The sequence below is a fragment of the uncultured Desulfovibrio sp. genome (genome assembly GCF_944324935.1).
Classification (GTDB): domain Bacteria; phylum Desulfobacterota; class Desulfovibrionia; order Desulfovibrionales; family Desulfovibrionaceae; genus Desulfovibrio.
The window spans coordinates 1-56063 of sequence record NZ_CALUYG010000015.1; the positions used below are offsets into that span (position 1 = coordinate 1).

The following is a 56063-nucleotide window of genomic DNA, read 5'->3' on the forward strand; positions in this document are numbered from 1 at the left end:
GTCTGGGCATTCCTGCCTGGCCAATCCGCGCACTCCCCTTCTCCATCCAAAACAGGCAGCAAATAGTGTTAACAGGACCTAGGACAGACGGTTGCGGAAGTCCTCGTAGCCGAAGGCATGCAGCAGGCGGAAGTCCCCGTCAGACCGGAGCAGGCCGATGCCGGGCAGGCGCAGACCGTTGAAAGTGGTGGTCTTGACCATGCTGTAAATGGCCATGTCGCAGAAGATGAGGCGCTGGCCCACGGCAAGCGGCGCGGCAAAGCTGTAGTCGCCGATGACGTCGCCCGCCAGACAGGACTTGCCCGCCAGACGGCAGGTCCAGGCCTTTTCGCCGGCCTCGCCTGCCTGCGCGAGCTCGCCCGCTTCCCGCGCCAGCACGCGGGGCCGGTAGGGCATCTCCAGCACATCGGGCATGTGGCAGGCGGCGGAGGTGTCCAGGATGGCGATGGGCATGTCCGCCTCCACCACGTCCAGCACCGTGGCCGTCAGCCAGCCCGCGTCCAGGGCCACGGCCTCGCCGGGTTCCAGATAGATTTGCGCGCCGTAGGTGCGCTCCATGCTGTCGATGCAGCGGCAGAGCAGGTCCACGTCGTAGTCCGCGCGGGTGATATGGTGGCCGCCGCCGAAGTTGATCCAGCGGCACTGGGCAAGCTGCGCGCCGAAATGGCGTTCCACGGCCTGCAACGTGCGCTCCAGCGCGTCCGCGCCCTGTTCGCAGAGCGTGTGGAAGTGCAGACCGGAGATGCCGTCCGGCAGGCGTTCGGGCATGTGGCGCGGCCGGATGCCGAGACGCGAGCCCGGCGAGCAGGGATTGTAGATGGCCACCGCCCCCTCGGAATGTTCGGGATTGACGCGCAGGCCGCATGCGACAGGGCGGCCGCTTTGCCGGCTGTAGGCCTGTATGCGCGGCCGGAAATGCTCCCACTGGGCCAGCGAGTTGAAGACGATGTGATCGGCCAGCGGCAGGAGCTCGTCCATGTCCGCATCCGACCAGCCCGCGGCAAAGGCGTGGACCTCGCCGCCGAATTCTTCCCGGCCGAGGCGGGCCTCGTCCACGGAGCTCGCGCAGGTCCCGTACAGCGGCCCGTGTCCGCCTCTGGCGGCGTCCCGGCTGAGCAGCGGGAAGGTGGCCCAGGCGGCATAGCCCTTGAGGGCCAGCAGGATACGGGCGTGCGTGCGCTCCTGCACGCTGTTCAGGATGGCGGCATTGGCCAGCAGGCGGGCTTCATCCAGGACGAAGCAGGGGGAGGGGACGCGGGCCGGATCAAGCAGGGGAAGCAGATGGTTCATGCGCTGTACTCGGAAGGAAAAACGGTCGGAAAAAGGGAGAGGCGCAACGCCCCTCCCTCGGTTGACGATACTGGCGACAGGTTTTAGTCCACGTCCACGCACTGCCAGGGCAGGCCGTAGACGTTGAGATCGGCCATGAAGGGATCGGGGTCGAACTGTTCCATGTTCCAGACGCCGGGCTTGCGCCACTTGCCGGTGACGATCATCTTGGCGCCGATCATGGCGGGCACGCCGGTGGTGTAGGAGATGGCCTGCGAGCCCACCTCCCGGTAGCATTCCTCATGGTCGCAGATGTTGTAGATGTAGACGGTCTTTTCCTTGCCGTCCCTGACGCCGCGCATGACGTCGCCGATGCAGGTCTTGCCCCTGGTCAGCGGGCCGAGGGAGGCCGGGTCGGGCAAAAGCTTGCTCAGGAACTGGATGGGCACGATGTCCATGCCGTTGTAGTTCACGGGGTCGATGCGGGTCATGCCCACGTTGCCCAGCACCTTGAGATGGTTCAGATAGTTCTCGGAGAAGGTCATCCAGAAGCGGGCGCGCTTGATGCCCTTGAGGTTCCGCACGAGGGATTCCAGCTCCTCATGGTACATGAGGAAACATTTTTTCGGCCCGATGCCGTCCGGGAAATCGTAGGTCATGCTCCAGGCCAGCGGGTCGGTCTCCACCCATTCGCCGCGTTCCCAGTAGCGGCCGCGCGCGGTCACTTCGCGGATGTTGATCTCCGGGTTGAAGTTGGTGGCGAAGGGCTGGCCGTGATCGCCCGCGTTGCAGTCGATGATGTCCAGCACATGCACTTCATCCAGCTTGTGCTTCATCACCCAGGCCGCAAAGACGTTGGTCACGCCGGGGTCGAAGCCCGAACCGAGCAGGGCCGTCAGCCCCGCCTCGCGGAAGCGTTCCTGATAGGCCCACTGCCATTTGTATTCGAATTTCGCCGTATCCAGTGGTTCGTAATTGGCCGTGTCCATATAGTGGACGCCGCATTCGAGGCAGGCATCCATGATGTGCAGATCCTGATAGGGCAGGGCGATGTTGCAGACCACTTCCGGCTTGACGTCGCGGATGAGGCTGCACAGCTCGGGCACGTTGTCGGCATCCACCTTCGCCGTGGCGATGTCCACGCCGAAACGGTTCTTCACCGATGCGGCGATGTCGTCGCACCGCGACCTGGTACGGCTGGCAAGGGTGATCTTGCCGAAAACGCCTTCAGCCCTGGCTGCCTGCGCCACCTTGTGCGCCACAACGCTGCCGACGCCCCCGGCGCCGATGATCAGAATGTCCGCCATGATGTCTCCTTTTGCGGTAAAGGGCCCGTCGGGCCTCGTCCAGAACAGGATGCGCCCAATCAGGTGCGCGTGTCGTTCACATAGCCTGAAGCGGGCGCAAGGTAAAGGGCGGCGCGGGCCGTGGCCGGCGTTTTTTCCGTGACGCTCTTGGCGTGCCCATGTCTTATGACGGGCCTCCATGATCCTCCGACACGCGGTGCAAAAGGGGAAAGGCAATCCATGGTGGAGCAAATCGTTTTTACCGTTCTGGACGTGGAACAAGGGTGCGGGGATATTGACGCGATGCTGGGACTTTTTTAGGGTAACGAAAACGTGGATATAGGGGGTAGCCATGCGAGTTCCCGTCTTGTCAGCTCCTCTCTCTCTCTCTCTCTCTCTACAGTAAGTCGGTTACTGTTGATGGAGGAGTGCTATGGCGCTTTCCATCAACACTAACGGCATGGCCCGTCAGGCGGCGCGGCAACTCAACGCCCACTACGACAAGGTGGCCGACTCCACGCGCCGCCTTTCCAGTGGCCTGCGCGTGGAACGGGCGGCGGACGATGCGGCGGGACTGGCCATCCGTGAACTCATGCGGGCGGATATCCGGGCCTTGGGGCAGGGCGCACGCAACGCCAATGACGCCATTTCCATGATCCAGACGGCGGACTGCGCTCTGGCCGTTATCGACGAAAAGCTCATCCGCATGAAGGAACTGGCCGAACAGGCGGCCACAGGCACGTATGACTCCACGCAACGCCTGATCATTGATTCCGAATTCCAGCAGATGGCGTCTGAGATAGATCGCATCGCCAAGGCCACGGATTTCAACGGCGTGAAGCTGCTGGACGGTTCGCTTTCCGGGCGGCATGACGGTTCTGGGCGCGGAAGCGAGGACGGCCTCTCGTCCACCGGCGCGCTCAAGGTGCATTTCGGCACGGCCAACGACAGCGCTGAGGACTACTACTATGTGGAGATTGGCGACTGTACATTATCGGGGTTGGGGTTGAGGGATGGCGTGTGGCAGGGCTATAAAGGATACGGCAACGTTCCCTCCATCAATGAAGTCATAGGCAATGCCTATGGAGGCGGGAATACCTATGGCGGAGAGATCATCAACCAGAACAATACTGTCATGTATGCGCCATTGGCTGAGGCCGTGCTGATCATCCCTGCCGGATTACAAAATGTGACCTTGGACCTTGGTGCCATTATTGGAGGCGACCCCAATCAGGTCAGGGGTCAAAATAGTCTCAATATTTTTACCCGTTCCGGAGAGCACATCGCGGGCGTTCCCATCGCAGACTGGAACGTACAATCCCGGCAGGAACATGGGCCGGATACCCAACCGGAAGATGTGCTCACTGCGGAAAATGGATTTGCGGAAGGCGCGACATACGATGCGACAAAGCTTAATGGCAATGGCAAACCTGTGACAAATTATAATATGCTCACAGGCGTCATGACGTATTTTACTGTCAATGGTATGCATATGGGCTATTCTGGCGATGGAGAAGTCCATACCACAACGATGGTAGGAACGCATGAGAAAATAGTAATTGAAACCGTTACTGAAGACCTGATCCTTGTTCTGGGAGGATTTAGAGGCTATAGTTTTACGGCAACTTGGCAACTTCCGGCGGCAGCCGATGTGGCTGCCGCCGGAGGCGGGGGCGACGGCTCCATCGTCTGCATCAAAACTCAGGAGCTTGCCCAGAAAGCCCTGCCGCGCCTTGATCGGGCTATCGTCAGAAAAGACAGCGTGCGTGCGCATTTGGGGGCCATGCAGAACCGCCTGGAAAATACCGTCACGAACCTCAATATTCAGGCCGAGAACCTGCAAAATGCCGAATCCCGCATCTCCGACGTGGACGTGGCCACGGAGATGACGACGTTCGTCCGTAATCAGGTGCTGACCCAGTCCGCTGTCTCCCTGCTGGCGCAGGCCAACGCCTTTCCGCATATGTTATTGCGGCTTTTGCAGGAGTAGCTGGGGATGCCGTGCGGGCTTTTTGCCGCCGCCGGGCTGCGTTTTCAGAAGGATATGGGGAAACATCCGCCGTTCGGCAGCGGAAAGGGATCCCTTTCCGGCAGGCTCAGGCGAGGCCGTCCGGCTGGTAGGGCAGGCGTTCCAGCGGCACGCCGCGGGCGATGTCGGCCAGGGCGGCGTCGGCCTGCGCGCGCATGTGCGGCGAGAAGACGAGCTTGATCAGGGCCTCCTTGCGGTCAAGGACCGTGAAATAGGCCACGTTCTCGTACGCTTCCAGCAGAAAGCGGAAAAGAGCCGTCTGTTCGGCGGGAAGCCGCAGATAGAGCGCCGCGCTCTCACGGGCCGGGGGGAGGACGGCGGAGCGGTCGCGGCGACGCCGCAGGGACGGCGGGAGAGCGGCGTCGGCCATCAGTATATCCCGAAAAAGCGCGCTCCGGCCACCAGCAGCATGGCGAAGATGATGGTGCCGAAAAAGCTTTTGGTTTTCCAGGCCACCAGCAGCGAGGGCAGGGCGGCCACAAGGTAGAGGTTCCCCGGGGTGGGGTCGAACGTGTCGTTGTAATAGAATATCTGCGAAGCGAGCAGGGCCGCCATGACCGACACGGGCACGAAGGAGAGCCAGTGCCTGAGCAGGGGCGGCAGTTTCTCCGCCCGCAGGTACATGACCGGGAGGACGCGGGGGATGGCCGTCACCAGCGTACAGCCGATGATGCACCAGACGAGTTCGGCATGCTGGGCAAGAAAGTTCATGCGCGAGCCTCCCCGGACGGGCGGCACTCCCGTCGGAGCAGGCAGGTCCCCGCGCAGGCGGCCAGAACGGTGGCCATGACCACGTTCCACTGGCCCATGCCGGCGATCTTGAAGCCAAGGGAAAGCACGCCGGCCAGCAGGGCCACCAGCACATGCAGGCGGCTCACGCACTGCGGCACCAGCAGGGCGAGGAACATGGCCGTCAGGGCATAGTCGAGGCCCAGCGGGCGGACATCCGTCACCAGTTCGCCGCAAAAGACGCCCAGAGCCGTGCCGCCGACCCAGGCGCTGTGGGCCGTAAGATTGCAGGCGTACAGCGTGCCCGCGGCAAGCTGCCAGCCTTTCTGGAACGCGCCGATGTGCACGCCGAACGTCTCGTCCGTGAGCTCGCAGCCGAAAAGGAAACGCTGCCAGCGCGCGAGCGGGGCAAGATATTCCGCCAGCGCCGCGGACATGAGCAGATGGCGCAGATTGACCACGAAGACCGCCACCACCACCGATGCCGCCCCGACGCCCGCGCCCCAGAGACCGGCAATGACGAACTGTCCCGAGCCGGCAAAGAGCAGCACGGACATGATCACCGCCAGCGAGGGCGGTATCTGACTCTTGACGGCGAGCACGCCAAAGGCGAAACCTACGGGCACATAGCCGAGAACGATGGGCAGGGCTCGGCGCACGCCGGCGCTGATGGGGGATGGCATAGAACCTCCTGCGGGCAGGGGGCCCGCAATGTGCGAATCCCCTTGATAGCGCTTTCGTCCGCCACTGGCAAGGATGCCATGCGGCAATATGCCCAGGGAGCAACGGCGTATGGAAGATGTCTCGCGGCAGCGCTCGCTGGCTGCCCTTTCTCTCTTGTGTTTCGCGCTGGCCGACGTCCGGGACGGGCTCGGCCCCTTTTTCGGCGTGTACCTGCAAAGCCACGGCTGGACGCCCGACGCCATCGGCTATGTGATGACGCTGGGCGGCCTCATGGGCGTGGCGGCAGCCTCGCCGATGGGGGCGCTTGTGGACGCCACGCGCAACAAGCGGCCTCTGCTGGCCGTGGTGGTCCTGGGCATCGTGCTGGCCGCCGTGGCCGTCTTCCTGTCTCCCCTGCCGCTGGTGGCCGGGGCCAGCCAGATCACGCAGGGTCTGCTGGCGGCGGCCGTGGCGCCGCTCATCAGCGCGCTGAGTCTGGGGCTCGTGGGACAGGCGGGACTGCCTGCCCGGCTGGGCCGCAACGAGGCGTGGAATCACGTGGGCAATACCGCCAGCGGGATGCTGGGCGCTGCGGTAGGCTGGCTTTACGGCATCGGCGGCGTGCTGCTGGTCATGGCGGGCATGGGGCTGCTCTCTCTGCTGGCGGTGCGGGGCATACGCCCCCAGCACATCGACTACGCCGCGGCACGCGGGCTGGAAAGGAATATCCTCGCCAAGGGCGGGGAGCACGGCGCGGGCCCGGCCCCCTCGCGCCTGAGTTTGCTGTTTGGCGACAAGGCGCTGCTCTGCACCGGCGGGATCATGCTGTTCTTCCATCTGGGCAATGCCGCCATGCTGCCGTTGCTCGGGCAATCCGCCGTCGCTCATTTTGGCGTGGATGCCGCCGTGTATACGGCATGTACCGTGCTGGTGGCCCAGGGCACCATGATCCTGACCGCGCTCTGGGCCGCCTGGCTCGCCCCGCGCCGAGGCTACGGCCCGGCCCTGCTCTGTGCCCTGATCGCCCTGCCCATACGCGGCCTCATTGCCGGATTCTGGCAAAGCCCGTGGAATATCGTGCCCGTGCAGATCCTGGATGGCGTGGGGGCCGGCATCATGGGCGTGGTGACGCCGGGGCTGGTCGCCCTGCTGCTGCGCGGCAGCGGGCACATCAACCTCGGTTTGGGCATGGTGATGACGCTGCAGGGCGTCGGTGCAGCCTTCAGCGCGACCTGGGGCGGCGTCGTGGCTTCGGAGTACGGATACGGCATGGCCTTTCTGGCGCTGGCCGTCGCACCGTGCATCGCCCTTGGGCTGATGCTGGCGGGCCTGCACCGCCTTCCGCGCCTGCGGGAGGCGCTGTCGCCTCAGCCTGGCAGCCGCACGCTTGCCTAAGGGCGGAACACGACATATACTCTATGGACGATGGCACTCTGAAGCAAAAGGCAGGAGCATATGTCTGAAAATGCGGAACCGGTCGGTGGCATAGGTGCGCTTACGGGAACGGGCATGACGGGAGCCGCGGGGTATTTCCAGCAGGCCCCCGCTACCGCCGTGCGCGGGCGTTCTCCCTACCAGTCCTCCGGCAACGGCAAGGGGGACGCAGCGCAGGACGCCGGCTTTGGCGAGGCGATGGGCGACAGTCTTGAGCTTTCGCCCGAAGCGGAACAGCAGCTCAGGGAGTTGAAACAGCGGGATGCCGAGGTGCGCGCCCATGAGCGCGCGCACATGGCCGCGGCCGGCCAGCATGCCATCGGCGGCGCGCAGTACACCTATCAGGTCGGACCGGACGGGCGGCGTTACGCCATCGGCGGGCATGTCAACATCGATACGTCTTCGGTGCCTGACGACCCGGAAGCCTCCGAAGAAAAGGCGCAGCAGGTTCGTCGTGCCGCGCTCGCGCCCGGCGATCCTTCCGCTCAGGATATGCAGGTGGCCGCCCAGGCCGCCCAGATGGAAGCTGAGGCCCGGGTGGACTCCCGGGAAGAGGATCAGGAAGCCGGCCGCAACGGCGGCGCGGGCGGAGATGCCGCCGGCGCGGTGGATCCCCTCACCGGCAGCCTGGCGGCAGCCCCCAATGTGAGCATGGCCTCGCCCGCAGGGACGGCCGGCTCCCGTCCGGTCGCCGATCCTTCGGACATCGTGACGGAGCGGAGCTCCCGGCGACAGGCCGTCCAGGCCTATGAAAGCGCGAGCCTGGGCTTTCCCGCAGCAGGAGAGCTGCCGCGCGCGGCAGCGCCCTCGGGCGACGGCAGCTCGTGGCGGATGACCGCTGACGGAATGTTTGCCGCCTACAGCAGCAGCGGCAGCCAGACAGCGCCCGGGCAGGCGGTCGGTCGTGCGGAAACGTTCTGGTCAGGCACGAGCCCGCAACGCGCCGTGCGCGCCTACGCCGGACAGGATGCCGGCGCGGGTTTCAGCGCGTCGGCCAATGTCGCCGGTTCTCTCTTTTCCTTTGCTGTCTGAGCCGGCAGGTCCGCACGGAGGGGTTTCGGCCCGTCCCCTTGACCGGGGGCGGGCCTTTTTGCGGGCGGCGGAGCAAAAAAACGGCCGGCCTGCGTCGCCGTATCCGCCCCATGTGCACGATACCGTATGGACGGACTTTTCCCGCCGTATGCACCGGGATGGGCGATCGGTTCGCACGGCGCCTCACGGGGCAGTCCGGGGCAGACCGGGGGCGGCACGGCAGGCCGGGGAGGGCTGTTTGCGCGGCCTGTGGAGATACGGCTGCTGAGGGGCAGGCCACGGCCAGCCAGGGACACTACCGGCCAGGGGCGGCCAGACGAAAAGAGGCAAGGCCGAAGCTTCGGCCTTGCCTCTTCTTCCCGCAGGGCGGGAAGTCCGCCGGGCATGATGCCCTCCATGACCGGCGGGATATGTGTCGGCAGCGGTGCGCTAATAAACGACGCTGTAGTTCATAACTTCAGGACGGTGGAAAACGAATTCCACGCGCCGGTTGGCGGCCCTGCTGGCTTCATCAATGCCGGGCTTGTAGGGGCGGGTATCGCCGTAGCAGATCCCCCGCAGCGTCGTCGGCTTGATGCCCTGCGTGGTCAGATAGTGCAGCGCGGCGGCGGCGCGGGCTCCCGAGAGTTCCCAGCCCGAGGGGTAGTTGGGCTGAGCTTCGGCGGAGTCGGCATGCCCGCGCACCACAAGGTACAGATTGTACTCGCGCAGAATCTTCATCACGCTGCCGAGCACCTTGACTCCCTGGGGAGAAAGCGTCGCCGATCCGGGCTGGAACATGGCGTCCGAGTTGACCCGCAGCTGCACGCCCACGTCATCGGCGCTGATGCCCGAGGCGCTTTGCGGGATGGCATCGGCCATGAGCATCTGCTGTAATTTCTGGGCAATGGCGATATGCGATTTTTCATTCTCCGAAATGCGGAGCGAATCGGTACTGATGCGCGCCGTATTCTGCAGGAAGGGATTGTTGGAGACCGGCGACGTGGCGCTGGAATCGTACTGAAGCTCCCCCTTGAAGTAGGCGGCCAGCCCGGCCTTGGTCTCCGGGGTGACGGTGCTCAGCACCCACAGGAGCAGAAAAAAGGCCATCATGGCGGTCACAAAGTCCGCGTAGGCAACTTTCCATGCACCAGCCATTATATCCTCCTTGAAAGACTCGCCGTCCGTGCGCGGGGCTTAGGCGCTGCGCAGCCGTTCTTCCATTTCCGCGAAGCGGGGACGGAAGGGATAGGGAATGGCGCGGCGGCCGTATTCCACGGCAATGAGCGGCGTAGCGCCGCGGATGGCGGCGGAGACGGCTTCCTTGACGGCATTGAAATAGAAATGCTCCTCGGAAACGTAGTTCTCCAGCTTGGAGCCCATGGGGCCGAACAGGCCGTAGCAGGAAAGGATACCGATGAAGGTCCCTACCAGAGCGGCGGCGATGTAGTGACCGAGCACTTCCGGCGGTTCGTTGATGTTGCCCATGGCGAGCACCACGCCGAGCACGCAGGCCACGATACCCATGCCCGGCATGGACTCGGCCATGTGCGTGATGGCATGGGCGGGCAGCAGCCCTTCACCCTGCATGGTACGCATGTCCACGTCCATGAGGCTGTTGATGTCGGCCGGGTCGCCCGTGGTCAGGTAGACGCGCAGGGTGTCGCCGATGAAGTTGACCAGGGTCGTATTTTTGGAGATGCCGGGATATTTGCTGAAAATGGGGCTGGATTCCGGCTTTTCCACGTCGCTTTCCACGCTGATCACGCCTTCACGATGCATCTTGGTGAAGAGCGTGTACAGCAGGGCCAGCGTATCCAGATAGCGTTCCTTGCTCGAACCGGGGTCGGAAAAAAGGTTCTTCAGGCTCTTGGTGATGAGCTTGAAGGTGTATTTGGTCTGCGACCCGAAAAACGCACCCAGCCCGCAGCCAAGGATGATGATGAGCTCGGCGGGCTGAAAAAGGACGGACCATTCCCCGTGCGCTACCGTATAGCCCACAATCACGGAGGAAAAAACGACGATGAGGCCTATCAGAAGATACATACAGTCCCACCAGCGCCGGCGACGATGCCGGGTTTAGCTGCCCGGAACGATTTCCGGAAAAAAGTCCCATACTTTAAGCATAACGCCCGGAGAAGAAAAATCTTTAGCCTTCTTCGGGCATATTGTCTATCTGCCCAGAATGCCGCGCATCAGTCCGCCTGCGTCCCGGATCGTCTTGTCGATGGCGCTGCCTGCGCTCCTGGCCGTCTGGCCGGCGGTCTTGCCGGCCTGCGCGCCGCCATCCAGCAGCTTGCCCGGCAGGCCGGCGGCCATGCGCTCAAGAAAGCGCGGATCCACCGTATAGGAAAGATGATCGAACGGGCCGTCCACGATGACCGGGATGGTCAGCCCCAGGGTGTGGACGTCAGCCGTGGCGTGCAGATGCCGGCGGGGCAGACTGGCGCTGGCCTGGCCGCTGGCGTTGAGGCCGTCGGCGCTGGCCACGATGGGCTTTGCCGTCACTTCGCCCTGCCGGATGACGAAGGGGACCTGCACCCGGTCGATTCTGTTGGGGATGGCGCCGCTCACGCCCGGGATGTCGCGGGGCAGGGCGGAAAGGGCTTGCTGGTGCAGGTCGCGCACATCCAGCGTCCCCTTGCCGTCCAGGGAGGCCAGCAGCTTTTCGCTGTTTTCGCCGGCGGCGTTCAGATCCGCCGTGAGCGAGGCCCTGCCTTCGGCGGGGCGTCCCTTGCCCAGCATGGCGGTAAGCCCTCCGATGTCCAGCGCATCAGCCGCGATGTCCAGCCCGTATCGCCGTTGCGGCAGATCGAAGGCGCCGTTGGCGTGGATGTCTCCGCCGCTCAGGAGCCGGCAGCGGAGATCCTGGAGCTGATAGCGGCCTTTTTCGCCCCGCAGGCGCAGCGCGAGCCCACGGACGCCCTTTTCCCCGTACCGGAGGCTGTCGGCGCTCAGGCTGAGATCCAGCGAGGGCAGCGCCGGGAGCGGGGCGGGGCTGTCCGCCACCCGTTCCGTCGGGCGTTTCGTCGCGTGTCCGTCCGGGACGGCAGCCGTCCCCCCGGCGGCGGAGGCGGCCTTTTCGGGCAGATAGCGTTCAAGAGCGACATCGCCGAGATGCAGTGTGCCGCGTATGTCCGGCACGGGCCGCAGCGCGATCGCCAGCGAGCCTTCCAGACGCGTCTTGTCCAGCGAGGCCTTGAGCTGGCGCAGGGTCAGCCGGTCGGGCGCACATTCGAGGCCTGTGGAAAGTTCGAGTCTGTCCTCCCCCTGCTGCGGCAGACGTATGCCCCAGAGGGCGGCCAGGGCGCGCGGCGCGGTCGTGAGCGACAGGGTCCCGGCAAAATGCAGGGCGTTCAGGTCGGCTTCGCCGGAGAGTTCCGCATGGCTGGCGGCCCAGGACAGGACCATGTCCTGGAGCCGGAGCTTCCGGGTGGCGAAGTCCAGGGCGGCCTCTCCCCGCAGGGCCAGCGGCCCGAGGCCTGCCGGCACGGGGCCGGTTTGCGGGGCCAGGCCAAGTTGCAGATCCCGTACGGTGAGGGTGGGGGCGCAATAGCGCACCGAGGCCTTGAAGGCAAAGCTGCCGGAGAGCTCTTCTCCCCTCTGCGTGAGCGTGTAGGAAAAGCCGGTGTCCGCCAGCATGTCCGCGTGGCGACGCACGTTTTGCAGGTCCAGATACAGATCGGCGAGGGTGAGCCGGTCGCCGGCGGCATCCGTCAGGCTGATGCAGGCCCTTTCCACCCGCACCTTGCCCAGTTCCAGCGGCAGGACGTCCGACGGGACCCCGGCGACAGCGTCTGCCGGCGGCCGGGCGTCCGGCGCTTCGCCGGCCGCTGCCGGAGGCGTCCCGGTGGCGGGCGCGTGCAGGGCGATCGACAGCGCGGGCTCGGTCAGCACGATCTCTTCCACCACGATGCGCCCGGAGAACAGGGGAGACAGGGCCACGCGGGCATGCCCGCCGGCGGCGCTGACGGCAAGACTCTTGTCGGGCTGCTCCCGCTGCCAGGCCAGCCTGCCGAAGTCAACGCCCAGCGGGAAAAGCGAGAGGCGCGGCGGATCGGTGAAGGTCACCGGCGCGCCCGTGGCCGTATCGACGGCATCGGAGATGGTCGAGGCCACGAAGCCGGTATCGACCCGGGTCAGCACAAAGATGCCTGCCGCTGCCAGCAGCAGGAGGACGAGGACGAGACCGAGCAGAAGGCGTTTCATGGCAAGCTCCCTTGAGCGGCCGCGGCACGGCGGGTGGGGCATGGGCTCCCGGCGGCGGGGCCGCCGGGAGGGATGGCGGCAAGGTGACCAGAGATGGCGGCGGACAGTACCTACAGGTTGGCGGCGTACCAGTCGCCGGCCAGGCGCAGCCCGCGGCGGACGTCCACCTGAGGATCATAGCCCAGCAGGGTTCTGGCCCGGCTGATGTCGGCCAGCGAGTGGCGCACGTCCCCGGCGCGGAAATCGCGGTGGACCGCCTCGGCGCCGGCAGCTTCCGGCTTGTGGCGGGAGACCTCCTCCCGGATGAGGGCGAAGAGCTCATTGAGCGTCGTCCGCTGCCCGAAGGCCACATTGTAGATCTTGTTGCGGGCCTCGTCCCCGGCGAAGCTCGCCAGCAGATTGGCCTGGACCACATTGTCGATGTAGCAGAAATCGCGGCTGGTCTCGCCGTCGCCGTTGACGTAGACGGTCTCGCCCTTGAGCAGGCTGGCGAACCACTGCGGGATGACCGCGGCATATGCGCCGTACGGGTCCTGCCGCTGCCCGAAGACGTTGAAATAGCGCAGGCCGATGGTGGTGAAGCCGTAGCAGGCGGCAAACACGTCGGCATAGAGCTCGTTGACGTATTTGGTGACGGCATAGGGGGAGAGGGGGCGGCCTATCTTGTCCTCGACCTTGGGCAGCTCGGGCGAATCGCCGTAGGTCGAGGAGGAGGCGGCGTAGACGAAGCTCTTCACGCCCGCATCCCTGGCCGCCAGAAGCATGTTGAGCTGGCCGTCGATGTTGCAGCTGTTGGAGAGCAGCGGATCGTCGATGGAGCGGGGCACCGAACCGAGCGCGGCCTCATGCAGCACATGGTCCACGCCCTCGCAGACCGCCCGGCAGGTGTCGAGATCGCGGATGTCGCCTTCCACGAAGCGGAAGCGGCTCCACTGTTCCGGGCCCACGGCCTCGCGCACCATGTCCAGGTTTTTCTGGTAGCCGGTAAGGAAGTTGTCCAGTCCGACCACGGTCTGGCCCAGCTTCAGGAGCCGTTCCAGAAGGTTGGACCCGATGAAGCCCGCCACGCCGGTCACGAGCCAGCGGGAGGGGCGTGCCTTCATATCGTCGCAAAGCGTATCCCATGTCTGCATATCGTACATCCTTTTTTGCCGGGGAAAGCCTCCCGGGAGGCAAGCATTTTACGATGGAGGGCGGCGGCTGTCAAAACTTCCGGGAGGAGGGCGGCGGTTTTCCCTTTTCAGGCGTGCGCCTTGCTGGTATACCCTGAAAAAAAGCGCCTGGAGACAGGCTCGAGGGATTGCTCATGAAAATTGTTGTGCTTGGTAATCAGGCCCGTTCCGTGGCCAGTTTCTGGAGCGTGCTCATGCGCCGCATGCGGGGGGCCGGACATGAGGTGATCTGCATGGTGCCGGCGGGCGATGTGGCCACCGAAGGCCGGCTTGCCGCGCTGGGCGCCTGTCCGCCGGATGCGCCCGGCTTCCCGAAGGCGCCGGCCCTGCGCATCGTCAACTATCCGCTGGACCGCAAGGGGCTCAATCCGCTGTGGGATGCCGCCACCTTCGCCTCCCTGTGCAAAACCTTCCTGCGGGAAAAGCCGGATCTGCTCTTCGCCACCACCATCAAGCCGGTCATCTACGGCTGTATGGCTGCCCGCCTTGCCGGCGTGGATCACATTTACGCCACCATCACCGGGCTGGGCTACGCCTTTGAGGCCGACAGCCGCCTCAAGCGCTGCGTGAACAGGCTGAGCGTCTCCCTCTACCGCCGCGCCCTGAAGGATGTGGAAGGGGTCTTCTTCCAGAACAGGGACGACCTGGACGTCTTCCGCACGGCGGGCATCCTCGGGCCCCGGGCCCGGGTGCTCATGGCCCGCGGCGGCACAGGCGTGGATACGCACCGCTTCGCCGAAGCGCCCCTGCCGCCCCTGCCCGCCGACGACACGCCGCCCGAAGCGCGCCGCATCGTCTTCCTTCTGGTGGCGCGGCTGCTTGAAGCCAAGGGCCTGCGGGAATATGCCGCGGCGGCCCGTCTGCTCAAGAGCAAGTACCCCGCGGCGGAATTCCGCCTGCTGGGCCCGGCCGAGCAGGGCGTGGGCAGCGTGAGCGAACGCCTCGTCCGCCAGTGGGAGGATCGCTGCGGCATCACCTATCTCGGCCAGGCCACCGACGTGCGTCCGCATCTGGCCGAAGCGCATGTGCTGGTGCTGCCGTCCTGGCGTGAGGGCACGCCCACGGCCATCATGGAAGGCATGAGCATGGGCCGCCCCGCGGTGGTGACCGACGTGCCCGGCTGCCGCGAAGTGGTGACCGACGGCGTCAACGGCAGGCTGTGCCGTCTGCGCGACGCGGCCTCACTGGCCGCGGGCATGGAGCATTTCCTCCTGAATCCGCAGGATATCGCCGTCATGGGACGGAAGGGGCGGCAGCTGGCCTGCGACGAGTTCGACGCCACGGTGGTCGCCCGCCGCATCCTGGACGACATGCGCGTGCCGCAGCCGTCCGCCCGTCTGGATGAGATTCGGTAAAAGGAGACATCATGGTCAGTCGTTATCGCATGGCCTTGTTGCAATGCATGGACCTGCTCTGCATCCTTGTGGCGCTGGGCGTGGTCGGCGTGCTTGCCATCGACCCGGAGCTGAGCGTTTTTGACGACTACACCGGCGCCTCCCTGTTCACCATCTTCTTTTACATGCTGTTCTTCTATATTCTGGATGCCTACAGCGTGGGCGTCGAGGATTTCCGGGACAGCGTGGTACGGGTGATCCTGGCGGGGGTGCTGGCCATCATTTCGTCCGCGACATCCTCCTATGTCTTTGATCACTGGCGTTTCGACCGGGCGAGCACTGGGCTGCTCTTCCTGTTGTCCATGCTCTTCTGTCTGGGCTGGCGTCTGTTCTATTACCGCAATACGGACAAGCTCACCTTCCAGATGCGGGTGCTGCTCGTGGGGGTGGACCGCGCGGGCAAGGTGCGTCAGCTCCTGGCCGAGGGCCTGCCCACGGCGCGCATCATCGGCTATGTGGGCGAACCGGATATGGACCCGGACGCCGGCCCTTGCCTGGGGGCGTCGTATGATGTGCTGAACATCGCCCGCGAGCGCCGGGCGACCACCATCCTGCTGCTGCCGGACGCCCCCATCGACGACGACATCGCGCACGACCTGCTGGAAGCCAAGCTGCGCGGGAGCATGGTGGTGGACATCCGTTCGTTTTACGAGCATGTGGTGCAGCGTCTGCCCATCTCGCAGATCAACGACGAATGGCTGCTCCAGACCGAGGGCTTCTCGCTGAACACCCGCGGTTCCCTGCGGCGTCTGAAGCGGGCCTTCGACGTGCTGATCTCGCTGGCGCTGCTCGTGCCGGCCGCGCCGGTCATGGCGCTGACGGCCCTCCTGATCCGCCTGGAATCGCCCGGGCCGGTCATCTACCGGCAGGACCGCGTGGGCCTGCATGAGCGGGAATTCACGGTCTACAAGTTCCGCTCCATGCGGGCGGACGCCGAAAAGAACGGCGCCGTCTGGGCCAGCGCCAACGACAGCCGCGTCACCCGTGTGGGCAAGTTCATCCGCAAGGTCCGCATCGACGAGCTGCCGCAGATCTGGAACATCCTCAAGGGGGACATGAGCTTCATCGGGCCACGCCCGGAGCGTATGGCCTTCGTGAGGCAGCTCAAGGAGCACATCCCCTATTACAGCCTGCGGCATACGGTGAAGCCGGGCCTCACGGGCTGGGCGCAGGTCTGCTATCCCTATGGCGCGTCGGAAGAGGATTCGCGGCGCAAGCTGGAATACGACCTGTATTATGTCAAGAACATGTCCATCCTGCTGGACATCCACATCATCTTCAAGACCGTGGGGGTGGTGCTCTTCCCCAAGGGAGCACGCTGAGCCCGCCATGTGCCCGCCTCCGCAAGGGAGGCGGGCGCTTTTTCTCCCCTGCCCTCCGCCGCGGCCCCGCGCCGGGCAGGCTGAGGGCTTTTGATGCGGCAGCCGGCTGCCGCGCGCATGACGCAAGGGCGTTTTGCCATTGGCGAAGGGCGAGACGCGAGGCGGCGGCCCCGCGCCGCCCGGTCCGGCGTAAGCGGGAAGCCGCGTTTTCCCCGCGAAAGACGGACCGTAAGATTTGAGACGCAACGCGTTTCAAACGGAAAATGCTCAAGGACGGAACATGGCATCGCACCTCTCCGCGGCAGCGGAACCTTCGGCAACTTCTCTGCCCATCGGGCTCTTTGATTCCGGCATCGGCGGCCTGACCGTCCTGCGGGCCATCAGCGCGCGCCTGCCACAGGAGAGCCTGCTCTACCTGGGGGACACCGCGCGCCTGCCCTACGGGACCAAGAGCCGGGAGACCATCATCCGGTATACGCTCAAGGCCGCACAGAAACTGGTGGACTGCGGCGTGAAGATGCTGGTCGTCGCCTGCAATACCGCCACGAGCGCCGCCCTGACGACCCTGCGCGAGCACTTTGCCCCGCTGCCGGTGCTGGGCGTCATCGAGCCGGGCGCGCGGGCCGCCGTGGCCGCGACGCGCAACCGGCACATCGCCGTCATCGGGACGGAGGCCACCATCGCCGACGGCGCCTATCAGAAGGCCATAACCCGCCTGCTGCCCGATGCGTCGGTACTGGGGCGGCCCTGCACGCTCTTTGTCTCCCTGGCCGAGGAGGGCTGGCTGAGCGGGCCCGTGGCGGAAGGCACGGCGCATCGCTATCTGGACGATCTCTTCCAGCCGGCGGTGACCGCCTCCCGGCCGGACACGCTCGTGCTGGGCTGCACGCATTTCCCGTTGTTTGCCGGCGTGCTGCAGCAGGTGGTCGGCGAAACGGTGCACATCGTGGACTCGGCCGCCACCACGGCCGAGGCGGTGGAAAGCGAGCTGCTCCGTCTGGGGCTGGCCCGGCAGGCCGGGTCCGGCACGACGGGCGAACGGCGCTTTATGACCACGGACAACCGCAACCGCTTCGTACGCACGGCCAGCATCTTTCTGGGGCGGCCGCTGCATCACGCCGAGGTGGAGCTCGTCAATCTGTAGGGCCGCCGGAGAGACAGGCGTGCTCCTGCCCGCAAGCATCCCTCCGGCATGGGGCGTCGTGTCGGAGGGCGGGACACGGCGGCAACGCCCGGGGCGTGGGCGGGCCAGAGCCCCGGGGGCGGCACATCCGTCCGGCGACTGCCCCCAGGCCTTCTTCGCGGCGGCGTGTGGATACGCTGCCCGTGCGGCACGCGGCGTACGACGCTTTTCCCGGGGAGGGGCGGCATGCCGGAACGCCGGAGCGGACGCGTCGGCAAGGCCCGAAGGCGAGCCTTTCTCGCGGGCGTGTGACGGACCGGCGGGCAAAGGGGCCGCCGTGAGCCCTTTTTTGCGACAAGTGCCGGATGATGCGGCGTTTTTGGGTTGACAGGCAGGGGAAGGCTTCCGTACAACAACACAGTCCGACATCAAGGGGCCATCGCCCCAAATTCCTCTTTTGGAGAGTGTGTATCATGACGAAAGCTGAGCTTGTTGAAAAAGTGTATGCCAAGGCCGGGCTGCCTACCAAGGCCAAGGCCGAAGAAGCTCTGGATGCGGTCATTGCTTCCCTGCGTGAAGCCCTGGCGGCCGGCGAATCCGTGACCTTCACCGGTTTCGGCAGCTTCAAGGTTGTGGAGCGCGCTGCTCGCAAGGGGCGGAATCCGCGTTCCGGCGACGAGATCACCATCCCCGCCGGCAAGGTGGCCAAATTCACGCCCGGCAAGGGCCTCAAGGACGCCATCAAGTAACCATTGCACATGCGGGCAGAAACGGCGTCCGTCTGCCGGCAGGCGCCTTTTTGTCCTCTCGCTGTGGAGGGGTGGCAGAGCGGTTTATTGCGGCGGTCTTGAAAACCGCTGAAGGTTCGCGCCTTCCGGGGGTTCAAATCCCTCCCCCTCCGCCATGTCTGCGTGCCTCGCCATGAGGCGTCATCGTCCGCACAGCGGGAAGCTGCGCGGATTTTTTTGTCTCCATCCACATGCTCAGGGGCAGCTCCGCACAGCGGCAGCATCCCGCGGCGGGCCGGCCCCGGGCGTCAGCCGGGCCGACGTCCCTTTCCTGTGCCGTCCAGCTGCCCGGCGGGGAAAAAAACTCCCCTCCGCAATGGCGGAGGGGAGGGGCGTGCATCCGCTTTCGATGGCCGGAGGGCTGACGGGAAACGCTGTGCGCGGCTGTCTTACTCGCTCTTCATCTTCTCAATGAGTTCGTTGAGTTTCTGAGCCTCTTCGGCCATGGCATTGACGGAGTGGGCGGCCTCCTCCATGGCGGCGGCATTCTGCCCGGCGACCTGGTTGATGTCGGCAATGGAGCGGTTGATCTCCTCGCTGGTGGCGGACTGCTGTTCGCTGGCGGCGGCGATGGCGCGCACCTGATCCGCGGCGCTTTCGGCCAGCTGGACGATCTCCTGCAGGGCGTTGCCCGAGCGTCCGGCAAGCTCGGTGGCCATATTGACGCCATCCACCGAGATCTCCACCTGTTTGATGGATTGGTTCGTACTTTTCTGGATGGCGTTGATGGCGTTGCCCACTTCCGAGGTGGAGGCCATGGTTTTTTCGGCCAGCTTGCGCACTTCATCAGCCACTACGGCGAAGCCCCGGCCGGCTTCGCCGGCGCGGGCCGCTTCGATGGCGGCATTGAGGGCCAGCAGATTGGTCTGATCGGCGATGTCGGAGATGACGCTCATTATCTGGGTGATGGCCGCGGCATTCTGGCCGAGCGTGGACATATCCTCCTTGAGCGTCAGAGACATGTCGCGCAGCGACTCGATGCTGCGGACGACCTCGCTGACGATGCCCGCTCCTTCCTCGGCCTTGTGGCGCATATTTTCCGAAGCTTCGGCGGCGCTGCCGGCATTCCGGGCCACCTCAAGCACGGTGGCGTTCATTTCGTTCATGGCGGTGGCCGTCTCCGACGCCCTGTCCGCCTGATGCTTTGCGCCGGCGGAGGACTGGGCGATCTGCCCGGAGAGATGCCCTGCCGTGGCATTGATGATGCCGGTCGAGGCTTCCAGATGCTGCGCGGCTTCCATCATGCCTTCACGACGGGCATTTTCGGCCTTGCGCCGGGCCTCCTCCGCCTTGCGGGTGGCCTCTTCGGCCAGAGCGGTATGGCGCTGCGCTTCCTCGGTCTTCTGTTTGGCTTCGCCGATAAGGCGGCCCAGTGAGCCGATCATGCTGGCGATGCTGTCATGCAGATGGGCAAGTTCGCCGAAGAAATGGCATCCCTCCACCCGGGCATCCAGATCTCCCGCGGCGACCTCCTGGGCATTGTGCACCAGCGCATTGAGCGGACGCACGATGGAACGGACGATGAGCAGCGCAACGATGAGCATGAGCAGGGCGACCGCGACGGCAATGAGGCTCACCCGCTGCATGGCCGTGTTGCTGCGCTCGTTGATCTCCTGCACCGATTGCAGGGCGACGACTTTCCAGCCGGATTGCGTGGTGAGGATGTTGGCCATGTAGGGCGTGCCCTTCACGTCCACATCCGCGACGCCGTTGGGCACGCGCATGATGGCCTCAAGGGCGGGCGTGCGGACGTCCTTGCCGATGACCTTGCCGACCAGCTCTTCTTCCAGCGGATTGCAGATAATGCGGCCGGAGTCCTCGATGATCAGGAAAAAGCCCGTCCTGCCGAAGTTCATTTCCGCCACGCGGTGCGACAGCTCGGCAAGAGAGATGTCGATGCCGACCACGCCGGTAAGGCGTCCCTGTGCATCGAGCAGTTTATGAGTGACGGCGACCACCATTTCCCCGGTCACGGAAAAGTACGCCGGCGCAAGACCGGACTTTTCCGTGGCGGCGGCGCGGCGGCGATACCATTCCTTGGTGCTGAGGTCATGGTGGGGAGGGATCTTCATGTCGTCGCAGCTGCTGGCGTAGCTGCCGTCGGCGAATCCCACATAGATCTCAAGATAATCGGGGTTGGCGCGACCGACGCGTAACAGGGTCTCGGTCAGTTCCTGCGCTTTGGGCGAGAGCTCGCTTTGCCGGTAGCGGCTTTCCTGGGGATTGTCCACAAAACGGGGAAAGATGTCCTTGGCCTCGGCCAGGCCGGGCAGTTCGGCGACGATCTGTGCGTTATGGCTGGCGGCATTGACGAAGCTGCTGATGCTCTGATCCATGAGCCGCAGTTGCTGCCCCGACGCCGTGATGAAATAGCCGCGAGCGTCCTCGCGCATCTGCCAGCCAGCATAGCCGATGACGCAGGCGGCGACGATGGCGATGCTGCACAGAAACCCAAGGGTGATACGAAGTTTGATAGTCATGGTCTCCATCCCACAAGAAAGTGCGCGGCCTCCCTCGAGCCGGCAGCATGGGCCGACAGAAGGAAGTCCGTGTGCATTATCGGTCTTTCTTCAATAATCTTTAGGAGGTGGAAGAAAAAAAGATGCGGGCGGAGAAGTCTGTTTGAGGAGACGTCGAACATCGTTTTCTCCTCTGTCAGCGGGGAACCCGCCGGGGTGAGCAGGGTGCGGAACGGGGAGCGCGGCCGGTTCGCTGCCGCGCGGCGACCGGCCGTGGGGAAGGTGCGGCGAGGGGAAGCCGGAGAAGGGACGGCTTCACGCAGGCGCAGCAGTATGGTACCCGGAGCCGGGCTTGAACCGGCACAGCCAGAGGCCGAGGGATTTTAAGTCCCTTGTGTCTACCAATTCCACCATCCGGGCACAACGGTCAGGACGCGGCAGGGGCGTCAGGGTCGGGGGCCTCCAGAACGGAGGGCGGTTCCGCTGCCTCCTCCGTGGCCGGAGCCTCGAGCTCCGGGACGGGCCACAGCGGCGCGGAGGACACCGTGCGGGCCGGCAGATGCTGCGGGGCGCGCTCGGGCAGCAGGCGTTCTTCTTCGCGCCAGCTGCCGGCCTCCAGCCAGTAAAGATGCTGCACGGACAGATCTTTCTTGAGGAACAGCAGGTTGCCGCGCACGGCCTGCGGCAGCAGCGCGGCCAGCTCCTGGGCCAGCTTGCGGAAAATATAGAGTTTTTGTGCCTCAAAGGCGCACTGCACAAGCAGGATGTCGCCGGTGGGCGTAAAGTCCACATGCGCCGCGCCCGCCTGCTGCAGGAGTTCGTCCAGCCGGGGGACGAACAGCGCCTCGACGTCCTGAAGTTCCTCGTAGGTCAGGATATCCCCGTAGATGAACCGCCCGAACATTTCACATTGATATCTGCCCATGCTACGACCTCGTCATTTTTATACGGGAAAAGGCGGCGGCTGGCAATGGCCGCCGGGGCGGCGGCTGCGCCGCGCTCGACGCGTCGCGGTTTTTTCCGTAAGATGCCCCTCTACCCGGCGGGAGAGGCGCACTGTCCGTCCTTTCCCTTCTTGGATCCGTACAGGAGGAAAAACATATGCCGCAATGGCTCATCCTGGGATTTTGTCGTCTGTGGAAAGCCGGGCTTTCGCCCATCATGCCGGGAACCTGTGGTACGGCGGTAGCCTGCCTGCTGGCGCCGTGGCTCTTTTTGCCCCTCTCGCCGTGGGGTCGCATATTGCTGTTGCTCATCCTGTTCGTGCTGGGGAGCCTTGCCGCGTCCCGCGCGGAAGTGTTGCTGGGGCGCAGCGATCCCGGCGAGGTGGTCATCGACGAGCTGGTGGGAGTATGGCTGGTGCTGCTGCCCTTTGCCTACGATGCGGAGCGAATCCCGTGGCCGCTGCTCTTTCTGGCCTTCCTCCTCTTCCGCATCTTCGACATGCTCAAGCCCGGCCCTGTCCGCGCTTCGGAACACTGGCTGCCCGGCGGCTGGGGAGTAATGCTGGATGACGTGGTGGCCGGCGTCCTGGCCATGCTCTGCCTGTGTGTGCTGTACAGCTTTTTGGGCGAGCGGCTCCTCTGAGTCCGGGGACCTGCCCCCGCTGCCGTAACAGAAACCGGGCCATCAGATGATGATGGCCCGTTTCGTATCGTCCAGGAAGAGATCGGGGTCACTGCCGCGGGGCGGCCGGAGCATCGTCCTCGACCGCATCCGGGGCCTGCGGATCAAAGTCGATGACGCGGCCCTGCAGCCAGACGTAGGCGTCGATCTCGTCGCCGGCCTTGGGTTCATAGTCTCCCAGCACCATTTTGGAGGCGTAGACCGGCAGGAGCATGGGCTCACGTTCATCAAAGGGAAAGCGAAGGTACATGAGCGTGATGGGCATCTGTTCAAGCTGGCCCTGACGCACCTCTTCCACTTCCCCGCGTATCTGGTATTCGCAGAACCGGCGGCCCGGCATGATCATACGGCGACCCTTCATGCTCACCTTGAGCGGCGGCACGTCCAGCCGGCCCGTACCGGGATGGGCGGCCAGCCAGTCGGCGGCATAGGCTTCATACTGCGGGCCCTGGGTGATGGTCACGTCGTCCAGCAGAGCCTTACGCACGGCAAAGCACAGGCCGGCCAGCGTAAAGGTGTGGGTGATGCCGGGGGTGAGGTCGTCCTTGTCCCGGAGATAGAGGGGATCATAAAGCCACATGGGGTTCTTCCCCTCGATCATGGACACGGCCACATCCGCGCCGCAGCCGTTTTCCCAGGGATGCACGTTCTCCACGGTCAGGTCGTTGGGCTGGCCTTCCAGCAGGGGAACGGCATCGCAGGGGCGCAGCTGGCCGCCTTCCTCTTCGGCCCGCATGAGCACCGAGGCCCGCAGCGATTCTTCGCGCGGCCAGGCCATGAGGACATATTCCTTGCCGCTGCGTTTCCACTGCCAGGAGGGGCGGGTCCCCCCTTCATGCAGCACGGTGCTGATGACCTGCGGCATGAGCGCGGCGGGATTGCGGCCCAGCACCACGGCCCAGGCGTCGCCCAGGCCTTCGGCATGGGTGCGGTTGGCGCCGCTGACGATGGCCTGCACCTGTTCCGGCGTTAGTTCGGGATGCTCGGCATCCAGCGGCTGCAGCGCTTCCGCGTCCTCGCGTGCGGGCTGCGCCGTTTCGGGCGACGGGGCGGCCTCGACTTTCTCGGCCTTTTTGGCTTTCTTGCCCTTGTCGGCCTTCTCGCTCTTGTCCGCCTTGCCGGTCTTTTCCGCGGCGCTCTTCTTTTCCTTGTCGGATTTTTCGGCCTTGGGAGCTTTCTTTTTCTTTTCTTCCACGGGCTGCTCAGTGTTTTCGCTTTTCTTGGGCATAGATTTCCCCGTTCTTTCCGCCGCAGCGAAAGGGGCGCGGGATCGGCCTGCCGTCCCGCGCCGTTATCTGCTCATGGGCCTACTGGCCGCGCCGGTCTCCCCGGTCACCGCGGCCGCCACGGCCGTGCCGGTCGCCCCGATCGCCCCGGTCGCCGCGACTGCGCTGCGGGCGGGCGGTCTCCTCGGGGTTCCAGGGGTGGCCCTGCTCTTCCAGCAGGACGGCCTTGCGGCTGGCGCGGATGCGGTCGCCGTTGATCTCGATGACCTTGACCACCATGTCTTCACCGATACGGGCGACGTCGCCGGGCTGTTCCACGCGGTTCACGTCAAGCTGGGAAACATGGACAAGAGCCTCCACATTGGGCAGCACTTCCACGATGGCGCCGATCTCCATGATCTTCTTGACCTTGGCGGTATAGTTCTTGCCCAGTTCCGGCCGCTGGTCGTAATAGCTGATCATTTCCCGCGCCTTGTCCAGCGCATCGGCCGTGGGAGCGAAGATGGACACGCGGCCCGAATCCTCGATGTCCACGGAAGCGCCGGTGGCCGTGGTGATGGCCTTGATGTTTTTGCCGCCGGGGCCGATGATCAGGCGGATGATGTCGGGATTGACATAGAGCTCCGCGTGCTGCGGCGCATAGCGCGAAAGTTCCTTGCGCGGCTCGGCGATGACCTTGGCCATTTCGCCGAGGATGTGCAGGCGGCCTTCATGGGCCTGCTGCATGGCCTGGCGCATGATCTCCGTGGTCAGGCCGGTGATCTTGATGTCCATCTGTACGCCGGTGACGCCTTCGGCCGTGCCGGCGATCTTGAAGTCCATGTCGCCGAGGGCGTCCTCGTCACCGAGGATGTCGGTCAGCACGATGAACTTGTCGCCTTCCTTGATGAGGCCCATGGCCACGCCGGCCACGGGAGCGCTGATCGGCACGCCCGCATCCATGAGCGAGAGCGAACCGCCGCAGACCGCCGCCATGGAGGAGGAGCCGTTGGACTCCACGGTCTCGGCCACCACGCGCAGGGTGAAGGGGAAGTCCGCATCAGCGGGCAGTACGGGGCGCAGGGACTTTTCGGCCAGCGCGCCGTGGCCGATCTCCCGGCGGGAGACGCGAACGGGCTTGACCTCGCCCACGCTGAAAGGCGGGAAGTTGTAGTGCAGCATGAAACGCTTGGTGACGTCGCCGTTGAGGCCGTCCATGCGCTGCTCGTCCGTGGAGGAGCCCAGGGTGGTCACGACGAGCGACTTGGTCTCGCCGCGCCGGAAGAGGGCCGAGCCGTGCGCCCGGGGCAGCAGGCCGGTCTGGATCTGGATGGGGCGTACGGTCCTGGTGTCGCGTCCGTCGATGCGGATGCCTTCATTGACGATGCGGGCGCGGACGATGGTCTTTTCCAGCGCGCCGAGGATGTCGCCCACTTCGCGCAGTTCGTCGCTCTCAGCCCAGGCAGGATCCGTCTTGAGGGCGTCCATGACCTTGTCCTTCACGGCCTTGCGGGCATCCTTGCGGGCCAGCTTGTCAGGCACGCGCAAGGCGGCTTCGATGCCGGCCTCGCGGGCGAGCTCCTCCACGCGGGCCACCAGCACGGGATTGTCGGCATGGGGGGTGAAGGGCATCTTTTCCTTGCCCGCCAGCTCGCGCAGCTTGAGCTGTGCCGCGATGAGCGGCTGGATCTCCTTGCGGCCCCATTCCAGCGCGTCGATGATGACGTCCTCGGGCACGAAACGGGCCTCGCCTTCCACCATGGTCAGGGCGTCGGCCGAGGCGGCGAAGACGATGTTCAGATCGCTTTTTTCCTGTTCCGCGTAGGTGGGATTGAGCACGAACTGTCCGTCGATACGGCCGATGCGGCCGCCGGCCACCGGTCCCTCAAAGGGCAGCGGCGAGAGCAGCACCGCGGCCGAGGCCCCGCTCAGAGCCAGCACGTCGGGCTCGTTTTCCGGGTCGGCGGAGATGACGCTGGCCAGCACCTGCACATCTTCGTTGAGGCCCTTGGGAAAGAGCGGGCGGATGGGGCGGTCGATGAGGCGGGAGACGAGGGTCTCCCGTTCCGAGGGGCGGCCGATCTCGCGGCGGAAGAAGCTGCCGGGGATGCGGCCGGCGGCGTACATCTTTTCGGAATATTCCACCGTCAGCGGGAAAAAGCCCTTGTCGCTCTCCAGCGGCTGCGAGCAGACGGTGACCAGCACCACCGTGCCGCCGCACTGCACCCAGACGGCCCCGTGAGCCTGATTGGCCAGACGGCCCGTTTCAAAAATGATTTCCTTGCCGCCGACCGTGGCGGTGACGCGGGTCGGATTGAACATATCGGACATGGTGTTTCCTTGATGAAGGGGATTCCGCCAAAAACCGGCCCGACCTGGGCGTGCCGGCTTTTCCCGGACCCCCCTTCCTGCGTTATGCCCCGTCGCGGGGCGTTTTCTCCTGCCGCAAAAGGCGGCAGGGGGAGCCGCGGTGCGGCCCCCCCTCCGAAACGATGGATTACTTGCGCAGTCCCAGCTTCTCGATGAGGGCGCGGTAGCGCTGAATATCCTTCTTCTTGAGGTAGTTCAGGATCTTGCGACGCTGCCCCACCAGCTTGAGCAGGCCGGTACGGGAGTGGAAGTCCTTCTTGTGCACCTTGAAGTGGCCGGTCAGGCCTTCGATGCGGGCGGTCAACAGGGCCACCTGCACTTCGGGGGAGCCGGTGTCCCCTTCATGTTTGGCATGAGCGTCGATAACGGCCTTTTTCTGATTGGCATCCATCACCACAGCAGTTCTCCTTAAGAGGAAGAGGGTTAGTTCCAAAGTCCCCGCAAGACGGCCCAGCAGGGGCCCTGCGGCTGTTCCCTGCGTTCGGCGAGCGCCAGCTCGCAGCCTGCCTCCATGAGCAGGGCACGGCTGTCGTCGCCGCGACAGGGGACCGTCTGTCCGTTGCGGATGCGCCGCGCCTCCTCCGGCGTGAGATCCACGCGCGGCCAGTGGGGCAGGGCTTCCGCAAGCGGGCGCAGGCCGCGAACCATGCACGCCGGATCCGCCGTGATGGCGTCCAGCGGCACGGCCGCATCCAGGCCGAAGGGGTGACTGTACTCCCGGGTCAGTTCCGTGAGCACGGCTCCGCATCCCAGTCGTTTCCCCAAGCTGTGGGCCAGGGAACGTATGTAGGTGCCGGAACTGCAAGCGACCCGAAAGCGAACAAGCGGGAGGGCCATTTCCAGCACTTCCGCCTGTGAAATCTCCATGCGTTTGATCTTGACCGGCGTGGTCACGCCCTTGCGGGCCAGCCTGTACAGGGGCTGGCCTTCATGCTTGGCGGCGGAATAGGCGGGCACTTCCTGTTCTTTCAGGTCGCGCCAGGCGGCGATCCCCGCACGCACGGCATCCGCGCTCACATCCTGCCACGGCAGTTCGCGCACGATCTGTCCCTGGCTGTCCCAGGTGTCGCTCTCCTGGCCGAGGCGCAGCACGCCGCTGTAGACCTTGCCGCCATCCGCCAGCAGGTGCGAGGCGATCTTGGTTCCCTGTCCGAGCAGCACCAGCAGGACGCCGGAAGCCAGCGGATCGAGCGTGCCCGCATGGCCGATCTTTTTTTGCCCCAGACGTTTGAGCGCCGAGAGGCAGCGGGCGGAGGTCGGGCCGGAGGGCTTGTCCAGCACCAGCACGCCGTGAAGCTGCGGCAGGACGGGAGTGTCTTGCTTGGTCATCATACGCAATGCGTCACTATAGCTGCGGTACGGCCGCAAGTCAAAGCTTTTCCGGCGAAGGAGCCGCGCTTGCGCCGGCGGCGCGATCAGGCCCCGGAGCCGCGTCGTCGTCGATGCGTTGCAGGAAGCCCGCCGCGCCGAGCCGTTGCCGCAGCACCGCCACATCCCGGCGGATGCGCTCCGGGGAGACCTGCGGAAAGGCCTCGGCCAGCAGGCCGGCCAGTTCCGCGTCGCCGCCCGGCTCTTCCCAGAGCTGCCAGAGGATGCAGCCCATGCCGTTGAGCCGGAAGACGCGGCCGTCCCGTCCGGCGACGTCCTCGTCGCGCGCCAGGAAGCCTTCGTCCCCGGTCTGACGGAAGGTGACGCCGGGGCGCTGCCGCCAGACGCCCGTGGGCGTGTCCGGGGATCGTCGTCCGGCGCGGCCACGGTGGCGGAAGAGGGGCGGACGCCTTTCGCCGATCCGCCGGGGGGAGAGGGGGGCCGGGCCGGGCGTCGGCGTGTCGGGAGCCGGCAGCGCCGCTCCCGGGGAGGCGGCCAGCCAGTCATCCAGCAGGCCGGCGGCCTCGTCCAGCGTGCGGTAGCGCAGCAGCCGGCAGGGAGCGCGTTGCAGCAGGTCGCAGGCCGTGCGCAGGGCAAGGCCCGCCCGGCCGTCCCGGAGCAGAAAGCGCAGCAGCACGTCCCGCATGTCGTCCTGTCGGGACTGCGGCAAAAGCCCGCAGGCGGCCGGCTTTTCCTGTCTGTCCAGGATGACGACGGCATCCGGCGGCAGAAGGGTCCCCCAGGGCAGCATGGGCAGCCGTGCGGGGTCGCAGCAGAGGTACTGCTCATCCCGGCAGGCCACCAGCGGCGAGTCCGGTGCCAGCAGAGGGGCCAGACGGCCGCAGGCAGGCAGCGGCAGCCGCAGGCGGGGGGCAAAGCCATAGGAGAAAAGCTCCCCCGCAGGGCTCAGCGCCAGCATATCGTCCCCAAGTCCCTGCCAGCCTCCCAGCAGCAGGCGGGCCATGAGGGCGCTCTTGCCCGCCCTGTGCGTGCCGCAGAGCAGGACCGTCCGTCCGTCGCGCACGGCGGCCGCGGCATGGATGCCCATCAGGCCGATCGTTTGCGCTTCATAGGCGGCGACAAGCTCGATGGCGAGCGTGCTGACCAGACAGGCGAGCGAGGGTTCGTAGCTGTAGCCGGGCCGCAGGCGGGCGCAGGCGTCCTGCGGGCGGAACGGCGTGAAATCCGTGGCTTCAGGGCTTGCGCCGTGCAGCCGGAAGTCGCCGTCCGGCAGCGGTTCCACCAGGAAGAGGGGGGGCGCGGCGTCCGTCGCGGCAGCGTCCCGGCAGGCATGCGGCCAGCAGCCCAGGACGCGGCGAAGCGCGGACAGGAGCGCGCCCGTCCCCTCCGCCGCACCGGGCAGCAGGCGTACCGGTCCCGGTATGCCCTGGAAATGGATCTCCGTGCGGGGGGCCGCCGGCATGAAAGGCTTTCCCGAAGATCAGTTGGAACGGAAACCGCCGCCGTGGGCCGGCGCGGCGCCGCCATGATAGCCGCCGCCAGCCGGGCCCTGATAGCCGCCCTGGGCCGGCGTGCCCCGGTAGCCTCCCTGCGGCGTGTAGCCGTGGTAGCTGTGCCGGGACCGGGGGCTGCGGGGGCTGCGGTAGGTACGGCGGGACCGGGGGCTGCGGTAGGTATACCGGGATGAGGCGCGGGCCTCGTCCAGCCCCAGCAGCGTGGGGGCGGTATAGGCCATGCCGGCGGCCACGAGGCCCAGCAGGAAGCGACGCCGGCTGTCGTTGGCGGCTTGCCGTGTTGTTGTGTTGTCGTGTCGTTGCTGTTCGGCCATGAGCAGACTCCCTGTCGTCAGCGGGACGGCGCACGGCGGGGTGCGCCTTCCGCCGGTATGTGTTGATGAGGGTATGGTGGTATCGCCTGCGGCGTCAGAAAAGCGTTAACCCTGAAAAAAGGGGGCGGCAGGTGATGCCTGCATCCCCCTGTTCAGCCTCGGTCAGGTGTCGCGGCGCGGTCCGTCAGGCCGCCTGCGGTCGGGACCAGGTCTGACATCGCGGCGGGACGGGCCGGGCCTGCCGTCACGGCGGGACGGGCCGCGCCGGAACGATCTGCGGTCATCCGGTCTGTCGGGCCTGCGGTCAGGGCCGGGCCTGCGGTCTCTGCGGGACGGGCCGCGCTGGAACGATCTGCGGTCATCCGGTCTGTCGGGCCTGCGGTCTCTGCGGGACGGACGGGGCCGGCGATTGTCGTGGTCCGGCCGGCGCGGCTTGCCCGAGCGTCGGCTGGGCCGGGTCCGCCGTCTGTTGGAGCGGCGTCGCGGCTCCGCCTCGGCCTCGTCCAGGCCCAGCAGGGTGGGCATGGAATAGGCCAGACCCGCGGCCACAAGGCCCAGCAGGAAGCGACGCCGGCCACATGTCCTCTGTTCAGATCCATTGACAGTGTTCTGCTCTCGTTCATGCTCGTTCATGATTCCCTCCTGTCATGGAGCATTGCTGAGGTTGCCTGTCCGCATGCTGTCAAAGAACGGCGGAGACGGCCTTGATGAGCGCTTCGGCGGCTTGTTCGGCCTCCATGCGCAAGGTCCCCCCTGCCGCGTTCCGGTGTCCGCCACCGCCCAGCGCGGCGGCGGCAGCACGCACGTCCGTTGCGCCGAAGGAGCGCAGGCTGAACTTGTGGATGCCCGGCGCGTCCTCGCGCAGCAGGGCGGCGGCCCGCACGCCGGCGAGGCGGCGCATCTGTTCCACAAAGCCTTCAAGATCTTCCTTCGTTGCGCTACAGCTCTGTAGATCATTCAACCGAACGGCGCAAAAGGCAAGCGTTCCGCCGGCAAAAAGTTGGATGCGTTCCATGAGGCGGGCCCAGAGGCGCATGCGGCCCATGCTCCAGCCGTTATCCAGATGCTGGCGCAGCAGGGCGATGTCGCAGCCTCTGTCCACAAGGTGGGCGGCCAGGTGCAGTACCGCCGCGCTGGTGTTGCCGTGGGCAAAGCCGCCTGTGTCCGTCACAAGGCCAAGGGCGATGGCCTGACCGAGGGGCCCTTCCAGCGGCAGGCCGGCGCTGATGGCCACATAGGCCACGAGCTGGGCCGTGGCGGCCGCCTGCGGCTCAATCCAGTTGTCCCGGCTGCCCATGCCTTCGCTGCCCAGATGATGGTCGATATTGACGGAATCCAGCGGGGGGAGGGCCTTTTCCAGCTCGTCGCCCAGACGGTGCGGCTCGCCGCAGTCCAGCAGCACGGCCGCGGCGGGGCGGAAGGGCAGGCGCTGCACGCTGTCATGCAGACTGCCGGGCAGCGGCAGGAAGGAGAGGTACGGCGGCACGCCGCTTTTGCTGTACAGGACGAACTCCTTGCCGAGCGCGCGCAGCAGGCAGCCCGTTGCCGCCACGGAGCCGAGGGCGTCGCCATCGGGATTGACATGCCCGGACACGATGACGCGGTCCATCTGCCGCAGGGCGGCGGCCATACGGGCGGCGGGGGCGCGCCAGGCCTCGGGGATGAGCTCAGTCGGCCACATATATCTCCACCTCGCTATCGATCATTTCTTCGGGGCAGACGGCCTCCATCATCAGGGCGCATTTGTCCATGCGGCTGCGCAGGTGGCTTTCGCTGTTGGAAAGGGACGCCACGGCCAGCCGCAGCCGGGTGAGGCTGTCTTCCGTGCCGGCTTCGGCCACGGCCACATTGAAACGGTTGCGGACCTTCTGCTTGAGGCTGTTGGCCACGCGTCGCTTGGCCTTGAGGTTGTCGTTGCCGTGCAGGGCAAATTCCACGGTCAGGACCGCCAGAAACATCATTGATATTCCGCCTTGCTTGCCTTGAGTATCTGCCGCGACTATGCCCAAATGCCTCGATTCCCGCAAGGGGACGGGCGCGCGCCCCGGTGCGGGCCGGCGGGCTCCCGGGGGAGGCGGCGTCCCGCCATCCCGTCTTGACACTGTCAGAAATTTTTCCTATACGTACAATCCCCTGAATGGCAGGCTTCTTCGGGACAAGAGATCTTCCCTGTCCGGGATCGGTGAAGGAAAGGCAGTATGGATTTTGGAAGCAGTTTGCGAAAGCACAGGAAGGAAAGAAAGCTGACCCTGGCTGCACTGGGCAAGCTGACGGGGTTGTCCATCTCCTACCTCAGCAAGCTCGAGAACGGGGTCTCCACGCCGTCGCTGGCCAATATGCAGAAATTGTGCGAAGCCCTGCAGATATCCATGATCGATCTGCTGGATGAGCATTTTTCCCGCGAGGAAAAGATCTTCGCCCGCTACAGCGAACAACCGAACATTTTTTCCACCGAGTCGGGCGTGCTCTACAATACGCTTTTCGACAAGTCTCCCAAGGCCAAGATCGTCAGCATGATCATCGATGAGGACAACTTCCAGGAAGAGATGTCCTGGGGGCATCATTATGATGAGTTCGGCATCGTGGTGGAAGGCTCCATGAGTCTGGTCATCGGGGACGATTCCTATGCCATGACGCCCGGCGACGTCATCTTCATCAAGGCGCATACCATCCATAAATACCGCAAGACGGCGCCCGGTCGCTGCGTTTCCTTCTGGATCTACGTCTGAGCGGTCCGCCCGTCCGTTGTTCGTCCCTTTTGCGCGACGCGAAAAGCCCCTTGCCGCACATGCGGCAAGGGGCTTTTGGTGAGGAGGCGGGCGGCATGTGGTGTCAGCGATGCCGCCGGCTGGTTGTTACGCCTGAGGCGTGAGGAACTTCTTGTTGGTCTCAGGCGCGAACAGCTGGCAGATGAGGCCGCCGGCCACCAGCGCCGCGATGCAGCCGGCCAGCGCGGCGGTGGTTCCCCAGGCGTCGAGCACGATGGGGAGCAGGAAGGTCGCCCCCGCGGCCCCCACCCGGCTGCAGGCGATGGTGAAGCCGATGCCGCAGCCGCGGATCTCCGTGGGGAAGAGTTCGGGCGGGTAGGCGTATTCCAGTACTGATGCCGCGGCAATGGTGAAGCTGAAGACGGAGATCAGCAGGGTGATGGCCACGGCGGAGGCCGTGGGCACGAAGATGATGGCCAGCAGGGCCAGGGCGCAGAGGTAGAAGGTGGAGATCAAAAAGCCCCGGCGGGAGACCTTGTCCACGATCCAGGTGCCGAACATGACCCCGGCAAACAGGAAGACATTGAAGACGATGCCCGAGGTGTAGGGGTCTTCCATATTGAAGTTCTTGAAGATGATGGGCAGGAAGATGGACAGCGAGAAGTAGGGGATGACCTGAAAGGCGTAGAAGGACCCGGAAACGAGGCTTCTGGTGCGCCAGCGGGGGCTGAACAGGGCCTTCCAGCCGAGCTCTTCCGTCTGCTGCGGCAGAGGCGGGATGCGGTAGCCTTCACCAAGATGCTTGCGGATGACCTCCTGAGCTTCCTTTTCCCGCTTCTTGCCCATGAGCCAGGTGGGCGATTCCGGCGTACCGTAGCGGACGAAGAGCGAGATGAAGGACGGAATGGCGCAGCTCAGCAGTATCCAGCGCCAGCCGGCCGCCTGCAGGAAGTAGCCCGTGATATAGGCGCTCACATAGCCGGCGGCCCAGATGGCCTGCATGAAGCCCAGCGCCCGGGCCCGCTGCTTGAGCGGCGTCCATTCGCTGACCAGGGTGACGCCCACGGCATAGTCCGCGCCGATGGCCAGGCCCAGCAGCAGACGCAGAGCCAGCAGCTGACCCGCGCTGGTGGCGAAATACTGCAGGATGGACACGCCGGCAAAGATCAGCATGGTATACTGATAGATGGCCTGCCGGCCGAAGCGGTCGACGATGGGGCCGGCAAAGAGACTGCCGAACATGAGGCCGAACAGGGATGCCGCGCCGATGAGCCCCAGCGTCCAGGGGGTGAGCCCCAGTTCGACCGTGGCAAGGCTCAGCGCGATGCCGATGGAGCCGAGCATGAAGCCGTCGCTGTACTGGCCGAAGACCCCGCCCAGCAGGACTTTCCAATGAAGCTTGCCAAAAGGCGCTTCTTCATAACTGACGGAAACAGTGGACATGGAGCAACCTCCTTTATCTGGTTTGCTGTCGTTTTGCCTGAAGGCTTTTTTCGATCTCCCGCGCCCTGGCCGTGAGGCAGAGGCCTCCGAGCCCGGTGCAGCGCAGCTCGCGCGGCAGCATGGTCCCTACCGAGTACATGGCCTGTATGGTCTGATCCAGGGGGATGACCGCGTCAAAGCCCGCGTGGGCCATGTTGGCCGCGATGAAGGCATTGCCCACGGCGCTGGAGTTGCGGTTGATGCAGGGGATGTCCACGCAGCCCGCCACGGGGTCGCAGACAAGCCCCAGCATGTTCTGCAGGGCCAGTGAGGCGCCCCGCAGGGCCGTTTGGCAGTCGCTGCCCAGATAGTGGGCGACGATGGCGGCCCCCATGCAGCTCGCCGCGCCGATTTCCGCCTGACAGGCGGCCACTTCCGCCGCGAAGGTGGCCTGGCTGGCAATGAAGATGCCGATGAGACCGGCGCAGAGCAGGGCCCGTGCGGCCTCCTGTTCGTCCGTTTCGCCGAGGCCGATGAGGCCGAAGAGGATGCCGGGGATGACCCCGCAGGATCCCGCGGTGGGGGCGGCCACCACGCGGCCCATGGCGCTGTTGTTTTCCATGACGGCCGTGGCGTAGATGATGCCCTGGCTGATGCGGCCCATGTCCGTCATGGTTCCCGCGCGGGCATGGAGTTTGGACGCGCAGGGCGTGATGAAGCCGGCGCTTTCCAGCCCTTCGGTCAGCCCCGCGGCGATGGAATCGCGCATGATGCGTACGAGCCGCGCGGCGTAGGCCAGCACCTCATCTTCCGTCCAGCCGCTGCGGGCGCTCTCGTAGCGGACGGCCGCCTGCCACAGCGGCTGGGGCGACGCTTCCAGGAAACGCAGCAGCCCTTCCGCCGTGCTGAAGGGGACCTTGACGTCCGGCTGCGCGGTGACCGGCAAAATGGCCGGGACGTGCATGAAGGCGATGTCCTGTTCCTGGCAGGCGGCGTCCAGCAGCTGCCGCAGGTCATCGGGCAGGGGGCGCATCAGGCCGATATGAAGCAGTTCGCCGCTGTGCGTGCGGGTCAGCACCTGCTCAAGGCCCTCCAGCAGCGGCTTCAGGGCCTCCAGCCGGTCAGCCTTGCCCTCCGGAGCCAGAAAGATCAGCTCATGGGCATCTCCGGCGCATTCCAGGGCGTGTCCGTTGAGGGAGCGGATGGAAAACATGCCGCCGCCGACGGACCAGGAGCCCACGGACAGCGTCTTGCCGCTGGCGTCGGTCAGTTCGATGACGCTCAGGTTGGGATGATCCATCGGCATATCCACGATGCTGATCTCCAGCGGGATACCCTTTTCTTTCAACCGGGTGAGAGAATTGCGGAAATCCGGGTCCGTCACCTCCATGCCGAGCAGTCCGGCCACCAGGGCGATGTCCGATTTCTGCCCTTTGTAGACGCCGGCGTAGGAGCCTTTCTGCGGGAAAAGGATGCGCACGGCGGAAAAGTGCGGCATCAGGTGATGCGCGAAATAGCCGATCCGCCACGGGCCTGCCGTGTGTGAGCTGGACGGCCCGGTCATAATGGGCCCCAGCACATCGTTGAAAATGCTTGCTGCCTGGGTTTGCATCGTTACCTCATGTTTCTCTGGGTAAAAAAATGTATAGTTCAGGGAAAAATTTTTCCCTGTAAGGAGAATTTTCCGGTAAATTTTCCAAATAGAGTATTTTTTCTTTCCGTTATAGAAAATTTTCCTTTGAGTCAATAAAATTTTCCAAATCTAAAATACCAGGCGAAAAAACGATCCCGCCGCAGGAATGGCGGGACCGGGCGAACGGCGAAAAAGGCGCAGCGGGGGGAGGGGAAGACGGACGCGGGCGCAAAAAAAGGGCGGTGGAGCAAGCTCCACCGCCCTGGGGTGTCGTGCGGGCCGGGACTAGAGTTCCGGCGGCAGGCCGTTCAGCTGCTTCAGCGTGAAGACGGGGCCGTCGATGCAGACATAGTGGCTGCCGATGTTGCAGCGGCCACAGATGCCGATGCCGCACTTCATACGCTTTTCCAGCGTGGTCACGATGTTTTCATGCTGGAAGCCCAGTTTTTCCAGGGCTTGCAGCGTGAATTTGATCATAATCGGCGGGCCGCAGAGCACGGCCACGCAGTTGTCCGGCTTGGGACCGATCTCGGTCAGCACGTTGGGGATGAGGCCCACCTTGTGCTGCCAGCCTTCGGCCGGATTGTCGATGCAGAGGTGGCAATCCAGATCGGGATTGTCCAGCCAGCCCTGGAGCTCATAGCTGAAGGCCATGTCCGCGGGGCTCTTGGCGCCGTAGAGCAGGCTCACCTTGCCGTAATCCTTCTTGTGTTCGAGGATATGCAGCATGATGGTACGGATGGGGGCCATGCCGATGCCGCCGCCCACGAAGAAGATGTTTTTGCCCTTCCAGTCCTCGTAGGGGAAGAAGTTGCCAAGGGGGGCGCGCACGCCCACCTTGTCGCCGGCGGAAAGGCGATGGATGGTGGAGGTCACTTCGCCGGCCTGCATGACGGAGAACTGGAGGTAATCCTTCATGGACGGCGGCGAATTGATGACGAAGGTGGACTCGCCGGCGCCGAAGACGGAGAGCTGGCCCACCTGGCCGGGTTCGTACTTGAAGCTGGCCATCTGCTCGGGATCGTCAATCACCACGCGGATGGTCTTGATGTTGCCCGTTTCCTGGATGGTCTCCACCACAGTGGCCGCCATGGGCTTGTAGGGATTGCCCTGCGGGAGCGGACGGGGGGTCAGCTCGCGCAGCATCCCTCCCTTCTTTTTGCTTTGAGTCGCCATGTCTTACCTCTACTTAGCGGCCTTGTCGGCGTTGATGGCATCCAGCACGATCTGGCGGATGTCCAGACTCACGGGACAGTTGCTGATGCAGCGGCCGCAGCCGTTGCAGGAGAAGGTCCCCCAGTTCTCGGGATAGGTGGAGAACTTGTGCGACACGCGGTTGCGCATGCGCAGAGCCTTTTCCATGCGCGTGTTGTGCCCGCTGGCTTCGCGGGTGAACAGGGGCGACATGCAGTTGTCCCAGGAGCGCAGGCGACGGCCGCCCTTTTCGCTGGTGGCTTCCCCTTCGTCGGTGATGTTGAAGCAGTAGCAGGTGGGGCAGAAGTAGGTACAGGCCCCACAGGAGAGGCAGCGGTCAGTCTCACGAGTCCAGAAGTCCACATCCGTGAACTTGGCCGCCACCCTGGCCTGGGCGTCCTTGAGGTTGGGCGCCTTGACCAGCGTGCCCCAGGCCGCCTTGCGTACGTCTTCCATCTCCTTGAAGCGGTCGGCCCCGTCGTCAAGGCCGCTGCCTTCCAGCAGGGCGTCGCCCCTGGGGGTGATGCCCTGGAGGATGTAGCCGTCCTTGAGCTCGGTCATCAGGATGTCGGAACCTTCCGGGGAGGAAGGACCGCCGCCGACCCAGTGGCAGAAGCAGGTGTTGCAACCGCTGTTGCAGGTCAGGGTGATGACGGTCAGCTTTTCGCGCCGTGCCTTGTAGTAGGGGTCGGCGATGGGGCCCTGCAGGTAGGGACGATCCAGCGTGGCGTAGCCGCGGGCGTCGCAGGGACGGGCGGCAAAGACCACGGTGGTCTCGGCCTGCGGGGTGTCGTCGAGTTCCAGCTTGACGTTCTGCGGGTTGGCCGGGTCCTTGACCTTGCGGTAGCTGACGAGGGTCTCGCACTGGGGCAGCACGGCGGCCTTGGCGGGCACGGTGGCCTTTTCCAGCGTGAATTCCTTGCCTTCCTTCCACGGTTCAAAGACCACGGAACGCTTGTCGGCGGGCTTCACCACAGGGGCCAGCACTCGGGCTTCCTTGGAGAGGTGAGCCAGAAACGCCGGGAGGCCCTCAGGCTTTACAAATCGGGTGATGCTCATTTCCACTCCCTCTCATGAATGTTCTTTTCTTCCACTTCGTAGCCCAGGAGCGGCGGCACGGCTTCGGGATCGACGCCGGACTTGTAGCCGTCGAAGAGCTGGCCCACGGCGCGGGCGATCTGCTGGCGCAGGGCCAGGATCGGGATGCCCACGGGACAGGCGCGCTGGCATTCGCCGCAGCCGGTGCAGCGGCCGGCCAGGTGCATGGCGTGGATGGTCTGGAAGAAGAGTTTGTCGCGGGTGCTGTCATCCTGCGAGATCCAGTGCGGTTCACGGCTTTCCGCGATGCAGTAGTCGCGGCAGACGCACATGGGGCAGGCGTTGCGGCAGGCATAGCAGCGGATGCAGCGTTCCATCTGGCCGCGCCAGAACGCCAGGCGCTCGTCCAGGCTCATGGAGTCGAGCAGGGCCAGTTCGGGCGGCGTGTAGGGGCCGGGCTTCACCTCGGTGGGCGTGCCGATGAGGGTGTCGGAGATCACCGCGGTGGGCATGGTGCAGCCGTAGCATTTGCCCTGGGCGTAATCGTTCATGCAGAAGCGGTGTTCCTTGCCGTCGGCGGTGATGGTCACGCCGGCTTCGTCATACTCCACCTTGTCGATGGTGGTGTAGCGGCCCAGTTCCTGATTGACGCGGGCCATATCCAGCGTGCCTTCGCAGGGCATGGCGAAGATGGTCACGTCCTCGCGGTTGATCAGGTTTTCCTGGAGCAGTTCCACCACGGACTTGGCGTCGCAGCCCTTCACCACGATGCCCACCTTCTTGCCCTTGTACTGGGGCAGATAGACGGCGGGGTTGTTGACGTTGAAGGGGCCCCACACGAGCTTGTCCACATCTTCGGGCGTACGCATGAAGAGCGGCACGGTGCGGGCGGCGTCATAGCCCTGCTGCCAGCCGATGACCAGTTCCAGCTCGGGCAGCTTGGCCTTGATGGCGGCCTTGAGCTCGTCCAGCTTGTTTTTCTGGCCGGTGCCCAGGGGACGCAGCGAGGTCAGGGCCATGTCCACCACCTTGAGCAGCGGTTCCGGGTCTTCCAGCTTCGGCGCGGGGCCGAGGTCATGGATGCGCTTGGTGAAGGTCTGCACCACATGTTGCCAGCGCTGGCCTTCGGAAGCGGACACCCAGGTGTACTCGAAGCGACGGTCGTCGATGCCGAGCACGGGCAGGAACTGCTTCAGCACTTCCAGGCGGCGGCGGGCATAGAAGTTGCCCGCGGCATAGTGGCAGTCGCGCGGATGGCAGCCGGAGACCAGCACGCCGTCGGCGCCGTTGAGCAGGGCCTTGACGATGAAGAGCGGATCGATGCGGCCCGAGCAGGGGACGCGGATGATACGCAGGTCGGTGGGCTGTCCCGCACGGGCCGTCCCGGCGGTGTCGGCGCCGCCGTAGGAACACCAGTTGCAGAGAAAACCCACAATTCGCAGTTCTTTGCCGTTCAGCACTGGCATAGCGTGTTAACCTCCGCGAGAATCTGGTTGTCGGTGGCATGGGAGAGCTGGATGGCGCCCTGCGGACAGGTGGAGGTGCAGAGACCGCAGCCCTGACAGACGGTTTCGATGACCTGGGCGTACATCTTGCCGCGGAATTCCACTTCCTTGATGGCGCCGAAGGGACAGCAGCGGATGCACTTGCCGCAGTCCACGCAGCGCTTCATGTCCACGCTGGCGATCTGCGGGTCGTTCTCCAGCTTGTCCCTGGAGAAGAGGCCCAGCACCTTGGCGGCGGCGGCGGAACCCTGGGCCACGGAGGCCGGGATGTCCTTCACGCCCTGGCACACGCCCGCCAGATACACGCCGGCGGTGTTGGTCTCCACGGGCTTCAGCTTGACGTGGCTTTCCAGGAAGAAGCCGTAGCTGTCATAGGAAATGCGCAGCTTTTCGGCCAGATGGGGCGAGCCCTTGGCGGCTTCCACGCCCACGGCCAGCACCACGAGGTCGGCCTTGACTTCCACGCCTTCGCCCAGCAGCGTGTCCACGCCGCGGACGATGAGGTGGCCTTCGCCGTCAGGGTAGATCTTGGAGACGCGGCCGCGGATGTATTCCGTGCCGTATTCTTCCATGGCGCGACGGGTGAACTCGTCGTAGATCTTCCCGTTGGCGCGGATGTCCATGTAGAAGACGTAGGACTTGGAGTCCGGGATGTGGTCCTTGGTCAGGATGGCCTGCTTGGCGGTGTACATGCAGCAGAAGCCGGAGCAGTACGGACGGCCGATGGAGCGGTCACGCGAGCCCACGCACTGGATGAACACGATGTTCTTGGGTTCCTTGCCGTCGGAAGGACGCTTGATGTGCCCTTCGGTGGGGCCGGAGGCCGAGAGCAGGCGCTCATACTGCAGGGAGGTCACCACATCGGGGTAGCGTCCGCCGCCGTATTCCTCGTAGACCGTCCAGTCCATGAGGTCGTAGCCGGTGGCGGCCACGATGCAGCCCACTTCCTCGGTGATGACTTCATCCTGCTGTTCGTAGTTGATGGCGCCGGTGGGGCAGACCTTGGCGCACACGCCGCATTTGCCCTTGGTGAGCTGGCGGCAGTATTCGGGATTGATGACGGCCTTCTTCGGGATGGCCTGCGGGAAGGCGATGTTGATGGCCGTGGTGGGGCCCACGAGCTCATTGAAGGCGTCGGGCGTCTTTTTGGCCGGGCACTTTTCCGTGCACGCGCCGCAGCCGGTGCACTTGTCCCAGTCCACATAGGTGGCGCGCTTGCGGATCTTGATGCTGAAGTTGCCCACATAGCCGGAGATGTCTTCCACCTCGGACTTGGCGTACAGCGTGATGTTGGGATGCTGGGCCACGTCCACCATCTTGGGGCCGAGGATACAGGCCGAACAGTCCACCGTGGGGAAGGTCTTGTCCAGCTTGGCCATCTTGCCGCCGATGGTGGCTTCGCGTTCCACGAGCACCACCTGGATGCCGCCTTCGGCGCAGTCCAGAGCGGCCTGGATGCCGGCCACGCCCGCGCCGATGATGAGCACGCGCTTGTTGACGTCGAAGGATTTGGCCTTGAGGGGTTTGTCGTTGCGCAGCTTGGCCACGGCGATCTGGACGAGTTCGGTCGCCTTGTTGGTATTGGCTTCCTTGTCCTTGCCGATCCAGGAGACATGCTCGCGGATGTTGGCCATTTCGAACATGTAGCGGTTCAGGCCGGCGCGCTCCACCGTCCGGCGGAAGGTCGGCTCATGGATGCGGGGGCTGCACGAGGCGACGACCACGCCGTCGAGCTTGTGCTCGTGGATGGCCGCCTCGATGGCCGCCTGTCCCGGCTCGGCGCAGGTGTACATGATGTCCTGGGCCAGCACCACATCGGGGAACATCCGCGCATTCTCGGCCACCTTGGCGCAGTCCACGGTGCCGGCGATATTGCTGCCGCAATGGCAGATGAAAACGCCTATTCTCATGCCTTGTCTCCTTCGGGAGCCTTGCTGTAGGCAGCAGGCTGATCCAGCTTGCGCAGCAGACTGTCGGCGCTGACGCAGAGTTTATCCAGCCCGAGCGCGCTGGGCGCGAGGCCGAAGGCGATGCCCATGAGCTGGGTGTAGTAGAGCACCGGCATGCTGAAGGCGACGCCCGCTTCCTTGGCCGCCTGCTGCTGGCGCAGGTCGAGGTTCATCTGGCAGAGCGGACAGGCCACCACCACAGCATCCACGCCCAGCATGGTGGCCAGGTGGAGGATGCGGCCGGTCAGGCGGGCCGTCATGGCGCGCTCGGGGATGCCGTAGGAGGCGCCGCAGCATTCGGTCTTGAGGGGGAAGTCCACCATTTCCGCGCCGCAGGCGGTAAGCAGGCTTTCCATGAGGGTGGGGTTCTCGGGATCGCCGAAGTCCATGACCTCATGCGGACGGCTCATAAGGCAGCCGTAATAGGCGGCCAGCTTGAGGCCGGCCAGGGGCTTGCGCACGCGGGCGGCGATGGCGTCCGTGTCATAGGCGCGGGCGATGCCCTGCATGACCGAAAGCGCCTCGGGCAGCTTTTCGGACAGGGGCTCGTCCAGCAGTTCGTTGACGCCGGCGCGGAACTCGGGGTTTTCCAGACGCTTGGCCGCATGGCGCAGGTTGGAAAGACAGCTCGGGCAGGGCGTCAGCACCATGTCGGCTTTCTGGCGGGCGGCCAGATCCAGATTGCGGGCGCTCAGGGCGCCGGAAAGCTGGGTGTCCACGGCATGGGCGGGCGTGGAGCCGCAGCAGCTCCAGCCGCGAATCTCTTCCATCTGCATGCCCAGCGCGGCGCAGACGGCCTGGGTGGACTTTTCGTAGTCGGCGGACGATCCCGTCGCCGAGCAGCCGGGATAGTAGGCTATCTTCATGCGCGTTCCCCCTGACGATTGGCGCGTTCCTGATACCGCTTGAAGATGCGGCCCACGGCTTCGGCTCCCTCTTCAGGCGTCTTGTGGGGCTTGAGGCCGAGCTTGCCCTTGACCAGGGCGGCCGGGGCAAGGTCCACATCGGTGAACACACGCATGGAGCGCAGCATGTAGAGCACCATGGTGCCGATCTCGTAGGTGCGGCCGTACTTGCGTACCGTGGCAAGGAAGGAAGTCCAGAATTTGTCCACCTTGGGCACGGTCACAATGCCTTCCTTGCGGGCCATGTGCCGCAGGGTCTCCATCACGCCGGCGACGTCGATGTTGTTGGGGCAGCGCTGACTACAGGTGGAACAGGACAGGCACATCCAGATGGAGCGGGAATTCAGCACCTTGTTTTTCAGGCCCAGCTGCACACCGCGCATGACCTGATTGACCTGCAGGTCGTAGACGAAGCCTGCGGGGCAACCGGCAGTGCAGTTGCCGCACTGGTAACAGGTGGAAATCCTCTGACCGCTCTGGGCGTCCACTGCCGCCGTGAAGTCGGCATCGCGCATCCGGCTTAGTTCAATGGCGTCGTTCATGGGATCTCACAGGGTTAAAGTCTGAAGGACTGGGGCGTAGCCAAATTTAGGATGTCCTAACGCAAGGACAGGAAAAAATCCAGCCTTCTGCCCGCCTCTGCCATTTTTTCACGAGGAAATATGTCTGCCGGCGCGCGGCCCCTCAGCGGGGGGCGGCCAGCGCATGCACGGCTCGCAGGCCAAGCAGGTAGCTGCCGGGCCCGAAGCCGGCGACGCTGCCCGCGCTGACCCGCGCCAGCACGGATTCGTGCCGGAAGGCCTCGCGCGCATGCACGTTGGACATATGCACTTCCACCACGGGGATGGACAGCATGCCCAGCGCGTCCATGATGGCGTAGCTGTAGTGCGTCCAGGCGCCGGCGTTGATGACGATGCCGCGGGTGCCGTCATCGAGGGCTCGGTGAATTCGCCCCACCATCTCGCCCTCATGGTTGGTCTGGAAGATGTCCAGCCGCACGCCCAGCTCGCCGGCGAGCGTCGTCAGCGCGGCGTCGATGTCGGCAAGGGTGTTCGTGCCGTAATGGGTTGGGTCGCGGCGGCCGAACATGTTCAGGTTGACGCCGTGCAGGATGAGATAGTCGTGCATGTCCGCTACCCCCGTGCGCCGTCGCCGTACAGGGCCGCTTCCAGAGCCTGCCGGGCTTCCCCGGGCAGGTGCTGTCCGGTCCAGAGCAGGAATTGCGCGTCGGCCTGCGCGTGGAACATCTCCAGTCCGCCCAGGGTCTGCCAGCCCGCGGCCGCGGCATCGGCCAGGAAGCGCGTCCGCAGGGGATTATAGACGATGTCATAGGCCAGCCCCGTACGCCCTTGCGCGCGGGCCGCCGCAAAGTCATAGGGTGTCTCGCCCTCGGATTTGCCGCGCATGCCCAGAGGGGTGGCATTGACGATCAGGCGGGCGGGCACGTCGTGCCGGTCCTGCCAGGCGACGGTCTGCATGCCGAAGGCCTCGGCCAGCGGCATATGGGTCCTGTCGGAGGGGGTGCAGACGGTGCAGGCGCTGAAGCCTGCGGCGTGCAGGCCCGCGGCGGCGGCACGCGCCGCGCCGCCCGCTCCGAGCAGCAGGACGGGCAGATCCCGGGGCAGATCCCGCGGCAGCAGGGGGGCCATGAAGCCCGTCACGTCGGTATTTTCGCCGCACAGACGGTCATCCTGCCAGTACAGGGTGTTGACCGCGCCCACGGCCAGCGCCTGCGGGCTGATCTCATCCAGAAAGGGCATGATGGAGACCTTGTGCGGGATGGTCACCGAACAGCCGCGCATACGCAGCAGGCGGAAGCTTTTCACAAATGCCGAAAGCTCCTCCGGGGCGATCTCCCAGCGCAGATAGACGGCATCCCGGCCAAGGGCCTGAAATGCCGTGTTGTGGATGAGCGGACTCAGGCTCTGTGCCAGAGGCCAGCCGATGACGCCGTAAAGCTCGACGGGAAGGAATGGGGGGTGCTGCATGGGATATACTCCGCGGACTGGTAGTCAGCATAGCCCATTTCGTCTCAGGGTGCAATGGCCTGCCCGGTGGAGCTGCACGCGGTGCGGCCGCGGGGGAAGATTTTGCGCGTGTCCCACGACAAAAGCGCCTCCTCCCCAGGGGGAGAAGGCGCTCGGCGAAGCTGGCGCGGGGGAATTACGAACGCTTGATCTCCATAGCCTTCTGCAGCATGGCGTCGGCCGTGGTGATGGCCTTGCTGTTGGACTGGAAACCGCGCTGGGTGATGATCATATTGACCATCTCCGTGGTGAGGTCCACGTTGGAGCTTTCGATATTGTAAGCGTGGATGGTCCCGTAATTCTCGGTTCCGGCACGGCCCATCTCCATCTGGCCGCAATCCTCGGTGGCGGAGAAGAGGTTGTTGCCCTCGCGGTAGAGATTGTCCTCGGCCGTGAAGCGGCAGACGGGGATCTCCCAGAGGTTGAGGCTCTGCCCGTTGGAGTAGTAACCGACGATGTCGCCTTCGGTGGTGATGTCGTACGAGGTCAGGCGGCCGGAGGCATAGCCGTTCTGCGTAGCGCGCGTCTGGTAGGAGTTGCCCGCATAGGCCGTGGTGGCGCGATTGCTGACCACCGCGCTGTCGCCCATGCCCGGCAGCAGGGAGTCGTCGGCGCCCACCTCGGCGGCGTTGGCCGGGGCATTCTCCCAGCCGCTGGCGGTGATGCCGAAATTGACGCCCACGGACTGGCCGTCAAGAGTGAACTGCGGCACGCCGTCGGCAAGAGCTGCCGTCGTCCAGGTGGTGAGGTCCTTGTTCCCCTCTTCGGTGGGCGTGAAGGCGGACATGCTCTTGAGCGTGCCGTCGCTGTTGAAGTGCAGGGTCCCGCTCATAAGCAGACCAGCGCCTTCGGGCAGGGACTGCGGATTGGCGGGGTCCTCCCTGTTCGCTTCCTCGATGGCGTCCTTCATCTGATCCACCACGGTGGAGCTGGCCAGCACGAATTCGATGATGGTCTCGTTGGGGTCGGAAGGCGCGCGATCGAAATAGGCGGTCACCTCCACCGGATTGCCCTCGGCGTCATACAGGGTGATGGGCATCTCGTAGCTGGCCCCGGTCGCGCTGATGGGCGGAGTGGTGGTGGCGTCGTAGGACTGCTGGAGAGAAAAGTAGGGATTCGCTTCGCTGACGCAGTTGTCCGTATCGAAACCAAGGTTGAACTGCCAGTCGATCTGGCTGCTGGCCCTAGCCGTGAGCACGTCGAAGGCGCTGATCTGGATGGGCTCCACGGCGCCGGAAAGATTTCCCTGATCGTCGTAGCGGTAGCCGCTGACGGAGTAGCCCTGCGGATTGCGGAGATAGCCTTCGTCATCGGTGATGAAGTCCCCGGCGCGCGTGTAGAAGAGATCGCCGGTCTCGTCATCCACCACCTGGAAGTAGCCCTTGCCGTTGAGGGCGAGATCCGTCACCGTATTCGAGCTCTCAAAGCTGCCCTGGGTGAAGATGGTGCGGATGGTGTCCACCTGTACGCCGTGACCGGTCTGCCCCAGCGCCACCTTGGAGTCTTCCTGGTTGTCCCACCAGCCGCCCATGCCGGCCTGCGTAGTGGACATGATGTCGGAAAACAGTATGTTTTGCTGCTTGTAGCCGATGGTGCTGGAATTGGCGATATTATTGCTGACGACCTGCATGCCCGTACTCAGGGCCTTCAGGCCGGTGGCGCCGATATAAAGAGCAGAATTCACAGGCAACTCCTTCCTGGTTCCGTTCGCTTGCCGGGCACGGCATCGGGCCGGCCGCCGCAGGAGAACGCGGGAGGAAAAATTTTCCTCCCGGTATCCATATCATGCAAGATGCGTACCCATTACGGAGCCTTCTCCGGCTCGGTGACCGGCATGCCATCCTGTTGCCACTGCTTGAAGCCCTTCGTCAGGTGGTACAAGGGGCCGAGGCCGGCTTCCTCGAAGTATTCCAGCGCCTGCGAAGAGCGGTTGCCGGAGCGGCAGTACAGCAGAATGGGCGTGTCCCCGGGCAGTTCGGCAAGGTCCATTTCAAAGCGCGGGCTGAAGAAGTCCAGATTGCGCGCATGGGCGATGTGTCCCGCACGGTACTCGTCAGGGGTGCGGACATCGAGGATGATCAGACCGTCGGGGGGGGAGGCGAGGAGCTCCCTGGCCTCGGCACTGCTGACCTCCTTGTGGGCAAGGGCATCCAGAGGCATAAGGCAGACCAGCGTGAGCAACAGGGTGAGAAAAAGGGGCGCTCGCGAGAAAACGCGCATACGTCCTCCTAAAAAGCGGCGCGTGCCGCGGCAAATCCGGCGGCGGCCCCGCGGATGACCTTTTCATCCACGCAGAAGGCCAGGCGGAAATAGCCGGGGTAGCCGAAACCGCTGCCCGGAACGGCCAGCACGCGTTCTTCCAGCAGGCGGTTCACAAAGGCCACATCGTCCCCGCCCGGCGCCTTGGGGAAGAAATAGAAGGCCCCGGCCGGCATCTGGTAATCATAGCCGGCAGCGGTGAGCACTTCGCCCATGGCCTTGCGGCGCGCCGCATACACGGCCAGTTCCACCTGGCTGCCCAGCGCGGCGACCATGATGTGCTGGCCCACCACGGGCGGGTTGACGAAGCCGAGGATGCGGTTGGTCAGCGTGAGGGCCGCCATCAGCTCGGCATGCTCGCGCAGCAGCGGGGAGACGACCACATAGCCCACGCGTTCGCCCGGCAGGGACATGTTCTTGGAGAAGGAACTGATGACCACGGCATACGGGTACAGCGGCAGGACGGAGGGGACCTCCACGCCGTCATAGGCCAGGAAGCGGTAGGGCTCGTCGGCAATGAGCCAGATGGGTTTGCCGTACTGGCGGCTCTTGCGCTCCAGCAGATCGACGATGGCCTCGATCTGGGCCTTGCTGTAGACGACACCCGTGGGATTGTGGGGCGAATTGATGAGCAGGACGCGCGTCTTTTCGCTGATGGCGGCCTCGAGGGCGTCCATATCGGGGGTGAAGGTATCGGGATGGCTCTTCACGGCACGCAGGCTGCCGCCGTGATTGGCCACATAAAAGCCGTATTCCACGAAATAGGGCGCAAAGGTCAGCATCTCCTCGCCGGGATTGATGACGGCCCGCAAAAAGGCGTTGAGGCCGCCCGCCGCGCCGCAGCTCAGCAGCACATGGTCGCCGTCAAGGGCGCAGCCCTGCTCCTGAGAGAGGTGCTCGGCCAGACGCTGCCGGGCCCAGGGGAAACCGGCATTGGCCATGTAGCCGAAGGCGAAGGGTTCGCCGGCGTGTTCGGCAAAGGCGCGCAGGCCCTCGCCCACGGCGGGAGGAGCCGGCAGGTCGGGATTGCCGAGGCTGAAGTCATGGACGTTGTCGGCGCCGTATTTGGCCTTGAGCTGGCCGCCGGCCTCAAACATGCGGCGGATCCAGGAGGCGTGTTCAAGATAACCTGCAACGCTGTCGGCAAGGATGGACATGGTGGAACTCCTAAACAAGTTGTCAATCAGTGGGGGATTGGTTATACCGTGGAAATGCGATGTTTTGCAATTCCTATGAGGGAGGACGCCATGCGGAAATTTCTCACAGGCCGCTGGGAGCTGCTCGCCGGCGCGTTTTTGCTGATGAGCGGGCTTGTCGGTTGCGGCGGCAGGCAGGAGGCGCCTGATCCGGCGTCGCAGGGCATGACCGTGGAAGTGGATTTCCACACGGTGCATCGCTGCTCACGCCTCTCTCCCGCCATACTTGTCGGCAATGTGCCGAAGGGCACGTCCTATTTCGATGTGCGGCTTGTGGAGATGGAACCCGTGGAGCGGCTGCTTGGCGGCGGCACCTGGAGCAATGACGGGAGCGGCAAGATCGCCGAAGGTGGTCTGACCAGGCTGTATTCCGGTCCCTGTCCGCCCAGAGGCAAGGAGCGCCGTTATTCCTATGTCATCTCCGCCATGCCTTTCGGCGGCGGGCAGCCTTTGAGCGTGCGCACGGCGGAAGTGCTCGTCGAAGGCGAATAGTCCGTGCCCGGCACAGGCACGACGAAGCAGGCTGTCCGGCGGGGCGGCCTGCTTTTTTATGTCGCGGCCGGCGCCGATGGCCGCTGCCTCCCCCCCCAAAAAAAAGGACCATCCGTTGCTTGCGGATGGTCCCGGAAAGCTCGGCTGGCCTCCCGTCGGCGGGGAGGACGCCTGCCTGGCTTAGGGTCTGTTAGCACGGATTTTGCGAACAATTTGACAGATAAGAAAAGAAACCGTTCGCTCTCCAGTTGTCCTTGGGGCGGGGCGCTGCGCGTTCTTGGCCCTTCTCCCGGTAAAAGCGCGCTGGGGAAGGGGTTCCCCTTCCCCCCAGCAAACAGCAAAGAGTGTCAACAGGTTCTAGTCCTCGTCCGGCAGATCGGGGATGTCGGCCAGAACGTTGGTGATGATGCGCCGGCGGGCTTTGAGGGCCGGCGCGGCCGGGGCGGGGGCCCGCTCCATCTTCGGCGCGGGCAGGCCGTTGTAGAGCGTCCAGAATGCCGGGTACAGGCCGGTGATGATGCCGGGGTTGCCGAGCCGCACCTGGCGTTTGTCCCTGGCGCAGGCCGCCAGCGCCAGCGCCAGCGCCCAGACGGGATCAGGAGCGTTCCAGCCGCGGCCTGAGGGGGCGCTCTGTTCCTCCTCGCGCAGCGGGCGGAGCACGCCGTCTTCCACGCAGAGGTGGAGCGCCGTGCAGAAGCTCGTCATATCGGCGCGGAATTCGTCGCTGCATCCTTCACGCAAGGCGGACGGCAGGGGAGCGCTGCCCTGCCGCAGGGCCGTCTGAGCCAGCAGGGCCAGCGGCAGCGGCAGCCATTCGGCGGGGAAGTCCGGGGGCAGGGCGAGGCCGGCGGCCGGGATGACCAGTGGCGCGTTCAGGCTCAGGCGTACGGCGGGCGTTTCGCCTTCCTCTCGGCGCAGATCGCCGCCCAGTCCCTGAAGGAATTCCCAGCCGGCGCGGGCGGCCGGCGTCTGCGGCCAGCGTCCCTCCAGACGCACCGTGCCGCCCAGCGAGGGGGCCAGTCCCAGAAGGAGCAGGGCCAGTTCCGCTTCCAGGGGCAGGCTGGGACGCTCGGGCAGGGCGGACAGGCCCGGCGTGACGCGGATCGTGTCGGCTTCGCGGCGGACATCGGCCCCGGCCTGTTCCAGGATGGGCAGGGTGCGGGCAAAGACGACGGCCCGCGCGGCCATGTCGGCAAGGTCCAGCCGCAGGGGCTGCGCATAGCAGGGCGCGGCCAGCAGGATGGCTTCCGCCAGTTCCGTCGGCGCATCGGCAGGCAGCCGCACCGTATCGGGCAGGACGCCGGAACATTCGAGGCGCACGGGCAGTCCGTCGGACTTGGGCACGGCCTGGATCAGCCGGGCGCCCATCTGGCCCGCAAAGCGGCGGGCCACGGAAAAGTCCGCCAGGCGCAGATCGGGATCGCCCACGAACTTGGCGCGCGAGGGGCGGCCCAGATAATGGCCGAGGGCCAGATAGAAGTTCCAGGCGCTGCATCCCACATGCACCACCTTGTCAAGGGCGGCCAGGGGGGCGGCGGGCATGGCGTTGACGCCCTCGTTTTCCCGGGTGATCGCGGCCCCGAGCTGGTTGAGCATCTTGACGCAGTCCACCAGGGGGTCGTTCATCAGGCAGGGTTCGAGGCGCAGCGGCCGGCCGGAGGCGGCGGCCAGATAGAGCCAGGCGCGGGCGTCCCGGCAGGCCAGCGGCGCGCGCATGGCAAGGTCGACCGGGGCCGTGGCCGGCGCCAGGTTGAAGGCCGGGCGCTTGTCGGCGGGCTCGTCTTCGGGCCGGGGGAGGAATGCCACTTCCTGCATGAGCGTGAAGAAGCGGCTGCTCAGGCGGGGGTCCCGGCTGACGCGCGACGCCGCGGCTTCCCAGGCTTCGCGCAGAAATTTTTCTTCCGCGGGGTCAAGATGCCCCTTGGCGGTATGCATGCGCCGCAGCAGGTTGTGACGGCGCATGAGCAGGCGCAGGATGTCGCGGTCGATCTCGCAGACGGATTCCCGCAGGCTCTTGCGGGGACGGTTTTCGGTGGCGTGCTCGCTCATGGTGGTTCCTTGGAGGAAGGGGATGGCATGACGGGCGGCCCGGACGGGCGTACCAGACGGACGTGCCGCGGGCCGCGCCCGTTTCTCTAGCCTGAAATCGCCCGACTGGCAAGCGTTCGCGCCGGGGATCAGCGTGCGGCCAGCACCACCGACAGGGCGTCGAACCATGCCCGCGTCTCCATGCCCGGAGCCAGGGCCGGCAGGGGATTGTTTTCCTGGAGGATGCAGACGGGGGTCCCGTCGGCAAGGCGCAGCAGGACTTCCCGCCAGCGCTCGTCGCTGCGCACCTGTTCCACCACTCCGCAAAACTGCGTGGCCTCGGGCGGCGGCTGGCTGCCGTCCCCGGCAAGGTGCATCTGCGGCGCCTTGACATGGGCGGTGAGCTGGCAGCCTTCGCGGATGTCGAGCTGGCGGCGGCTCGTCTCGGTGATGATGGCCGTCAGCAGCAGACCGCCGGGCGTAAGCAGTTCCACGCGGCAGGCCAGCCCGCAGGCGCCGCAGTGCAGTACCCGTCCGGCAAAGGTGTTGCGGGCGCTGCTGCGCGGGGAGTCGTCCACGCCCTGGATGCGCTGGCGCAGGAGGCCGGCAGTCCCCGGCAGGAGGCCGGCCTGTTGCCGTCCCCGTCCCAGGAAGGCATCGACGAGCGCCGGCGAAAGACCGTGCCGGCGCAGCTCTTGCGCGCGGTTCCGGCGCAGGCTGCGGGCGGACAGCAGACCGGCGGGGAAGCCGCAGGCGCGACCGCACTGGGCAAGGCTGCGGCGTACGAGGCTGCTGTCGCGGGTGAGGGAGGCCAGCGCGCCCAGAAAGGCGGGATCCGTCAGCCGCTCCCGCAGGCTGCGGACAAGGGGGAGCGGCAGGGGGACGAGACGTTCCGGCGTCCCTCGGACGCGCAGGCAGCCCCGGGTCCAGTCCCAGTCGTCGGCCCGCAGGGAAAGGGCCTCCACCAGGCGCAGGCCGCCGTAGCGCAGCAGCAGAAAAAGACACCAGAGCCGCAGGCGGGCCTGACGGTCACGGGGGGTGCGGGCCTGCCCGCACCGCTCTTCGAACCAGAGCTCCGCCGCCCGGCACTCCGCGACGGAGAGCGGGTGGCGCGCGGCGTCGGACGGCTCCTCCTCGCCGGGCAGCAGCCGGCGGCGCAGCCACTCCCTGTCCTGAAGGCTCAGGGAGCGCCAGAGGTTTTCCAGACGTTCACGATCTCGCGGGCCGTTCTTCATAAAAAAATATGTTAGCATGATAATTCAAAGAGATGCAAGCATATCACTTGTCACGCTTTTATGGCGGATCGTGAGAGGTTTGCCAAACGCCGGGGTGGCGGGCAAAAGGGAGATTCAGGCTGCGAGGCAGCATCACATTCAAACGGAGGCGTCATGCCATGCGCGTAATCGGTTCACTGCTTTCGGACAAGGTCCGTCCCGCCGCCGTCCTCCTGGCCTTGTGGCTGGCCTTGTGGGGCACGGCCGCACAGGCCGGGGAGATGGTCGTTTCAGGCGCGGCCAGTCTGACCAATGCTTTCGGGGAGCTGAAGGCCCTGTATGAAAAAAAGCATCCCGGGCTGACCGTCCATACGAATTATGCGGCCTCCAACCCGCTGCTCAAGCAGATGCAGGAAGGCGCGCCGGTGGACGTCTTTGCCTCGGCCGATCAGGAGACCATGGACAAGGCCGAGAAGGCCGGGCTCATCGATCCGGCGACGCGGCGTGATTTCGTCAGCAACAAGCTGGTGCTCATCGTTCCCAGGGGGGGCAAGAAGCCGGCCGGACTGGCCGACCTTTCGGGGGCCCGGCGCATAGCGGTGGGGAATCCCGACTCCGTTCCCGCCGGCCGCTATGCCCGGGAATCCCTGACCCGGGCGGGACTGTGGGAGACGCTCTCTCCCCGGTTCATCATGGGTAACAGCGTGCGTCAGGTGCTGGACTATGTGGCGCGCGGCGAGGTGGATGCCGGATTCGTCTACGCGACAGACGCCCGGCAGATGGCCGACAAGGTGGAGGTGGCGCTCGTGGCGGAAGGTCACAAGCCCGTGCTCTATCCTGTGGCCGTGGCGACCACCGGCAAGAACGCCGCGCAGGGTAAGGCTTTTGTGGACTTCCTGCTGTCTTCGGAAGCGGGCGAGGTCCTGGCCCGGTACGGATTTTCCCGGCCCTAGCCATCCCCTTCCTTCAGCCCGGCGGCTGGCCATGCGGGGCGGCATCCCTGACTCCGGGATGCCTCCCCGCGCGTGGCGGATACGGAATGAACGACATCCCATTGCTTGATCCTTTGCTGCTCTCGCTGCGGGTCGCGGCGCTGGCGACGCTCTTTTCCTCGCTTGGCGCGCTGCTGCTGGCCTGGAAGCTCTCCCGGCGGCGCGGGCCGCTGCCCGCCGTGCTGGACGCCTTCTGCGCCCTGCCGCTGGTGCTGCCCCCCACGGTGGTGGGTTACTACCTTATAGTTTTGCTGGGCCGGCACGGCCTGGTGGGGCGGTGGCTGGCCGAGGCGGGCATAAGCCTCATCTTCTCCTGGCAGGGAGCGGTCGTGGCGGCTACGGTGGTGGTCTTCCCCCTGATCTACAAATCCGCCCGGGCCGCGCTGGAACAGGTGGACAGCCGGCTGGAGGATGCCGCCCGCACCCTCGGAGCGGGGGAGTGGCGCATCTTTTTGACCATTTCGCTCCCGCTGGCCTGGCGCGGCATCTTTGCCGGCATCATGCTGGCCTTTGCCCGCGGCATGGGCGAATTCGGCGCCACCCTCATGCTGGCCGGCAACATCCCCGGCCGGACACAGACGCTGGCGCTGGCCATTTACGACGCCTTCCAGGCCGGCAACGACGCCCGGGCCACGCTGCTCGTGCTTGTCGCCTCGGGGTTGTGCATGGGGCTCCTTGCCGGGGCGGAGCTGCTGATGCGCCTGCGGCGGCGTCGGCGGGCCGTCACGCGCACGTCGTCCCTGTCCCGGCAGGCGGGGGGGCTCCCGCCTGCGGACGCCCGCGGCGTCAGGCCCGCCGGCATGCTTCGGGATCGGCGGCCGGCATGCTAGAGGTGTGTCTTTTTCTGGAACTTGCGGGCGGCGGGAGCGCCTTCTGTCTTGACGTGGACTATGCCCTGAGTCTGGGGCAGGGGCCGGTCGTCCTTTTCGGTGCCTCGGGATCGGGCAAGTCCCTGACCCTGCAATGTCTGGCCGGGCTCGTGCGTCCGGCCGGCGGCCGTATCCGGCTGGATGACGACATCTTGTTCGATTCTTCACAAGGGATATGCCTGCCGGCGCGCGACAGACGCCTGGGGTACATGTTTCAGGAGTACGCCCTGTTCCCGCACCTGTCGGTACTGGCCAACGTGGCGTATGCCCGCAGCGGCAACCGCCCGTGGCGGCCGGCCCCCGCCCTGCGCGAAGAAGCCCTGTGGACGCTGGAGCGACTCGGCATCGCGCATCTGGCGCAACGCAAGCCGGGGGAGATCTCCGGGGGGCAGCGGCAGCGCGTGGCCCTTGCCCGTGCCCTCTTCGCCCGGCCGCGCCTTCTGCTGCTTGACGAGCCCTTTTCCGCGCTGGACCCGCTGCTTCGCGAACGCCTGCGCGACGAGCTGGCGGAGCGTCTGCGCGAGGCGGGGATACCCCTGCTCATGATCACGCATGATCCCCTCGATGTGGAGACCTTTGCCGCGTCGCTGGTGGTCTACGCCGCTGGGCGGGCGCAGGTGGTGAGCGATTACGCTGCGGCACGCCGGGGCTATGCCGATACGCGTGCGTGCCTGAGCGCGCTGCTTGCCGCCGCTGGCGACATGGGAGATGTATAAAAACGTAATCTTTTCAGATGGATGAACTGTCGATTGTGGAACGATGCCCGTGGCGCAAAATCTGTGAAAAAAAATTTTATGTGGAATTTCGAGAAGCTGGAGCCATTTTTTTGCCTGATGGTTGACATGTTCCGCGCTTCCGTCGTATGAAGAGTCATCCAAGCTCCCCCAGGGGGGAGTACGGTCGGTACGCCCTGTGCCGGCCGGGGATGACCGATGAGTTCGGGTTCCACGCACGCGGCGGGCCTGCCCGCGCAGGCGTGGTTGTGTTCACAATAAACAGTGTGCATAAGGAGTTTAATTATGCCTAAGATGACTCCCAGTGAGGCGATGGCCGAAGTCCTGGTGGAAGAAGGCGTCAAACACGTCAGCGGTATCCTCGGTTCCGCTTACATGGACCTTCTGGATCTGTTCCCCGCCGCCGGCATCGACTTCATCTCCGTGCGTCATGAGCAGACCGCTGGCCACATGGAAGACGCTTTCTGCCGTCTGACCGGTAAAGCCGGTGTGGTGATCGGCCAGAACGGCCCCGGCATCACCAACTATGTGACCGCCGTGGCCACCGCCAACATGGCCCACACCCCGATGGTCATCATCTCCCCCAGCGCCGGCTCCGCTTCCATCGGTTGGGACGGCTTCCAGGAATGCGACACGTGGAACCTGTTCAAACCCGTGACCAAGGCTTCCCTGCGCGTGCCCCATCCCAAGCGTGCCGCTGACGTGCTGCGCACCGCCTTCCGCAGCGCCTATGCCCTGCGTGGCCCGGTGCTCGTGGACATCCCGCGCGACTACTTCTACGGCGAACTGGATGAAGAAATCCTGAAGCCCAGCCAGTACCGCGTGGCTCCCGGCGGCATCGGCAACCCGGAACAGTTCAAGCACGCCGTGGAAGTGCTGAAGGCCGCCAAGAAACCCGTGATCGTGGCCGGTCGCGGTGTGGTTGACGCCGACTGCGTGGAAACCGTGAAGGCCCTGGCCGAACACCTCGGCGCCCCGGTTGCCTGCACCTACCTGCACAACGACGCCTTCCCCTGCGACCATCCGCTGTGGACGGGCCCCATCGGCTACATGGGTTCCCATGCCGCCATGCGCATCATGCAGGACGCCGACGTCATCCTGGCCATCGGTACCCGCCTGTCCTACTTCGGCACCCTGCCCCAGGACGGCATCAACTACTTCCCGAAGACCGCCAAGATCGTGCAGATCGACATCAACCCGCTGCACATCGCCAAGACCCACCCGATCACCGTGGGCCTGTGCGCCGACGCCGGCGACGCCTCCGTGGAACTGCTGAAGCAGCTGCGTGAAGCCACCAAGCCCTGCGCCGATCTGACCTCCGTGTACAACCGCGTGAAGTCCGAACTGGACGTGTGGTTCAAGGAAATCGACGAGATCGCCAACGAACCCACCATCGAAGGCCGTATGCATCCCCGCAAGGCCCTGGAAGTGGTCGGCAAGTTCGTGACCGACAACAACGTGATTGCCACCACCGACATCGGCAACACCTCCTCCACCGCCAACAGCTACCTGCGTTTCAAGAACCCGAAACGTCACATCGCCACCCTGACCTTCGGTAACACCGGCTTCGCCTACCAGGCCGCCCTGGGCGCCCAGCTGGCCTGCCCCGAAGACACCGTGCTCTCCATCGCCGGCGACGGCGCCTGGGGCATGAGCCTCTTCGAAGTGCCCACCGCCTGCCAGTTCAACCTGCCCGTCATCGCCACCGTGTACAACAACGGTGCCTGGTGCGCGGAAAAGAAGAACCAGGTGGACTTCTACAACAACCGCTTCGTGGGCGCGGACATCTGGTCCAAGTCCTACGCGAAAATCGCCGAAGCCATGGGCGCCGACGGCTACACCGTCAACACCCAGAAGGATCTGGCCGAAGCCCTCGAGGCCGCCAAGAAGAACCGTCGTCCTGCCGTGATCGAAATCATGACCGACGGTACCCGTCTGGCCCCGCCCTTCCGCCGCGACGCTCTGGCTCTGCCCACCCGCTTCCTGCCCAAGTACGAACACCTGGACAAGAAGCACTTCGCGAAGTAAGCGAACTGCGACTGCAAGCGACCCCGCCCCGGGCGGGGTCGCCCTTACAGGGCGGGAGGTTCTCCCCCCCTTTTTTATTCTTATCCGGTACTGCCGTTCACGCAGCCGGGCAACGCAAGCGGCAGGGTGGGCATGCCTCGGCTTCTGCCGCCGGCATTGCCCGCCGCTTCCGGGATCGCCGGAAAGGTTTCCGGGCGGCCTGCCGGGACTGTCGTGCTGGACAATCGTTGTGCATCGGTATTGCCGTTCGGGCACGCGGGGGGGCATCCACCTGCTGTGTTGTGCTCATGGCGGCTGACGAGGGAATGTTATGAAGCCTTTCTTGAAGCGCAGCCCGTATACCGGGCCGGTACAGGCCATCATCCTCGACTGGGCGGGAACGACGGTGGATCACGGCTGCCGCGGGCCGGTGGCGGTCTTTTCCCGCGCGTTCGAACAGTACGGCATCACTCCGACGGTGGAGGAAGTGCGCGGCCCTATGGGCAAGGACAAGCGCGAGCATGTACAGTGCATGTTGCAGATGGACCGCATCGCCGCCCTCTGGAAGGAAGAGCACGGCGCGCTTCCAGACGGATCCGTCACGGACAAGATCTATGCGCGGGTACAGGAGCTCATGCCGGAAAC

48 protein-coding genes, 2 tRNA genes and 2 pseudogenes (1 of these 52 running past the window's edge) are annotated in these 56063 nt (G+C 65.2%); 17 read left to right on the plus strand and 35 right to left on the minus strand.

Features of this window, described 5'->3' with window-relative positions:
- Positions 1-78: 78 nt before the first annotated feature.
- A complete protein-coding gene (nspC, locus tag Q0J54_RS04970; RefSeq protein ID WP_296304339.1) occupies positions 79-1290 on the minus strand; it encodes a carboxynorspermidine decarboxylase in 1212 nt (403 codons plus the stop codon).
- Positions 1291-1373: 83 nt separating this feature from the next.
- A complete protein-coding gene (locus Q0J54_RS04975) occupies positions 1374-2576 on the minus strand; it encodes a saccharopine dehydrogenase family protein (RefSeq protein ID WP_296304340.1) in 1203 nt (400 codons plus the stop codon).
- 412 nt (positions 2577-2988) lie between these two features.
- On the opposite strand from Q0J54_RS04975, the pseudogene Q0J54_RS04980 reads away from it, so the two are divergent.
- Positions 2989-3564 (plus strand): annotated as a pseudogene (locus tag Q0J54_RS04980) (flagellin); the annotation flags it as partial.
- Positions 3565-4248: 684 nt separating this feature from the next.
- Positions 4249-4545: pseudogene (locus Q0J54_RS04985) on the plus strand (flagellin); the annotation flags it as partial.
- A gap of 106 nt (positions 4546-4651) precedes the next feature.
- On the opposite strand, the gene Q0J54_RS04990 reads toward Q0J54_RS04985, so the two are convergent.
- Genes Q0J54_RS04990 through Q0J54_RS05000 form a run of 3 tightly spaced genes read right to left on the minus strand, consistent with a single transcriptional unit; the run spans position 4652 to position 5996 of the window.
- Entirely contained in the window at positions 4652-4954 is a 303-nt protein-coding gene (locus Q0J54_RS04990) for a DUF4911 domain-containing protein (protein ID WP_296304341.1), read from the minus strand.
- Complete coding sequence (locus tag Q0J54_RS04995; protein ID WP_296304343.1) at positions 4954-5295, minus strand: AzlD domain-containing protein; 342 nt, start codon at positions 5293-5295, stop codon at positions 4954-4956. The genes Q0J54_RS04990 and Q0J54_RS04995 overlap by 1 nt, the downstream gene beginning before the upstream one ends.
- A complete protein-coding gene (locus Q0J54_RS05000) occupies positions 5292-5996 on the minus strand; it encodes an AzlC family ABC transporter permease (RefSeq protein WP_296304344.1) in 705 nt (234 codons plus the stop codon). The genes Q0J54_RS04995 and Q0J54_RS05000 overlap by 4 nt, the downstream gene beginning before the upstream one ends.
- Positions 5997-6105: 109 nt before the next feature.
- Between Q0J54_RS05000 and Q0J54_RS05005 the strand changes: the two genes are divergently transcribed.
- The gene (locus Q0J54_RS05005; RefSeq protein WP_296304345.1) at positions 6106-7371 is read left to right on the plus strand and encodes an MFS transporter; all 1266 of its coding nucleotides are present in this window, start codon (positions 6106-6108) and stop codon (positions 7369-7371) included.
- 60 nt (positions 7372-7431) lie between these two features.
- Positions 7432-8442 carry a putative metalloprotease CJM1_0395 family protein gene (locus Q0J54_RS05010; RefSeq protein ID WP_296304347.1) on the plus strand — a complete coding sequence of 337 codons (1011 nt, stop codon included), beginning with the start codon at positions 7432-7434 and terminating at the stop codon, positions 8440-8442.
- Positions 8443-8871: 429 nt separating this feature from the next.
- Here Q0J54_RS05010 and Q0J54_RS05015 read toward each other — a convergent pair whose 3' ends face one another.
- The 4 genes from Q0J54_RS05015 to Q0J54_RS05030 form a co-directional block, all read right to left on the minus strand.
- A complete protein-coding gene (locus tag Q0J54_RS05015) occupies positions 8872-9579 on the minus strand; it encodes a flagellar motor protein MotB (RefSeq protein ID WP_296304349.1) in 708 nt (235 codons plus the stop codon).
- 39 nt (positions 9580-9618) lie between these two features.
- Positions 9619-10467, minus strand: a complete 849-nt coding sequence (gene motA, locus Q0J54_RS05020) for a flagellar motor stator protein MotA (protein WP_296304351.1) — start codon at positions 10465-10467, stop codon at positions 9619-9621.
- Positions 10468-10593: 126 nt separating this feature from the next.
- Positions 10594-12630, minus strand: coding sequence for an AsmA family protein (locus Q0J54_RS05025; RefSeq protein WP_296304352.1), 2037 nt, complete (start codon positions 12628-12630; stop codon positions 10594-10596).
- A gap of 110 nt (positions 12631-12740) precedes the next feature.
- Complete coding sequence (locus tag Q0J54_RS05030) at positions 12741-13763, minus strand: SDR family oxidoreductase (RefSeq protein WP_296304353.1); 1023 nt, start codon at positions 13761-13763, stop codon at positions 12741-12743.
- Between the two features lie 173 nt (positions 13764-13936).
- On the opposite strand from Q0J54_RS05030, the gene Q0J54_RS05035 reads away from it, so the two are divergent.
- From Q0J54_RS05035 to Q0J54_RS05055, 5 genes are all read left to right on the plus strand, one after another.
- Positions 13937-15157, plus strand: a complete 1221-nt coding sequence (locus Q0J54_RS05035; RefSeq protein WP_296304354.1) for a glycosyltransferase family 4 protein — start codon at positions 13937-13939, stop codon at positions 15155-15157.
- A gap of 11 nt (positions 15158-15168) precedes the next feature.
- Positions 15169-16518, plus strand: a complete 1350-nt coding sequence (locus Q0J54_RS05040) for a sugar transferase (protein ID WP_296304355.1) — start codon at positions 15169-15171, stop codon at positions 16516-16518.
- A 280-nt stretch (positions 16519-16798) separates the two neighbouring features.
- A complete protein-coding gene (gene murI, locus Q0J54_RS05045; protein ID WP_296304356.1) occupies positions 16799-17662 on the plus strand; it encodes a glutamate racemase in 864 nt (287 codons plus the stop codon).
- 452 nt (positions 17663-18114) lie between these two features.
- Positions 18115-18390 (plus strand): HU family DNA-binding protein, encoded by a 276-nt coding sequence (locus Q0J54_RS05050; protein WP_296304358.1) that lies wholly within the window; start codon positions 18115-18117, stop codon positions 18388-18390.
- 65 nt (positions 18391-18455) lie between these two features.
- Positions 18456-18545 (plus strand) — tRNA-Ser (locus Q0J54_RS05055).
- Between the two features lie 273 nt (positions 18546-18818).
- Here the strand turns inward: Q0J54_RS05055 and Q0J54_RS05060 are convergent.
- The 3 genes from Q0J54_RS05060 to Q0J54_RS05070 form a co-directional block, all read right to left on the minus strand.
- A complete protein-coding gene (locus Q0J54_RS05060) occupies positions 18819-20909 on the minus strand; it encodes a methyl-accepting chemotaxis protein (RefSeq protein WP_296304359.1) in 2091 nt (696 codons plus the stop codon).
- Between the two features lie 313 nt (positions 20910-21222).
- Positions 21223-21308, minus strand: a tRNA-Leu gene (locus Q0J54_RS05065).
- Between the two features lie 7 nt (positions 21309-21315).
- Positions 21316-21813: a hypothetical protein gene (locus Q0J54_RS05070; RefSeq protein ID WP_296304360.1), complete on the minus strand. Its 498-nt coding sequence runs from the start codon at positions 21811-21813 to the stop codon at positions 21316-21318.
- Positions 21814-21989: 176 nt separating this feature from the next.
- Between Q0J54_RS05070 and Q0J54_RS05075 the strand changes: the two genes are divergently transcribed.
- A complete protein-coding gene (locus tag Q0J54_RS05075) occupies positions 21990-22475 on the plus strand; it encodes a phosphatidylglycerophosphatase A (RefSeq protein WP_296304361.1) in 486 nt (161 codons plus the stop codon).
- 88 nt (positions 22476-22563) lie between these two features.
- Here the strand turns inward: Q0J54_RS05075 and Q0J54_RS05080 are convergent, their stop codons facing one another.
- The 8 genes from Q0J54_RS05080 to Q0J54_RS05115 all read right to left on the minus strand — a co-directional run bounded on the left by Q0J54_RS05080 (position 22564) and on the right by Q0J54_RS05115 (position 31204).
- Positions 22564-23742 (minus strand): hypothetical protein, encoded by a 1179-nt coding sequence (locus Q0J54_RS05080; RefSeq protein WP_296304362.1) that lies wholly within the window; start codon positions 23740-23742, stop codon positions 22564-22566.
- A 79-nt stretch (positions 23743-23821) separates the two neighbouring features.
- Positions 23822-26050, minus strand: a complete 2229-nt coding sequence (gene pnp / locus Q0J54_RS05085) for a polyribonucleotide nucleotidyltransferase (RefSeq protein ID WP_296304364.1) — start codon at positions 26048-26050, stop codon at positions 23822-23824.
- Positions 26051-26216: 166 nt separating this feature from the next.
- The gene (rpsO, locus tag Q0J54_RS05090; protein ID WP_296304391.1) at positions 26217-26480 is read right to left on the minus strand and encodes a 30S ribosomal protein S15; all 264 of its coding nucleotides are present in this window, start codon (positions 26478-26480) and stop codon (positions 26217-26219) included.
- 32 nt (positions 26481-26512) lie between these two features.
- Positions 26513-27421, minus strand: coding sequence for a tRNA pseudouridine(55) synthase TruB (gene truB / locus Q0J54_RS05095; protein WP_296304365.1), 909 nt, complete (start codon positions 27419-27421; stop codon positions 26513-26515).
- Between the two features lie 37 nt (positions 27422-27458).
- The gene (locus tag Q0J54_RS05100; protein WP_296304366.1) at positions 27459-28880 is read right to left on the minus strand and encodes a PqqD family protein; all 1422 of its coding nucleotides are present in this window, start codon (positions 28878-28880) and stop codon (positions 27459-27461) included.
- A gap of 18 nt (positions 28881-28898) precedes the next feature.
- Positions 28899-29246 carry a hypothetical protein gene (locus tag Q0J54_RS05105; protein WP_296304367.1) on the minus strand — a complete coding sequence of 116 codons (348 nt, stop codon included), beginning with the start codon at positions 29244-29246 and terminating at the stop codon, positions 28899-28901.
- 682 nt (positions 29247-29928) lie between these two features.
- Positions 29929-30927, minus strand: coding sequence for a DHH family phosphoesterase (locus tag Q0J54_RS05110; protein ID WP_296304368.1), 999 nt, complete (start codon positions 30925-30927; stop codon positions 29929-29931).
- Entirely contained in the window at positions 30914-31204 is a 291-nt protein-coding gene (locus Q0J54_RS05115) for a DUF503 domain-containing protein (RefSeq protein ID WP_296304392.1), read from the minus strand. Before Q0J54_RS05115 ends, Q0J54_RS05110 begins: the two co-directional genes overlap by 14 nt.
- Before the next feature lie 240 nt (positions 31205-31444).
- Between Q0J54_RS05115 and Q0J54_RS05120 the strand changes: the two genes are divergently transcribed.
- A complete protein-coding gene (locus Q0J54_RS05120; protein WP_296304369.1) occupies positions 31445-31975 on the plus strand; it encodes a helix-turn-helix domain-containing protein in 531 nt (176 codons plus the stop codon).
- Positions 31976-32101: 126 nt separating this feature from the next.
- Here Q0J54_RS05120 and Q0J54_RS05125 read toward each other — a convergent pair whose 3' ends face one another.
- The 13 genes from Q0J54_RS05125 to Q0J54_RS05185 all read right to left on the minus strand — a co-directional run bounded on the left by Q0J54_RS05125 (position 32102) and on the right by Q0J54_RS05185 (position 47043).
- On the minus strand, positions 32102-33397 hold the full coding sequence (locus Q0J54_RS05125; protein WP_296304370.1) for an MFS transporter: 1296 nt from the start codon (positions 33395-33397) through the stop codon (positions 32102-32104).
- Positions 33398-33410: 13 nt separating this feature from the next.
- Complete coding sequence (locus tag Q0J54_RS05130; RefSeq protein WP_296304371.1) at positions 33411-34988, minus strand: L-serine ammonia-lyase, iron-sulfur-dependent, subunit alpha; 1578 nt, start codon at positions 34986-34988, stop codon at positions 33411-33413.
- Between the two features lie 306 nt (positions 34989-35294).
- Entirely contained in the window at positions 35295-36155 is an 861-nt protein-coding gene (locus Q0J54_RS05135; protein ID WP_296304394.1) for an FAD/NAD(P)-binding protein, read from the minus strand.
- A gap of 39 nt (positions 36156-36194) precedes the next feature.
- Positions 36195-37262, minus strand: a complete 1068-nt coding sequence (locus Q0J54_RS05140) for a 4Fe-4S dicluster domain-containing protein (RefSeq protein ID WP_296304372.1) — start codon at positions 37260-37262, stop codon at positions 36195-36197.
- Entirely contained in the window at positions 37259-38707 is a 1449-nt protein-coding gene (locus tag Q0J54_RS05145) for a hydrogenase iron-sulfur subunit (protein WP_296304373.1), read from the minus strand. The genes Q0J54_RS05140 and Q0J54_RS05145 overlap by 4 nt, the downstream gene beginning before the upstream one ends.
- The gene (locus tag Q0J54_RS05150) at positions 38695-40656 is read right to left on the minus strand and encodes a CoB--CoM heterodisulfide reductase iron-sulfur subunit A family protein (protein ID WP_296304374.1); all 1962 of its coding nucleotides are present in this window, start codon (positions 40654-40656) and stop codon (positions 38695-38697) included. The genes Q0J54_RS05145 and Q0J54_RS05150 overlap by 13 nt, the downstream gene beginning before the upstream one ends.
- A complete protein-coding gene (locus Q0J54_RS05155; protein ID WP_296304375.1) occupies positions 40653-41561 on the minus strand; it encodes a CoB--CoM heterodisulfide reductase iron-sulfur subunit B family protein in 909 nt (302 codons plus the stop codon). The genes Q0J54_RS05150 and Q0J54_RS05155 overlap by 4 nt, the downstream gene beginning before the upstream one ends.
- Positions 41558-42142 carry a 4Fe-4S dicluster domain-containing protein gene (locus Q0J54_RS05160; RefSeq protein WP_296304376.1) on the minus strand — a complete coding sequence of 195 codons (585 nt, stop codon included), beginning with the start codon at positions 42140-42142 and terminating at the stop codon, positions 41558-41560. The genes Q0J54_RS05155 and Q0J54_RS05160 overlap by 4 nt, the downstream gene beginning before the upstream one ends.
- A 142-nt stretch (positions 42143-42284) precedes the next feature.
- A complete protein-coding gene (gene aroQ, locus Q0J54_RS05165; protein ID WP_296304377.1) occupies positions 42285-42728 on the minus strand; it encodes a type II 3-dehydroquinate dehydratase in 444 nt (147 codons plus the stop codon).
- Positions 42729-42733: 5 nt separating this feature from the next.
- Positions 42734-43588: a shikimate dehydrogenase gene (gene aroE, locus Q0J54_RS05170; protein WP_296304378.1), complete on the minus strand. Its 855-nt coding sequence runs from the start codon at positions 43586-43588 to the stop codon at positions 42734-42736.
- Positions 43589-43763: 175 nt separating this feature from the next.
- Positions 43764-45311, minus strand: a complete 1548-nt coding sequence (locus tag Q0J54_RS05175) for a flagellar hook protein FlgE (protein ID WP_296304379.1) — start codon at positions 45309-45311, stop codon at positions 43764-43766.
- Positions 45312-45430: 119 nt separating this feature from the next.
- On the minus strand, positions 45431-45847 hold the full coding sequence (locus Q0J54_RS05180; protein ID WP_296304380.1) for a rhodanese-like domain-containing protein: 417 nt from the start codon (positions 45845-45847) through the stop codon (positions 45431-45433).
- Between the two features lie 8 nt (positions 45848-45855).
- Positions 45856-47043 (minus strand): pyridoxal phosphate-dependent aminotransferase, encoded by a 1188-nt coding sequence (locus Q0J54_RS05185; protein WP_296304381.1) that lies wholly within the window; start codon positions 47041-47043, stop codon positions 45856-45858.
- Positions 47044-47133: 90 nt separating this feature from the next.
- Between Q0J54_RS05185 and Q0J54_RS05190 the strand changes: the two genes are divergently transcribed.
- Positions 47134-47574 (plus strand): MbtF, encoded by a 441-nt coding sequence (locus tag Q0J54_RS05190; protein ID WP_296304382.1) that lies wholly within the window; start codon positions 47134-47136, stop codon positions 47572-47574.
- A 357-nt stretch (positions 47575-47931) separates the two neighbouring features.
- Here Q0J54_RS05190 and Q0J54_RS05195 read toward each other — a convergent pair whose 3' ends face one another.
- The gene (locus Q0J54_RS05195; RefSeq protein ID WP_296304383.1) at positions 47932-49623 is read right to left on the minus strand and encodes a 3-phosphoshikimate 1-carboxyvinyltransferase; all 1692 of its coding nucleotides are present in this window, start codon (positions 49621-49623) and stop codon (positions 47932-47934) included.
- Between the two features lie 128 nt (positions 49624-49751).
- Complete coding sequence (locus tag Q0J54_RS05200; protein ID WP_296304385.1) at positions 49752-50855, minus strand: TOBE domain-containing protein; 1104 nt, start codon at positions 50853-50855, stop codon at positions 49752-49754.
- Between the two features lie 140 nt (positions 50856-50995).
- On the opposite strand from Q0J54_RS05200, the gene modA reads away from it, so the two are divergent.
- The 5 genes from modA to phnX form a co-directional block, all read left to right on the plus strand.
- Positions 50996-51769, plus strand: coding sequence for a molybdate ABC transporter substrate-binding protein (gene modA, locus Q0J54_RS05205; protein WP_296304386.1), 774 nt, complete (start codon positions 50996-50998; stop codon positions 51767-51769).
- A gap of 86 nt (positions 51770-51855) precedes the next feature.
- On the plus strand, positions 51856-52638 hold the full coding sequence (modB, locus tag Q0J54_RS05210) for a molybdate ABC transporter permease subunit (protein ID WP_296304387.1): 783 nt from the start codon (positions 51856-51858) through the stop codon (positions 52636-52638).
- The gene (locus tag Q0J54_RS05215; RefSeq protein WP_296304388.1) at positions 52632-53393 is read left to right on the plus strand and encodes an ATP-binding cassette domain-containing protein; all 762 of its coding nucleotides are present in this window, start codon (positions 52632-52634) and stop codon (positions 53391-53393) included. Before modB ends, Q0J54_RS05215 begins: the two co-directional genes overlap by 7 nt.
- A gap of 303 nt (positions 53394-53696) precedes the next feature.
- Complete coding sequence (xsc, locus tag Q0J54_RS05220) at positions 53697-55439, plus strand: sulfoacetaldehyde acetyltransferase (RefSeq protein ID WP_296304389.1); 1743 nt, start codon at positions 53697-53699, stop codon at positions 55437-55439.
- A gap of 310 nt (positions 55440-55749) precedes the next feature.
- Positions 55750-56063 carry the 5' end (the start) of a phosphonoacetaldehyde hydrolase gene (gene phnX, locus Q0J54_RS05225; protein WP_296304390.1) on the plus strand. The gene runs 523 nt beyond the window's last position, so only the first 314 of its 837 coding nucleotides appear in the window; its start codon is at positions 55750-55752; the stop codon falls past the right edge of the window.

Excerpts from the sequence above, each read along its gene's own strand:
- nspC (WP_296304339.1), bottom strand. The coding sequence starts at position 1,290 with ATGAACCATCTGCTTCCCCTGCTTGATCCGGCCCGCGTCCCCTCCCCC.
- Q0J54_RS04975 (WP_296304340.1), bottom strand. The coding sequence starts at position 2,576 with ATGGCGGACATTCTGATCATCGGCGCCGGGGGCGTCGGCAGCGTTGTG.
- Q0J54_RS04990 (WP_296304341.1), bottom strand. The coding sequence starts at position 4,954 with ATGGCCGACGCCGCTCTCCCGCCGTCCCTGCGGCGTCGCCGCGACCGC.
- Q0J54_RS04995 (WP_296304343.1), bottom strand. The coding sequence starts at position 5,295 with ATGAACTTTCTTGCCCAGCATGCCGAACTCGTCTGGTGCATCATCGGC.
- Q0J54_RS05000 (WP_296304344.1), bottom strand. The coding sequence starts at position 5,996 with ATGCCATCCCCCATCAGCGCCGGCGTGCGCCGAGCCCTGCCCATCGTT.
- Q0J54_RS05005 (WP_296304345.1), top strand. The coding sequence starts at position 6,106 with ATGGAAGATGTCTCGCGGCAGCGCTCGCTGGCTGCCCTTTCTCTCTTG.
- Q0J54_RS05010 (WP_296304347.1), top strand. The coding sequence starts at position 7,432 with ATGTCTGAAAATGCGGAACCGGTCGGTGGCATAGGTGCGCTTACGGGA.
- Q0J54_RS05015 (WP_296304349.1), bottom strand. The coding sequence starts at position 9,579 with ATGGCTGGTGCATGGAAAGTTGCCTACGCGGACTTTGTGACCGCCATG.
- motA (WP_296304351.1), bottom strand. The coding sequence starts at position 10,467 with ATGTATCTTCTGATAGGCCTCATCGTCGTTTTTTCCTCCGTGATTGTG.
- Q0J54_RS05025 (WP_296304352.1), bottom strand. The coding sequence starts at position 12,630 with ATGAAACGCCTTCTGCTCGGTCTCGTCCTCGTCCTCCTGCTGCTGGCA.
- Q0J54_RS05030 (WP_296304353.1), bottom strand. The coding sequence starts at position 13,763 with ATGCAGACATGGGATACGCTTTGCGACGATATGAAGGCACGCCCCTCC.
- Q0J54_RS05035 (WP_296304354.1), top strand. The coding sequence starts at position 13,937 with ATGAAAATTGTTGTGCTTGGTAATCAGGCCCGTTCCGTGGCCAGTTTC.
- Q0J54_RS05040 (WP_296304355.1), top strand. The coding sequence starts at position 15,169 with ATGGTCAGTCGTTATCGCATGGCCTTGTTGCAATGCATGGACCTGCTC.
- murI (WP_296304356.1), top strand. The coding sequence starts at position 16,799 with ATGGCATCGCACCTCTCCGCGGCAGCGGAACCTTCGGCAACTTCTCTG.
- Q0J54_RS05050 (WP_296304358.1), top strand. The coding sequence starts at position 18,115 with ATGACGAAAGCTGAGCTTGTTGAAAAAGTGTATGCCAAGGCCGGGCTG.
- Q0J54_RS05060 (WP_296304359.1), bottom strand. The coding sequence starts at position 20,909 with ATGACTATCAAACTTCGTATCACCCTTGGGTTTCTGTGCAGCATCGCC.
- Q0J54_RS05070 (WP_296304360.1), bottom strand. The coding sequence starts at position 21,813 with ATGGGCAGATATCAATGTGAAATGTTCGGGCGGTTCATCTACGGGGAT.
- Q0J54_RS05075 (WP_296304361.1), top strand. The coding sequence starts at position 21,990 with ATGCCGCAATGGCTCATCCTGGGATTTTGTCGTCTGTGGAAAGCCGGG.
- Q0J54_RS05080 (WP_296304362.1), bottom strand. The coding sequence starts at position 23,742 with ATGCCCAAGAAAAGCGAAAACACTGAGCAGCCCGTGGAAGAAAAGAAA.
- pnp (WP_296304364.1), bottom strand. The coding sequence starts at position 26,050 with ATGTCCGATATGTTCAATCCGACCCGCGTCACCGCCACGGTCGGCGGC.
- rpsO (WP_296304391.1), bottom strand. The coding sequence starts at position 26,480 with ATGGATGCCAATCAGAAAAAGGCCGTTATCGACGCTCATGCCAAACAT.
- truB (WP_296304365.1), bottom strand. The coding sequence starts at position 27,421 with ATGATGACCAAGCAAGACACTCCCGTCCTGCCGCAGCTTCACGGCGTG.
- Q0J54_RS05100 (WP_296304366.1), bottom strand. The coding sequence starts at position 28,880 with ATGCCGGCGGCCCCCCGCACGGAGATCCATTTCCAGGGCATACCGGGA.
- Q0J54_RS05105 (WP_296304367.1), bottom strand. The coding sequence starts at position 29,246 with ATGGCCGAACAGCAACGACACGACAACACAACAACACGGCAAGCCGCC.
- Q0J54_RS05110 (WP_296304368.1), bottom strand. The coding sequence starts at position 30,927 with ATGTGGCCGACTGAGCTCATCCCCGAGGCCTGGCGCGCCCCCGCCGCC.
- Q0J54_RS05115 (WP_296304392.1), bottom strand. The coding sequence starts at position 31,204 with ATGTTTCTGGCGGTCCTGACCGTGGAATTTGCCCTGCACGGCAACGAC.
- Q0J54_RS05120 (WP_296304369.1), top strand. The coding sequence starts at position 31,445 with ATGGATTTTGGAAGCAGTTTGCGAAAGCACAGGAAGGAAAGAAAGCTG.
- Q0J54_RS05125 (WP_296304370.1), bottom strand. The coding sequence starts at position 33,397 with ATGTCCACTGTTTCCGTCAGTTATGAAGAAGCGCCTTTTGGCAAGCTT.
- Q0J54_RS05130 (WP_296304371.1), bottom strand. The coding sequence starts at position 34,988 with ATGCAAACCCAGGCAGCAAGCATTTTCAACGATGTGCTGGGGCCCATT.
- Q0J54_RS05135 (WP_296304394.1), bottom strand. The coding sequence starts at position 36,155 with ATGCTGCGCGAGCTGACCCCCCGTCCGCTCCCGCAGGGCAATCCCTAC.
- Q0J54_RS05140 (WP_296304372.1), bottom strand. The coding sequence starts at position 37,262 with ATGAGCATCACCCGATTTGTAAAGCCTGAGGGCCTCCCGGCGTTTCTG.
- Q0J54_RS05145 (WP_296304373.1), bottom strand. The coding sequence starts at position 38,707 with ATGCCAGTGCTGAACGGCAAAGAACTGCGAATTGTGGGTTTTCTCTGC.
- Q0J54_RS05150 (WP_296304374.1), bottom strand. The coding sequence starts at position 40,656 with ATGAGAATAGGCGTTTTCATCTGCCATTGCGGCAGCAATATCGCCGGC.
- Q0J54_RS05155 (WP_296304375.1), bottom strand. The coding sequence starts at position 41,561 with ATGAAGATAGCCTACTATCCCGGCTGCTCGGCGACGGGATCGTCCGCC.
- Q0J54_RS05160 (WP_296304376.1), bottom strand. The coding sequence starts at position 42,142 with ATGAACGACGCCATTGAACTAAGCCGGATGCGCGATGCCGACTTCACG.
- aroQ (WP_296304377.1), bottom strand. The coding sequence starts at position 42,728 with ATGCACGACTATCTCATCCTGCACGGCGTCAACCTGAACATGTTCGGC.
- aroE (WP_296304378.1), bottom strand. The coding sequence starts at position 43,588 with ATGCAGCACCCCCCATTCCTTCCCGTCGAGCTTTACGGCGTCATCGGC.
- Q0J54_RS05180 (WP_296304380.1), bottom strand. The coding sequence starts at position 45,847 with ATGCGCGTTTTCTCGCGAGCGCCCCTTTTTCTCACCCTGTTGCTCACG.
- Q0J54_RS05185 (WP_296304381.1), bottom strand. The coding sequence starts at position 47,043 with ATGTCCATCCTTGCCGACAGCGTTGCAGGTTATCTTGAACACGCCTCC.
- Q0J54_RS05190 (WP_296304382.1), top strand. The coding sequence starts at position 47,134 with ATGCGGAAATTTCTCACAGGCCGCTGGGAGCTGCTCGCCGGCGCGTTT.
- Q0J54_RS05195 (WP_296304383.1), bottom strand. The coding sequence starts at position 49,623 with ATGAGCGAGCACGCCACCGAAAACCGTCCCCGCAAGAGCCTGCGGGAA.
- Q0J54_RS05200 (WP_296304385.1), bottom strand. The coding sequence starts at position 50,855 with ATGCTAACATATTTTTTTATGAAGAACGGCCCGCGAGATCGTGAACGT.
- modA (WP_296304386.1), top strand. The coding sequence starts at position 50,996 with ATGCGCGTAATCGGTTCACTGCTTTCGGACAAGGTCCGTCCCGCCGCC.
- modB (WP_296304387.1), top strand. The coding sequence starts at position 51,856 with ATGAACGACATCCCATTGCTTGATCCTTTGCTGCTCTCGCTGCGGGTC.
- Q0J54_RS05215 (WP_296304388.1), top strand. The coding sequence starts at position 52,632 with ATGCTAGAGGTGTGTCTTTTTCTGGAACTTGCGGGCGGCGGGAGCGCC.
- xsc (WP_296304389.1), top strand. The coding sequence starts at position 53,697 with ATGCCTAAGATGACTCCCAGTGAGGCGATGGCCGAAGTCCTGGTGGAA.